At 34.9% G+C, this 57,671-nt stretch carries 54 protein-coding genes and 1 pseudogene (1 of these 55 running past the window's edge); 38 read left to right on the forward strand and 17 right to left on the reverse strand.

The window, feature by feature from the left end:
- Window positions 1-47: 47 nt before the first annotated feature.
- Window positions 48-1,280 (reverse strand): GTPase HflX, encoded by a 1,233-nt coding sequence (gene hflX / locus GJV77_RS02670; RefSeq protein WP_155034813.1) that lies wholly within the window; start codon window positions 1,278-1,280, stop codon window positions 48-50.
- 215 nt (window positions 1,281-1,495) lie between these two features.
- On the opposite strand from hflX, the gene GJV77_RS02675 reads away from it, so the two are divergent.
- Entirely contained in the window at window positions 1,496-2,572 is a 1,077-nt protein-coding gene (locus tag GJV77_RS02675) for a hypothetical protein (protein WP_155034814.1), read from the forward strand.
- A 41-nt stretch (window positions 2,573-2,613) separates the two neighbouring features.
- Here the strand turns inward: GJV77_RS02675 and GJV77_RS02680 are convergent, their stop codons facing one another.
- The 3 genes from GJV77_RS02680 to GJV77_RS02690 all read right to left on the reverse strand — a co-directional run bounded on the left by GJV77_RS02680 (window position 2,614) and on the right by GJV77_RS02690 (window position 4,930).
- Entirely contained in the window at window positions 2,614-3,402 is a 789-nt protein-coding gene (locus tag GJV77_RS02680) for a S1/P1 nuclease (RefSeq protein WP_155034815.1), read from the reverse strand.
- Window positions 3,403-3,415: 13 nt separating this feature from the next.
- Window positions 3,416-3,928, reverse strand: a complete 513-nt coding sequence (locus tag GJV77_RS02685) for an acyl-CoA thioesterase (RefSeq protein ID WP_155034816.1) — start codon at window positions 3,926-3,928, stop codon at window positions 3,416-3,418.
- A gap of 75 nt (window positions 3,929-4,003) precedes the next feature.
- Window positions 4,004-4,930 (reverse strand): HU domain-containing protein, encoded by a 927-nt coding sequence (locus GJV77_RS02690; RefSeq protein ID WP_155034817.1) that lies wholly within the window; start codon window positions 4,928-4,930, stop codon window positions 4,004-4,006.
- 182 nt (window positions 4,931-5,112) lie between these two features.
- On the opposite strand from GJV77_RS02690, the gene GJV77_RS14870 reads away from it, so the two are divergent.
- From GJV77_RS14870 to GJV77_RS14880, 3 genes and pseudogenes are all read left to right on the forward strand, one after another.
- Entirely contained in the window at window positions 5,113-5,325 is a 213-nt protein-coding gene (locus GJV77_RS14870; RefSeq protein WP_240142804.1) for a hypothetical protein, read from the forward strand.
- 11 nt (window positions 5,326-5,336) lie between these two features.
- Window positions 5,337-5,909, forward strand: a pseudogene (locus GJV77_RS14875) (DNA-processing protein DprA); the annotation flags it as partial.
- A 9-nt stretch (window positions 5,910-5,918) separates the two neighbouring features.
- Window positions 5,919-6,233 carry a DprA-like winged helix domain-containing protein gene (locus GJV77_RS14880; protein WP_240142810.1) on the forward strand — a complete coding sequence of 105 codons (315 nt, stop codon included), beginning with the start codon at window positions 5,919-5,921 and terminating at the stop codon, window positions 6,231-6,233.
- Window positions 6,234-6,269: 36 nt separating this feature from the next.
- On the opposite strand, the gene trpS is transcribed toward GJV77_RS14880, so the two are convergent.
- On the reverse strand, window positions 6,270-7,250 hold the full coding sequence (gene trpS, locus GJV77_RS02700; protein ID WP_155034818.1) for a tryptophan--tRNA ligase: 981 nt from the start codon (window positions 7,248-7,250) through the stop codon (window positions 6,270-6,272).
- Between the two features lie 129 nt (window positions 7,251-7,379).
- Here trpS and GJV77_RS02705 point away from each other — a divergent pair, with 129 nt between their 5' ends.
- Window positions 7,380-8,138, forward strand: coding sequence for a lysophospholipid acyltransferase family protein (locus GJV77_RS02705; RefSeq protein WP_162853982.1), 759 nt, complete (start codon window positions 7,380-7,382; stop codon window positions 8,136-8,138).
- 70 nt (window positions 8,139-8,208) lie between these two features.
- Here GJV77_RS02705 and recA read toward each other — a convergent pair whose 3' ends face one another.
- Window positions 8,209-9,213 (reverse strand): recombinase RecA, encoded by a 1,005-nt coding sequence (gene recA / locus GJV77_RS02710; RefSeq protein WP_155034820.1) that lies wholly within the window; start codon window positions 9,211-9,213, stop codon window positions 8,209-8,211.
- 235 nt (window positions 9,214-9,448) lie between these two features.
- Here recA and def point away from each other — a divergent pair, with 235 nt between their 5' ends.
- The 12 genes from def (at window position 9,449) to GJV77_RS02770 (ending at window position 20,909) form a co-directional block, all read left to right on the forward strand.
- Window positions 9,449-10,027, forward strand: a complete 579-nt coding sequence (gene def, locus GJV77_RS02715) for a peptide deformylase (protein ID WP_155034821.1) — start codon at window positions 9,449-9,451, stop codon at window positions 10,025-10,027.
- 768 nt (window positions 10,028-10,795) lie between these two features.
- Window positions 10,796-12,154, forward strand: coding sequence for an oxygen-dependent tRNA uridine(34) hydroxylase TrhO (gene trhO, locus GJV77_RS02720; RefSeq protein WP_155034822.1), 1,359 nt, complete (start codon window positions 10,796-10,798; stop codon window positions 12,152-12,154).
- A gap of 10 nt (window positions 12,155-12,164) precedes the next feature.
- The gene (locus GJV77_RS02725; protein ID WP_155034823.1) at window positions 12,165-13,406 is read left to right on the forward strand and encodes a U32 family peptidase; all 1,242 of its coding nucleotides are present in this window, start codon (window positions 12,165-12,167) and stop codon (window positions 13,404-13,406) included.
- A complete protein-coding gene (locus tag GJV77_RS02730) occupies window positions 13,406-13,636 on the forward strand; it encodes a ferredoxin (RefSeq protein ID WP_155034824.1) in 231 nt (76 codons plus the stop codon). Before GJV77_RS02725 ends, GJV77_RS02730 begins: the two co-directional genes overlap by 1 nt.
- A gap of 2 nt (window positions 13,637-13,638) precedes the next feature.
- The gene (locus GJV77_RS02735) at window positions 13,639-13,995 is read left to right on the forward strand and encodes an arsenate reductase family protein (protein WP_155034825.1); all 357 of its coding nucleotides are present in this window, start codon (window positions 13,639-13,641) and stop codon (window positions 13,993-13,995) included.
- A 200-nt stretch (window positions 13,996-14,195) separates the two neighbouring features.
- On the forward strand, window positions 14,196-14,582 hold the full coding sequence (locus tag GJV77_RS14885; RefSeq protein WP_317162541.1) for a dihydrofolate reductase family protein: 387 nt from the start codon (window positions 14,196-14,198) through the stop codon (window positions 14,580-14,582).
- A gap of 674 nt (window positions 14,583-15,256) precedes the next feature.
- Window positions 15,257-16,105 (forward strand): YicC/YloC family endoribonuclease, encoded by an 849-nt coding sequence (locus GJV77_RS02745; protein WP_155034913.1) that lies wholly within the window; start codon window positions 15,257-15,259, stop codon window positions 16,103-16,105.
- A gap of 29 nt (window positions 16,106-16,134) precedes the next feature.
- Entirely contained in the window at window positions 16,135-16,704 is a 570-nt protein-coding gene (gmk, locus tag GJV77_RS02750) for a guanylate kinase (RefSeq protein WP_155034826.1), read from the forward strand.
- A 12-nt stretch (window positions 16,705-16,716) separates the two neighbouring features.
- Window positions 16,717-17,304: a nicotinate (nicotinamide) nucleotide adenylyltransferase gene (gene nadD, locus GJV77_RS02755; protein WP_155034827.1), complete on the forward strand. Its 588-nt coding sequence runs from the start codon at window positions 16,717-16,719 to the stop codon at window positions 17,302-17,304.
- A gap of 87 nt (window positions 17,305-17,391) precedes the next feature.
- Window positions 17,392-18,552, forward strand: coding sequence for an iron-containing alcohol dehydrogenase (locus GJV77_RS02760; protein ID WP_155034828.1), 1,161 nt, complete (start codon window positions 17,392-17,394; stop codon window positions 18,550-18,552).
- A gap of 175 nt (window positions 18,553-18,727) precedes the next feature.
- Entirely contained in the window at window positions 18,728-19,723 is a 996-nt protein-coding gene (locus tag GJV77_RS02765) for an NAD(P)H-dependent glycerol-3-phosphate dehydrogenase (protein WP_155034829.1), read from the forward strand.
- A gap of 199 nt (window positions 19,724-19,922) precedes the next feature.
- Window positions 19,923-20,909: a TerC family protein gene (locus GJV77_RS02770; RefSeq protein WP_155034830.1), complete on the forward strand. Its 987-nt coding sequence runs from the start codon at window positions 19,923-19,925 to the stop codon at window positions 20,907-20,909.
- A 65-nt stretch (window positions 20,910-20,974) separates the two neighbouring features.
- On the opposite strand, the gene GJV77_RS02775 is transcribed toward GJV77_RS02770, so the two are convergent.
- Entirely contained in the window at window positions 20,975-22,672 is a 1,698-nt protein-coding gene (locus tag GJV77_RS02775; RefSeq protein ID WP_155034831.1) for a glycoside hydrolase family 32 protein, read from the reverse strand.
- 196 nt (window positions 22,673-22,868) lie between these two features.
- Window positions 22,869-23,273, reverse strand: coding sequence for a ribosome-binding factor A (locus GJV77_RS02780; RefSeq protein WP_155034832.1), 405 nt, complete (start codon window positions 23,271-23,273; stop codon window positions 22,869-22,871).
- A gap of 950 nt (window positions 23,274-24,223) precedes the next feature.
- Here GJV77_RS02780 and GJV77_RS02785 point away from each other — a divergent pair.
- From GJV77_RS02785 to GJV77_RS02845, 13 genes are all read left to right on the forward strand, one after another.
- Entirely contained in the window at window positions 24,224-25,699 is a 1,476-nt protein-coding gene (locus tag GJV77_RS02785; RefSeq protein WP_155034833.1) for a DUF5687 family protein, read from the forward strand.
- 1 nt (window position 25,700) lies between these two features.
- On the forward strand, window positions 25,701-26,396 hold the full coding sequence (locus tag GJV77_RS02790) for an ABC transporter ATP-binding protein (RefSeq protein ID WP_155034834.1): 696 nt from the start codon (window positions 25,701-25,703) through the stop codon (window positions 26,394-26,396).
- A 197-nt stretch (window positions 26,397-26,593) separates the two neighbouring features.
- On the forward strand, window positions 26,594-29,281 hold the full coding sequence (porW, locus tag GJV77_RS02795; protein WP_240142805.1) for a type IX secretion system periplasmic lipoprotein PorW/SprE: 2,688 nt from the start codon (window positions 26,594-26,596) through the stop codon (window positions 29,279-29,281).
- Between the two features lie 28 nt (window positions 29,282-29,309).
- Window positions 29,310-29,711, forward strand: a complete 402-nt coding sequence (locus GJV77_RS02800) for a bactofilin family protein (protein ID WP_155034835.1) — start codon at window positions 29,310-29,312, stop codon at window positions 29,709-29,711.
- Window positions 29,712-29,743: 32 nt separating this feature from the next.
- The gene (locus GJV77_RS02805; protein ID WP_262885832.1) at window positions 29,744-29,971 is read left to right on the forward strand and encodes an AtpZ/AtpI family protein; all 228 of its coding nucleotides are present in this window, start codon (window positions 29,744-29,746) and stop codon (window positions 29,969-29,971) included.
- Window position 29,972: 1 nt separating this feature from the next.
- Window positions 29,973-30,383 carry a hypothetical protein gene (locus tag GJV77_RS02810; RefSeq protein WP_155034836.1) on the forward strand — a complete coding sequence of 137 codons (411 nt, stop codon included), beginning with the start codon at window positions 29,973-29,975 and terminating at the stop codon, window positions 30,381-30,383.
- Window positions 30,384-30,476: 93 nt separating this feature from the next.
- Entirely contained in the window at window positions 30,477-31,661 is a 1,185-nt protein-coding gene (atpB, locus tag GJV77_RS02815) for a F0F1 ATP synthase subunit A (protein ID WP_155034837.1), read from the forward strand.
- A gap of 55 nt (window positions 31,662-31,716) precedes the next feature.
- On the forward strand, window positions 31,717-31,911 hold the full coding sequence (atpE, locus tag GJV77_RS02820; protein WP_155034838.1) for an ATP synthase F0 subunit C: 195 nt from the start codon (window positions 31,717-31,719) through the stop codon (window positions 31,909-31,911).
- A gap of 94 nt (window positions 31,912-32,005) precedes the next feature.
- Complete coding sequence (locus GJV77_RS02825) at window positions 32,006-32,506, forward strand: F0F1 ATP synthase subunit B (RefSeq protein ID WP_155034839.1); 501 nt, start codon at window positions 32,006-32,008, stop codon at window positions 32,504-32,506.
- Between the two features lie 9 nt (window positions 32,507-32,515).
- Entirely contained in the window at window positions 32,516-33,052 is a 537-nt protein-coding gene (atpH, locus tag GJV77_RS02830; protein ID WP_155034840.1) for an ATP synthase F1 subunit delta, read from the forward strand.
- Window positions 33,053-33,093: 41 nt separating this feature from the next.
- Window positions 33,094-34,668, forward strand: coding sequence for a F0F1 ATP synthase subunit alpha (atpA, locus tag GJV77_RS02835; RefSeq protein WP_155034841.1), 1,575 nt, complete (start codon window positions 33,094-33,096; stop codon window positions 34,666-34,668).
- Between the two features lie 66 nt (window positions 34,669-34,734).
- The gene (gene atpG, locus GJV77_RS02840) at window positions 34,735-35,595 is read left to right on the forward strand and encodes an ATP synthase F1 subunit gamma (protein WP_155034842.1); all 861 of its coding nucleotides are present in this window, start codon (window positions 34,735-34,737) and stop codon (window positions 35,593-35,595) included.
- 109 nt (window positions 35,596-35,704) lie between these two features.
- Window positions 35,705-36,472, forward strand: coding sequence for a 5'-methylthioadenosine/adenosylhomocysteine nucleosidase (locus GJV77_RS02845; protein WP_155034843.1), 768 nt, complete (start codon window positions 35,705-35,707; stop codon window positions 36,470-36,472).
- 54 nt (window positions 36,473-36,526) lie between these two features.
- On the opposite strand, the gene GJV77_RS02850 is transcribed toward GJV77_RS02845, so the two are convergent.
- Window positions 36,527-37,597, reverse strand: coding sequence for an endonuclease/exonuclease/phosphatase family protein (locus GJV77_RS02850; protein ID WP_155034844.1), 1,071 nt, complete (start codon window positions 37,595-37,597; stop codon window positions 36,527-36,529).
- A 128-nt stretch (window positions 37,598-37,725) separates the two neighbouring features.
- Here GJV77_RS02850 and GJV77_RS02855 point away from each other — a divergent pair, with 128 nt between their 5' ends.
- On the forward strand, window positions 37,726-40,554 hold the full coding sequence (locus tag GJV77_RS02855; RefSeq protein ID WP_155034845.1) for a carboxypeptidase-like regulatory domain-containing protein: 2,829 nt from the start codon (window positions 37,726-37,728) through the stop codon (window positions 40,552-40,554).
- Between the two features lie 15 nt (window positions 40,555-40,569).
- Window positions 40,570-42,618: a DUF5689 domain-containing protein gene (locus GJV77_RS02860; RefSeq protein WP_155034846.1), complete on the forward strand. Its 2,049-nt coding sequence runs from the start codon at window positions 40,570-40,572 to the stop codon at window positions 42,616-42,618.
- Between the two features lie 190 nt (window positions 42,619-42,808).
- On the opposite strand, the gene GJV77_RS02865 is transcribed toward GJV77_RS02860, so the two are convergent.
- On the reverse strand, window positions 42,809-42,961 hold the full coding sequence (locus GJV77_RS02865; protein ID WP_155034847.1) for a hypothetical protein: 153 nt from the start codon (window positions 42,959-42,961) through the stop codon (window positions 42,809-42,811).
- A gap of 128 nt (window positions 42,962-43,089) precedes the next feature.
- On the opposite strand from GJV77_RS02865, the gene ricT reads away from it, so the two are divergent.
- The 5 genes from ricT (at window position 43,090) to GJV77_RS02890 (ending at window position 48,942) form a co-directional block, all read left to right on the forward strand.
- Window positions 43,090-44,664: a PSP1 domain-containing protein gene (ricT, locus tag GJV77_RS02870; RefSeq protein ID WP_155034848.1), complete on the forward strand. Its 1,575-nt coding sequence runs from the start codon at window positions 43,090-43,092 to the stop codon at window positions 44,662-44,664.
- Window positions 44,648-45,151: a gliding motility lipoprotein GldH gene (locus tag GJV77_RS02875; protein WP_240142806.1), complete on the forward strand. Its 504-nt coding sequence runs from the start codon at window positions 44,648-44,650 to the stop codon at window positions 45,149-45,151. The genes ricT and GJV77_RS02875 overlap by 17 nt, the downstream gene beginning before the upstream one ends.
- Window positions 45,152-45,168: 17 nt before the next feature.
- Window positions 45,169-47,487, forward strand: a complete 2,319-nt coding sequence (locus GJV77_RS02880) for a penicillin-binding protein 1A (protein WP_155034849.1) — start codon at window positions 45,169-45,171, stop codon at window positions 47,485-47,487.
- Window positions 47,488-47,555: 68 nt separating this feature from the next.
- Window positions 47,556-48,257 carry a CoA transferase subunit A gene (locus GJV77_RS02885; RefSeq protein ID WP_155034850.1) on the forward strand — a complete coding sequence of 234 codons (702 nt, stop codon included), beginning with the start codon at window positions 47,556-47,558 and terminating at the stop codon, window positions 48,255-48,257.
- A gap of 28 nt (window positions 48,258-48,285) precedes the next feature.
- A complete protein-coding gene (locus tag GJV77_RS02890; protein WP_155034851.1) occupies window positions 48,286-48,942 on the forward strand; it encodes a CoA transferase subunit B in 657 nt (218 codons plus the stop codon).
- Window positions 48,943-48,992: 50 nt separating this feature from the next.
- Here the strand turns inward: GJV77_RS02890 and GJV77_RS02895 are convergent, their stop codons facing one another.
- Both GJV77_RS02895 and GJV77_RS02900 read right to left on the reverse strand, forming a co-directional pair.
- On the reverse strand, window positions 48,993-49,838 hold the full coding sequence (locus GJV77_RS02895; protein ID WP_155034852.1) for a universal stress protein: 846 nt from the start codon (window positions 49,836-49,838) through the stop codon (window positions 48,993-48,995).
- Window positions 49,839-49,942: 104 nt separating this feature from the next.
- On the reverse strand, window positions 49,943-50,737 hold the full coding sequence (locus GJV77_RS02900) for an NAD(P)H-binding protein (protein WP_155034853.1): 795 nt from the start codon (window positions 50,735-50,737) through the stop codon (window positions 49,943-49,945).
- A 99-nt stretch (window positions 50,738-50,836) separates the two neighbouring features.
- Here GJV77_RS02900 and GJV77_RS02905 point away from each other — a divergent pair, with 99 nt between their 5' ends.
- Window positions 50,837-52,102 carry an alkaline phosphatase family protein gene (locus GJV77_RS02905; RefSeq protein ID WP_155034854.1) on the forward strand — a complete coding sequence of 422 codons (1,266 nt, stop codon included), beginning with the start codon at window positions 50,837-50,839 and terminating at the stop codon, window positions 52,100-52,102.
- A gap of 71 nt (window positions 52,103-52,173) precedes the next feature.
- Here GJV77_RS02905 and GJV77_RS02910 read toward each other — a convergent pair whose 3' ends face one another.
- From GJV77_RS02910 to GJV77_RS02930, 5 genes are all read right to left on the reverse strand, one after another.
- Entirely contained in the window at window positions 52,174-52,953 is a 780-nt protein-coding gene (locus tag GJV77_RS02910) for a porin family protein (RefSeq protein WP_155034855.1), read from the reverse strand.
- Window positions 52,954-52,970: 17 nt separating this feature from the next.
- Complete coding sequence (locus GJV77_RS02915; RefSeq protein ID WP_155034856.1) at window positions 52,971-54,101, reverse strand: PCMD domain-containing protein; 1,131 nt, start codon at window positions 54,099-54,101, stop codon at window positions 52,971-52,973.
- A gap of 341 nt (window positions 54,102-54,442) precedes the next feature.
- The gene (locus tag GJV77_RS02920) at window positions 54,443-55,255 is read right to left on the reverse strand and encodes a porin family protein (protein ID WP_240142807.1); all 813 of its coding nucleotides are present in this window, start codon (window positions 55,253-55,255) and stop codon (window positions 54,443-54,445) included.
- Window positions 55,233-56,327 carry a PCMD domain-containing protein gene (locus tag GJV77_RS02925; RefSeq protein WP_155034857.1) on the reverse strand — a complete coding sequence of 365 codons (1,095 nt, stop codon included), beginning with the start codon at window positions 56,325-56,327 and terminating at the stop codon, window positions 55,233-55,235. The genes GJV77_RS02920 and GJV77_RS02925 overlap by 23 nt, the downstream gene beginning before the upstream one ends.
- 207 nt (window positions 56,328-56,534) lie before the next feature.
- Window positions 56,535-57,671 carry the 3' portion of a bifunctional GNAT family N-acetyltransferase/carbon-nitrogen hydrolase family protein gene (locus GJV77_RS02930; protein ID WP_155034858.1) on the reverse strand. The gene runs 390 nt beyond the window's last position, so only the last 1,137 of its 1,527 coding nucleotides appear in the window; the start codon falls outside the window, past its right edge; the stop codon is at window positions 56,535-56,537.

The following is a 57,671-nucleotide window of genomic DNA, read 5'->3' on the forward strand; positions in this document are numbered from 1 at the left end:
TTTAAATGCTGTTGCATTTATTTGTTGAATCTAAGCAATTATAAATTTTATTCTTCTGAATTTTCTCCCAATAAATGATCGTAGTCTGGGTACAAAAAGTTGTTGTAAGGAAAACGTGTTATGTGTATTTCTCTTACTTTTTCGTAAACTTTTTTTCTGAATTCTTCGAAGTTTTCTTTATTCGTAGCTGAAATAAATATGGCGTTGTTTTCACCAACTTTATTCATCCAAGTATTCTTCCACTCTTCGATAGAGTAATGTTTAGAGGTACGCTCAGTCATTAGGTCATCTTCTTGAATAGTTTCAGGTACATAAGCATCAATTTTATTGAAAATCATTATAGTTGGTTTATCATCACTCTTTATGTCTTTAAGAATTTCTTTTACTGAAGCTATATGATCTTCAAAATCGTGATGTGAAATATCAACGACATGTAATAACAGGTCTGCTTCTCTTACTTCATCTAGCGTACTTTTGAATGATTCAACTAATTGAGTTGGTAACTTACGGATAAATCCAACTGTATCTGAAAGTAAGAAAGGTAAATTACCAATTACAATTTTTCGTACTGTTGTGTCAAGTGTGGCAAATAGTTTATTTTCAACGAATACCTCACTTTTACCAATAGCATTCATTAATGTTGACTTACCAACATTTGTATACCCTACTAAAGCGACACGCACCATAGCACCGCGGTTGCTACGTTGAGACGCCATTTGTTTATCGATCACTTTTAGTTTATCTCTTAATAGGGCTATTCTATCACGTACAATACGTCTATCTGTTTCAATTTCTGTTTCTCCTGGTCCTCTCATACCAATTCCTCCTCTTTGACGCTCAAGGTGTGTCCACATCCCTGATAATCGCGGAAGTAAATACTGAAATTGGGCAAGCTCTACTTGAGTTCTTGCATAAGAAGTCTGCGCACGTTGTGCAAATATATCTAAGATGAGGTTTGTTCTATCTAGTACTTTGCAGTCGAGTAATTTAGAGATGTTTTTTTGTTGTGCTGGAGATAGCTCATCATCGAAGATTACCGTGTGTATATCGTTTTCTACAATATACTGATGTATCTCTTCCATTTTTCCCGTACCTACAAACGTCTTTGGATTTGGTCTATCCATTTTTTGAGAAAAACGTTTATGTACTTGTCCTCCTGCAGTAAAGGTCAAAAACTCTAATTCGTCTAAATACTCATTAAGTTTTGACTCATCTTGGTCTTGTGTAATAATTCCTACTATTACTGAACGCTCAAAGTTTATTTCTTCTCTTTCTATCATGAATGTGAGTTATATGACAAAATTAGTAAAAATGTGAGACTAATAGTTGGTCTAGGCTAAAAAGAATTATTGCTGATTTGAGACTTATACGTTTATACATTAATAATTTAGCAAGTTGTTAAAGGTTTGATATCTTCATTTTCTGTATCTTGCTATTGCATTGGTACGTTTATTGTTTTTAAACTTACTCTTGTCAATTAAAATACTATTTGATTATGAAAGAGTTGAGATTTTTGATGTGTCTATTTTCCCTGTTGATAGGTGGAGTAATAATGGCACAAAAAACTACTATACAGGCTGTGAATTATGGAATTAGTGATAATTTAGATATTCAAGCTGTTGCCTCTATATTTGGGCAATCGACTGATTTAGCCGATTTTGAATATCGTTTAAATGACCCTAACGCGCGTATTTCAAATCTTGATTTGAATAATGACGGTTATGTAGATTATCTACGAGTTGTAGAAGTTGTTGAGGATTATACACACCTAATAATAGTCCAAGCTGTTCTTGGGAGAGATCTATATCAAGATGTCTTGACGATTGAGATTGAAAAGGACAACCGTAGAGGAACGACTTATATTCAATTTGTAGGGAATCCATTTTTTTATGGTCCAAACTATATTTATGAACCGGTATATTATACTCAGCCTCCTTTGTTTTCGATCTTTTGGAGTTCTTCTTATCGACCTTATTATTCGGGTTGGTCTTGGGGGTATTATCCTAGTTATTATTACTCGTATTCACCTTACCCGACTCAACGTTATGTAACCCATGTTCACGCTCATATTAATGTGAACAATAATTATTTCTATCATCCATATCGCTATAGTTATCGAGCGGAATCAATGTATGCTAATAATCGTACAACATATTATGAGAAGAGTAATCCTAGTCGAGATTTTCGTACGACTTATAAAGAAGCAGGTTATACTAACCAGCGTGATTTAAACTATAGTAGAGGTAATATTTATTCTAACAACAGCAGTTATAGCCGCTCTAATTACTCAAGAGGGGATAGTGGAACAAGTAGTAGCAACAGCAGTTATAGCCGCTCTAATTACTCAAGAGGGGATAGTGGAACAAGTAGTAACAACAGCAGTTATAGCCGTTCTAATTACTCAAGAAGTAATAGTGGAACAAGTAGTAACAACAGCGGTTATAGTCGCTCCAATTACTCAAGAGGTAATAGTGGAACAAATAGTAACAACAGCAGTTATAGTCGTTCTAATTATTCAAGAGGGAATAGCAACTCTAGTTCAAGAAGTGGAAGCACTACTTATAGTCGATAACATATAAACAAAAAAGGAGACGTTTTACGCGTCTCCTTTTCTTATTCGAATATTTCATTCAATACCTTGGCTAAACGAAGACCACCTTTCAATAATTGACTTTCTACGTCATATTTAAAGTCATAATGGTATCGGTAACTAAGAGATTGATTATCTTCAACACTATCATATAGTTTGTTAGCTAAAGTATAGGAGTCATATAGCCAATCTTCTAAAGAACCTTTAACAATTTCAGTATTGTGTTTTTTGTCGTGTACATCTAATACTGTAGCATATTCTGTATAACTGTATTTGTCGAAATCTACTAAAGCAGAATCCCATAAGCTATGTAGGTTAGTACTTTTTCTAAACCATTCTACTTTAACGCGATTCCCCCCTAGGTCTTCTGGTCGACCAAGGTGTAATGGTTGGTGAGCATCTCCAATTAAGTGAATTAAGAAATAGAGCTTTTGTTGTTTTTCCTCAAGGCTTAAATTGCCATTTTTAAGTTCATCTATTAGTAAAAGTGTTCGCTTATATAGGTTCTTCTCAGTAGATTGTGCTAATGTATTGTCAAATGCCTCTCTATCAATATTAGCATCAAGATTGATGTAATGCCATGAGTCTGCGAATTTCCATGCAGAGTCTGATTTTAAAAAGTCTGGCCAATTTGCCCAATACGCAAGTTGTTGTTTGCCAATGATTTTAGCAAGTTCTCTTTTTGATTTCTTCGTTAGATTGCGTTCTGCGATTTCTGAAACTACGCGGTGACCAGTAGTTCCCCATGCTAAAGCTTCTGTTACTTGTAATGTAAATAGGAATACAAGTATCAAATAAATAGATTTTTTCATATGTATGGTATGGTTATTCTTTGAATAGAGCGATTAACTCTGTTGCTTCATTTGCTTTCATTTTTCCAGCTAATACTAGACTCAACTGTTTACGTCTTAATGCGCCAATATAACGCTCTTGCTCTAGGTCTGATTCTGGAAGTATTTCAGGTATTTGTACTGGGTGTCCTGTATCATCTACAGCAACAAAAGTATATATTGCTTCATTTGCTTTCTTTTTCGAACCTGATTCTCTGTCTTCGATCCAAACGTCGATATAAACTTCCATTGAGCTATTAAATGCTCTTGATATTTTAGCTTCTACTGTTACTACACTTCCTAGTGGAATAGGTCTGTTGAAAGCTACGTGATTTACTGAAGCGGTAACACACACTCTTCTAGAATGTCTTCTAGCTGCAATACCTGCTGCTCTATCCATTCTTGCTAATAGTTCACCACCGAACATATTGTTTAAAGGGTTTGTTTCTCCTGGAAGTACCAAGTCTGTCATATAAGTCGCTGATGCAGATACTAATTTTGCGTCCATGTATTTTAATTTTGCGCAAATATACTATAAATAAAAATCCCGAAAGCCTTCAGTTTTCGGGATTTTGTTATATCGTTATTGAACAAGTATCCAAGCATCAGTATTTAATGTCTGATGGATTTTTCTTAGTTCTTTTTGAGCTTCAACTTGGGTGGCATATCCACCGTAAGCCACTGGGTACATTCCATATTTTGTTCTCTTAAGTGCTTGTGCATTAGTATAGCCTTTCTCTTTAAGCTTTTGAGCAACTGATTGGGCACTGTTTTCACTTCTGTATGCCGAAGCAATAATATAATATGGTGTGTTTACTATTTCTTCAATTTCATTTTTTACGGGTAAAGAAATTGTAGTAGCAGAGGGTTCCATTACGAAGGTAGCTTGTTGTATTTTGCTTTGGACCTGTGTTTGTACATTTTTTTCTATTTGTACAGCTTGAGCTTCTAAGTAATTGTCATATTCGTTGTACAATAGACTGCCTATTCCCGCGATTATTGTTATAGTTGCAGCATATTTAAAGAAGTTATATACAGGTCTTCTTCTTTGAATAGGCACTATTTGTTTTTCTACAGTCTGTGGGGCTTGTCTATCGATTACTGCTGCATTAAGTGGTGTAAGCCCAAAAGCAGTCTTAAGTAATAAGTCAGAGGCTACAGGTTCAAAGGTTATTTTATTCTCTTGATTTGTTGTAAAAGTTCCAATACCATCAAGAATTAAAGCTTCCTCTGTTTCTAGTTGCTTGTTCCATTTATTAACCAGGTTTCTAATCGCTTGTAAAGCGTCTTCATAACCTATCTTTTCTACTCTCATTATGTAGTTTGCAAGTAAACCATCGTTGTTAGTGATACTCGCATTAAAAGATAGCTTTTTTGAAGGTGGGTAAAATGAGTTGCTTTCCTTGTCAAAATAAGAAGATCTCATTTCTGTCAAGAATGCTCCAAACCCTGGAATTATAACGCATTGATAGCGGTATAAAAGTGTTGATATGTATGCCTGTATATTCATATCTTACAAAAGTACATTAAACCTAAAATATTTCAAACTTTTTTTCTCGCTTATATTTGTATCGCTTTATTTTAAGTGGTTGATTTATTTGTTTTTAAATAGTAATAACGATGCTTTTTTATCCTTTTTGGATTAGTTTTTGTGGCTCTTTTAATAAGTGTAATATACTTAAACTTTTTAATATGACAAAGGTAGAATTATCAGACGACGAGTTGTTTTATGCTATTGCTCTAACTAAGATAAGCGGTATTGGACCTGTATTGACTAAGCGTTTAATTGAATTCGCAGGTAGTGCTACTAATGTTTTTTCTCTCTCCTCTAAGGAATTGATTCAGGTTCCTAAAATTAACGAAAACTCTATAAGAAATTATTGGAGAAGTCTGTTTTTGAATTAGCAGCGAAAGAGATGGAAGAGCTAATTAAGGCAAATTGTTTTGTTTATTATTATTATTATGATTATTACCCTCGTTTGTTGAGAGAGTGTGTTGATAGTCCATTACTTGTTTATTCTAAAAAACCATTATTCGATTGGAATAACTGTCGAGTGATTAGTATTATTGGTACTCGACAACCGAGTAGTCGTGGGATTGCCTTTTGCGAAAAGTTAGTCGATGATTTATCGTATTATAACCCTGTTATTGTGAGTGGTTTAGCGTAGGGAGTTGATGTGTGTGCTCACAAGCGCGCTTTAGATAATGGTCTTCAGACCATCGCTATTCTTGGGCATGGATTAGATAGAGTTTATCCAGAGTATCACCAATTTATAGCTGACCAGATTTGTGAGTACGGTAGTTTACTAACAGAGTTTCCTTTGTTCAGTAAGATTGAGAGGGAGAATTTCATTCAAAGGAATCGTTTGGTTGCTGGTATCAGTTATGCTACAATTGTTATTGAAAGTGCTTTTAAAGGTGGGGCAATGAGTACGATTAATTATGCAAATGATTATAATAGAGATGTATTTGCTGTACCTGGCAGAGTTAATGATATTATGAGTCAAGGTTGTAATGAAGTTATCCGAACGCATCGTGCACAACTTTTGACTTCTGCTAGAGATATTATTACTGCTTTGAATTGGGATTGCGAGCCTCGAAAAACAAAGCAAGTACAACCAGTTTTATTTCTTGATCTTACAGTAGAAGAGCAACAGGTTTTTGATTATTTGATTGAAGCGAAAAGGGAACTGCTAGACTTAATTGCTTTAGGAACAAGCCTTCCTATTTATAAAGTTAGTACTATTTTGCTTAATCTTGAATTAAAGGAGGGTGTTCGTCCCTTACCAGGTAAGTATTACGAGATTGTATAAAAAAGTCGATAAGCTTTAACTTATCGACTTTTTACTTTATTGTACTTTAGTATATCCTAATTTCTCACGAACTTTATTTAAAGTTCCTGTTGCGATGACTGAAGCTTTCTCTGCACCTATACCTAATAAGCGATCCACTTCATCTAAATTGTTGATGTAGTAATCGTATTTCTCACGAATATCTTTAAACTTCTCTACAATCAGTTCGAAGAGTTCTTGTTTAGCATGTCCATATCCGTAGTTACCTCCTTGATACTTAGCTCTCATTTGTTTTTCTTGTTCTGGAGTAGCTAATAGTTTATAGATTGTAAATACGTTACAAGTATCTGGATTCTTTGGGTCTTCTAATGGTGTACTATCTGTTTCGATACTCATCACTTCTTTTCTCAATACTTTATCAGTTTGGAAGATATTGATTGTATTGTGTCTTGACTTAGACATTTTGTTACCATCAGTTCCCGGAACTACCATAACTTGCTCTTGTATTTTTGCTTCTGGAAGTACGAAGGTTTCTCCCATTTGATGGTTGAAACGAGATGCCACATCACGTGTTATTTCCAAATGTTGTAATTGATCTTTACCTACTGGTACAAATTCAGCATCGTATAATAAAATATCAGCTGCCATTAGCATTGGATAAGTAAATAACCCTGCATTTACATCTGATAATACATCTGCTTTATCTTTAAATGAATGTGCTAATGTAAGGCGTTGATACGGAAAGAAACAACTTAAGTACCAAGTCAATTCTGTTGTTTGCGGAACATCTGATTGACGGTAGAAAGTTACGTGGCTCACATCTACACCACAAGCAAGCCAAGTAGCTGCTACACTATAGGTGTTTTCTCTTAATGTTTTTGCGTCTTTAATCTGCGTTGCTGAGTGCAAATTCGCAATAAAAATAAAAGACTCATTCTCTTTTTTATTGGCCATTTCTACTGCAGGTAGAATAGCTCCTAAAAGATTCCCTAAGTGTGGAGTTCCTGTACTCTGAACTCCTGTTAGAATTTTAGCCATTGCGTAATATAATTTTTTATTGAGTAACAAAGATAGGTTTTTTGACGGTGTTTTTAGTTTTATTACATCTTACATTTTTTTATTGTTTACATTTGGTCATCAGAATTCTGTATTAAGCTTTAAGTAATGATGAGATATTTACAAACTTTTTTTAGTTCGTTATGGCGATTGTGGTTTTATATTTTGATGATTATCGTCATCTTGGCTTTAAGTCCAATTCTTTTGTTTACAATATGGTCAGATCGTACCTATAAGTATTTTTTTCAGTTAGCACGTATTTGGGCATATATTGTTTTCTATGGTTTGGGAATGAGATACCATATTGAACGCTTTCAACAGCTAGAAAGAGGTAAGAGTTATATGTTTATTGCCAACCATACTTCTATGCTTGACATCATGATGATGCTTATTTTAGTTAAAGACAATCCTTTTGTATTTGTTGGAAAGAAGGAGCTTTCAAAACTCCCTATATTCGGTTTTATCTATAAACGTACTTGTATTTTAGTGGATAGAAGAGATGCAAAAAGTAAAAAGCAAGTTTTTGAAAGTGCACAAGATCGTTTGAGTAAGGGGTTGAGTATTTGCATATTTCCTGAAGGAGGGGTAACTGATGATCGAACTATTATACTCGATAGTTTTAAAGATGGAGCTTTTCGTTTAGCTATTGATCATCAGATTCCAATTGTTCCAATTGCCTTTGGCCATTTGAGACACTATTTTCCCTTTGTTTGGGGCATTGGTCGCCCTGGTAATGTACCTGTAAAGGTATTTGAACCTATCGAAACCATTGGATTAACCATTGAAGATAGAAAACAATTAAAAGATAAGGCTTATAATCTGCTTTATCAACCAGTAGCACAATGGGAAGAAGAATTTAGCAAATCCTAGTTGATTTTTACATAATAGAAAAAGGCTCTCTTATCTTGTATAAGAGAGCCTTTTTCTATTAGAAGTAATTTTATGCTTCTTTATTTTTTATTTCGTCCTTGATTAATTGTTCAAGCTCGTCCATTAATTCTGGATTGTCTTTTATAAGAGCTTTTACTGCATCACGTCCTTGTCCTAATTTAGTATCGCCATAGCTAAACCACGACCCACTTTTCTTAACGATATCAAAGTCTACAGCCATATCTAGTATTTCACCTACTTTAGAGACTCCCTCTCCGTACATAATATCAAACTCTGCGGTTCTAAAAGGTGGCGCTACCTTATTTTTTACAATTTTTACTTTTGTGCGATTACCGATTACATTGTCTCCGTCTTTGATCTGAGTTGACTTACGTATATCTACACGTACTGAAGCATAGAATTTTAAGGCATTACCTCCAGTTGTCGTCTCTGGGTTACCAAACATAACGCCGATTTTATCTCTCAACTGGTTGATGAAGAATACTGTACAGTTTGTTTTGTTAATTGTCGAAGTTAGCTTTCTTAATGCTTGAGACATCAAACGAGCGTGTAATCCCATTTTAGAGTCTCCCATCTCTCCTTCGATCTCACTCTTTGGTGTCAAGGCAGCTACAGAGTCAATAACTACGATATCTACTGCTCCAGAACGAATTAAGTTTTCTGCAATTTCTAAAGCTTGCTCCCCATTGTCTGGTTGAGAAATGATTAAGTTATCAATATCAATACCTAATTTTTGTGCATAAAAACGATCAAAAGCATGTTCAGCATCAATAAAAGCGGCTATACCTCCTGCTTTTTGTGCTTCAGCAATAGCGTGTAAAGTCAATGTCGTTTTACCTGAAGACTCTGGTCCATATATCTCAATGATTCTTCCTTTTGGGTATCCTCCAACTCCTAGAGCTAAGTCCACTCCTAAAGAACCTGATTGTATCACTTCTACTTCTTCTACAGCAGTATCTCCCAACTTCATTACTGTACCTTTACCATAAGTTTTGTCTAACTTATCAAGTGTAAGTTGTAACGCTTTTAATTTTGCTTCTTTATCTGCACTCATTTTTTTAAAAAATTAGATTCTTACTGATGTAAAAGTAATATAATTTATTTAGAGTTCAAGAGTAGGTTTGTATTATGCTATGAATTATAGCAGTGGAATTCGGGCTTTTTGCTATGATATAATTTATAGCAAAACACATTAATATTCCTAGTTTTAGGGGTATATATGAATTATATTAGTCTATATTGGTTTATATGTTGAAACTATTTTATTTTGCAGCAAATTAATAACGAAAATGAAATTACCGATTTTAGCATACGGAAACAAGACTCTTAAAGTAGATTGTGATGCTATTGCTACTAACTCTGATGATTTAAACAAACTGATTGATGATATGTGGGAAACTATGGAGCACGCTTATGGGTGTGGATTAGCTGCCCCACAAGTAGGAGAGACTATACAGTTGTTTGTTGTCGATAGTATAGTGATGTATGAAAATGCGGATATTGATGAACGCAAAGCAAACTTTATAGAGGGTGATGAGGGAATGAGAGAGACTTTTATCAATGCTCGAATAATTGGCAAATCTGATGAGACTTGGGACGAGATAGAAGGGTGTTTGAGTATTCCTGATATTTTCAAACGAGTTACACGTCCGTGGTCTATTACTATTGAGTATTTAGATAGGGATTTTAAAGCACATACCAAAACATTCCATGGTACTACTGCGCGTATTATACAACATGAGTACGACCATATACGTGGGGTGTTATTTATAGACCGCCTTAGTGCATTTACTAAAAAATTAATCGGAACTAAACTGAAAAAAATAATGAGTGGTAAGATTTTTACAGATTATAGAATGAAACAATAATTACTGAATTTATACCAATTGAAGCTTCTTTGTACATTGGTAAGTTATAAAAGCGTTTTTTATTTTTAGTTCTTTTTACATGGTATTCGTATGGTATTCAGGCAGGAAGAGCTCAAAGTAATGGATTGTATTATGTAAATAACTCTGTATTGTCGTTTACAATCATAACCATGCTTTAGTGTGAAAACAAGTAGTTATTTGGAAGCGCAACTTATAAATCTGACTATCTAATACTTTAGTGAGCATTGTTTATTAAAAGTTAATCAGTTTCCTGCAACGGATCATCAACGGATCATCATTTTTTCTCCCTACTTTCTTGACCTATGCTTGCAGTATGCGTGCACCTTGCTTGCCAAGGAAGTGCTCTTGGGCTCGTAAACTGCACGCATAGCACTAGCTTGCTTGGCAACAAATACTGTTGTTTTGAAATTGCTATGAGTAAAAACAAGTTACTTAAAAAAAAATAGTACCGCTAATAATTATTATACTAATGGTTTAATAATAAAAGTAGTAGATTTTCGAACTGTATTACTATGTTGTTTTAGTTAGTGAATATCAATCTATCTTACGATATTAGATTTAACAAACTTACAGAAAAATAAGTTTCTTCTGTGAGTTTTAATATTTAATAAAGGTTATTAATCAGTGTTTTAACTTGAAAAAAACAGTTGGTATTAAAAATTATAAATCAAAATAGTATCTTTGCACCGAAATTCTTCCATTTAGGATTTCAAACATATATAATCTACACTTAAAAAAGTATATAGCATGCAACTGTATAACACATTAAGCGCAGAAGAAAGAGCAGAACTTATTGAACAAGCGGGAGAGAACCGTTTGACTTTATCTTTCTATGCGTATGCCAAAATAGAAAACCCACAACAATTCAGAGACGATTTATTCCTTGCTTGGGATGCATTAGGCGCATTAGGGCGTACTTATGTAGCTCATGAGGGGATTAATGCTCAAATGTCTGTGCCTGCATCTAAGTTTGATGCCTTTAGAGATACTTTAGAGCAGTATGACTTTATGAAAGGAATTCGTCTGAACGTTGCAGTCGAACAAGATGATTTGTCATTTTTGAAACTAACAGTAAAGGTTAGAAACAAGATCGTAGCTGATGGATTAAATGACGCTACATTTGACGTTACCAATAAGGGAATTCACTTAAAGGCAAAAGAATTTAATACTATTTTAGAAGATCCTAACACTGTAGTAGTGGATTTTAGAAATCACTATGAAAGTGAAGTTGGTCACTTCGTTGGAGCGATTACACCAGATGTGGATACTTTCCGTGAATCTCTGCCGATTATCAAAGATCAATTAGAAGATATTAAGGAGGAGAAAAATTTAGTCATGTACTGTACAGGTGGTATTCGTTGTGAAAAAGCTTCGGCTTATTTCAAACACCACGGTTTTAAAAATGTTTACCAATTAGAAGGAGGTATTATTGAATATACTCGTCAGGTCAAAGCAGAGGGATTAGAGAGTAAGTTCATTGGAAAAAATTTCGTGTTTGATCATCGCTTGGGAGAACGTATTACTGATGATATTATTTCTAACTGTCACCAATGTGGCAAACCGTGTGATACTCATGTCAACTGTGCTAATGAAGCTTGTCATTTACTTTTTATTCAATGTGATGAATGTGCAGAACAGATGCACGGATGTTGTTCTGATGAGTGTTTAGACATCATTCAGTTGCCTGTTGAGGAGCAAAAACGCTTGCGTCAAGGAGTACAAAAGGGAAACTTAGTATTCAAAAAAGGTCGTTCAGAAGCATTGAAGTTTCAAAAAGAGCGTGCTGCTACTGGTGATATCAAGGCTGTAAAAGTTAGTGCGGTCACTCAAATTCGCAAGAAGCAAGTTGTGCGAAAAGTTCTTATAGGTATAGCTCAACACTACTTTACGAAAGTAGGTGTAGGGCAGTTTATTGTTGACAAGGAGATAAATGTCGGTGATAAAATTGCAATTGTTGGACCTACAACAGGTGATGAGAGACTTACTATTGAGAAAATGATGGTTAATGGAGCTGAGGTTAGCGTAGCTAATAAGGGAGATAAGATGACGATGGAGCTAAGTTTCCGTATTCGTAAGAATGACCAATTATATAAAATAATAGACTAAGATACAATATATGACAGTTTCAGGAAGAGTAGAGCTTATGGCTCCTGCAGGTAATTTTGAGTCTTTGCAAGCCGCATTAGATAACGGTGCAGACTCAGTATATTTTGGAGTTGACCAGTTGAATATGCGTGCGCGTTCTACAGTGAACTTTTCTATTGACGATTTAGAAGAGATTGCGAGAAGATGCAAAGAAAAGAATGTACGTACGTATTTGACATTAAACACTATCGTTTATGACCACGATTTATCAGTGGTTAAGACTTTATTGAATAGGGCAAAAGAGGCAGGGTTAACAGCAGTTATTGCATCTGATCAAGCGGTTATTGCTTCGGCAAGAGCTATAGGATTAGAAGTACATATTTCTACTCAACTGAATGTGACAAACATTGAGACTGTCAAGTTTTATAGTTTATTTGCGGATACTATTGTGCTGTCAAGAGAGCTGAGTTTGCGTCAAGTGAAGAAGATTACAGAAGCGATCGAGAGAGAGCAAGTTAAGGGGCCTTCAGATAACTTAGTAGAAATAGAAATCTTCGGTCACGGGGCATTGTGTATGGCAGTATCTGGTAAATGCTATCTAAGTTTACACTCACATAATTCCTCTGCTAATAGAGGGGCGTGTAAACAAAACTGTCGTAAGAAATACACTGTTATTGATCAAGAAAGTGGTTTTGAGATAGAGATAGATAACGAATATATGATGTCGCCAAAAGACTTGTGTACGTTAGACTTCTTAGACCAAGTAATCGATGCCGGTACTAAAGTACTGAAAATAGAGGGTAGAGGTAGAGCTCCTGAGTATGTAGCTACAGTGATACGTACTTATCGCGAGGCAATTGATGCTATTGCAGATGGAACATACTCTCAAGAGAAAGTAGCGGAGTGGATGAAAGCCCTAGAAACGGTATATAACCGAGGGTTTTGGAGTGGCTATTATCTAGGACAAAAATTGGGAGAATGGAGTGATAACCCAGGCAGTAATGCTACACAGAAGAAAGTGTATGTAGGTAAAGCGGCACACTATTTTCAGAAGGCATCAATAGGAGAGTTTAAGATAGAAGCTTATGATATTAAGGTTGGGGATAAGATTCTTATTACAGGCCCTAGTACTGGAGCGCAGGAGTTAATCGTAGAGGAGTTGTTTGTCAATGAACAAAAGGTTGAGAAAGCAACTAAGGGAGATGATTGTACGATCAAGATACCTTTTAGAATACGTTTATCAGATAAATTGTATAAAATAGTAGAGGCATAATGGTCATAGTTACGCTACAAAGAGACAAGTGTATTGGATGTAATTATTGTGTTGAGGTTGCCCCTCAACAATTTCAGATGTCTAAGAAAGACGGAAAGACGGTTCTATTGAAGTCTATTAATAATAAAGGATTTCATACGTTAAAGTCGCCAGATTATACTATTTTAGAGGCCTGTGAACAAGCAGAGAAAGTTTGTCCAGTACATATCATTACCGTAAAAGATGTATAGTTATGAGAAAGATATATTACCTAAGTACTTGTGGTACGTGTAAACGAATCTTAGCAGAGATGCCAGAGATAGAGAGCTTCGAACTACAAGAGATTAAGAAAAATCCTGTGACAGCAGAGCAGTTGCAAGAAATGTACGATAAGGTAGGGAGCTATGAAAAGCTGTTTAATAAACGTGCACAATTGTACAAAAGTGAAGGATTAAAAGATAAAAATCTTCAAGAAGAAGACTTTAAGAAGCTTATTCTGGAGCAGTACACCTTTCTAAGTCGTCCAGTGATGTTTATCGATGATACCATCTATGTAGGGAATAGCAAGAAAGTAGTGGAAGCTGCGATAGAACAATTAAAGAATAAATAGAAGAAGAGTCAGCATACCGCTGACTCTTCTTTGTTTTTGAGTGAAAAATGGACAATAAGATGAGAAAAGTAGTTTTGTATATTTCGTGTAGTTTAGATGGGTATATTGCCAAGCTAAATGATGATTTAAGTTTTTTGGAATCCGTTCAACGTTAGGGCGAAGATTATGGATATGCGGAGTTTATAGATACCATTGATACTGTGTTAATAGGAAAGCGAACTTATGATTGGGTGGTTAGTCAGGGACATGGATTTCACCATGCAGAGCGCGAGACTTTTGTAGTAACTAGACAAGAAATACCAGCAACTGATAATATTACTTTTTATTCGGGTGATTTAGAACTGTTAATTAGCAAACTAAAAGCAAAAAATGGAAAAGATATTTTTTGTGACGGAGGTGCACAGCTTGTTCATCAGTTAATGAAAGATGGCTTAATTGATCGAATAGTTTTATCAATTATACCGATTGTTTTAGGAGGCGGTATTCGATTGTTTGCCGAAGGTATACAGGTGCAAAAATTAATTCTTGGAGAAACAAAGACTTTTGAGTCTGGTTTGGTTCAACTGAATTATCTGGTTTCTAAATAAAGTAATAGTTGTTCGATTACCTTAGAATTAGTGTAGTAAAAAATTTTTTTTTAAAAAATATGTGACCAAATCATCAAGTGGTTGTCTTAATATCGAATTACGAAAGGGAAGGATTGCTATGAAAGCCTTTTCGCTATTCACACAAAGTGTTTTTTAAGGTGTATTAAGTTGGTAAAGATCTTTGTAGATTTAATTTGAGTTAGGGGTAATGCAAATTAAAGCAGTTTACTAAGATTTACCACAAGTGTCATTATTGTTTTGTTGACACATTAAGTTATGATTGTTTTGGTTTACACTAGAGTATCTTTAGTGTAAAAAGTAAAAAAAGACCTTCTTTTTAGGAGGTTTTTTTTTGTGTTATACTTTTTCTTATTGACTGTTTTTTTGGAGAAGAATAGTTATTTGCTGTTTGGTCTGCATCTAATACTCTAGGGTTTAATCAATACTATACTGAGTGACTGGCTCAGAATTTTTTAGTTTCTATAGTGAGAATATTGATATTTTTGGGGTTGATTCTAAAAACAGTTAGGTTTAGCACTAAGTTTTTTCTTAGGAAACTGAGTGAAAAAGGGTTAAGAATCGACTATCTTTAAGAATTTACTTGAATATTAAATGGTAAAACTGAGTTTTTTAGTACCTTTGCGGCTATTATTTTTCAGTATATGATACATTCGATGACAGGTTTTGGTAAAGCATGCTTGCAATTACCAACTAAGAAAATCACAGTAGAGATTAAATCGTTAAACAGTAAGAACTTAGATTTAAATGTTCGTTTGCCTTTAACGTATAGAGAGAAGGAATTGCCTTTACGCAATACTATCGCTCAAGAATTAGAAAGAGGTAAGGTAGACTTTTCGTTGTACTGTGAGATAACTGCAGAAGAAACATCGAATAAGATTAATGCCCCAATCGTAAGAGAGTATATCAATCAGATGAAGGTTATCATACCTAATGGTGATGAGACTGAGTTCATGAAAATGGCTGTTCGTATGCCTGATGCTTTAAAGGTTGAGCGTATTGAGTTAGATGAAAATGAGTGGATTGAAATTGAAAAAGTAATAAAAGATGCGATAGTTAATATCAATGCTTTTAGAAGAAATGAAGGAGCTACTTTAGAAAACGATTTCCGTTTAAGAGTTGATAATATTCGTCAATATATGGATGAAATTGCAAAACTAGATGGAGAGCGTATCCAAGCTGTAAGAGAGCGTTTGAAGACAAACTTAGACGAGTTAAAAGTAAATGTAGATGAAAATCGCTTCGAACAAGAAGTTATCTATTACTTAGAGAAACTTGATATCAATGAAGAGAAAGTACGCCTAGCTCAACATTTAAACTATTTCATCGAAACTTTAGAAGGATCAGAAGCAAATGGTCGTAAACTTGGTTTCATTGCACAAGAAATGGGAAGAGAGATCAATACTATGGGATCAAAATCAAACCATGCAGAAATGCAAAAGTTTGTTGTGAAGATGAAAGATGAATTAGAGAAGATTAAAGAACAGGTTTTAAATGTTCTATAGATTAACTATATACAGTAGTATTTTTTATTATGAAAAAAGGTAAACTGATTGTGTTTTCAGCACCTTCTGGATCAGGTAAAACAACGATTGTTAAACACTTGCTTGAACAGAAAGAACTAAATTTAGAATTTTCAATCTCTTGTACTTCTCGTTCTGCTCGTGGTGAGGAAGTAAATGGTAAAGATTATTACTTTATTACTTTAGATGACTTTAAGAAGCATATTAAAGGAGATGATTTTCTAGAGTGGGAAGAGGTTTATAGGGATAATTTTTATGGAACTCTTAAATCAGAGGTTGAGCGTATCTGGGCAGAAGGAAAAAATGTTATTTTTGATATTGATGTAGCTGGAGGACTTAGAATCAAGAAGAAGTTTCCTGAAGAAACATTAGCTGTCTTCGTAAAACCACCAAGTATAGATGAACTTAAGATACGCCTTAAAAAGCGTTCAACAGAAAGTGAAGACAAGATTAATATGCGTATCGCTAAGGCATCAGTAGAGCTTGCAACAGCACCTCAGTTTGATATGATTATTAAGAACTATGACTTAGACACTGCAAAAGCAGAAGCGATTGAATTAGTTAAGAATTTTATTAAGTAAGATAATTAGAGCATGAAGGTTGGTCTGTATTTTGGGACATTTAATCCTATACATATTGGTCATTTAGTGATTGCTAATCACATGGTGCAGTTCACTGATTTAGATGAAGTGTGGATGGTAGTGACTCCTCATAGTCCTTTGAAGAAAAAAAAGGGATTGTTAGAAGACTTTCACCGTATTCATATGGTGAATTTAGCAACAGCTGATTACGATTACATTAAACCTTCTGATATTGAGTTTAATCTACCGCAGCCGAATTATACTGTGAATACGATGGCTCATTTACATGAGCGTTTTCCAAAGCATGAATTTGCACTATTAATGGGACAAGATAACTTAGATAGTCTACCTAAATGGAAGAATTACGAAGTCTTGTTAGACCGTTATCAAATATATGTGTATCCACGTATTTTTACCGGTAAGCAAGAAGAGAATCCCTTAAAGGATCATGCAAATGTACATCTCGTAGATAAGGTACCAATAATGGAAATTTCAGCGACTTTTATACGCAATTCTATTAAAGAAGGCAAGAATATTATGCCTTTACTAGATAAAGAGGTTTGGAAGTATATCGACCATAACTTGTTTTTTAAGAAGTAAAATTTATCATTTTTATATGAAAGAAAAGGGATGCATTCGCATTCCTTTTTTTAATTTTATAGAGTATTCTAGAAAAAAGAAAGGTTTATGTTGAATTTTGAATTATATAACCCTACAAGACTCTTGTATGGTAAAGGACAAATTGCAGAAGTGTCTAATTTAATAGCTCCGGGCTCAAAGGTTTTATTAGCTTATGGAGGTGGTAGTATTTTTAAGAATGGTATTTATGATCAAGTAAAAGCGGCACTATCAGATTTTGAAGTTATTGAATTCGGAGGAATAGAACCCAATCCTCACTATGAAACTTTAATTAAAGGTGTAGCGCTTGCTCAACGTGAAAAAGTTGACTTTATATTAGGAGTAGGCGGTGGGAGTGTGATTGATGGGGTTAAGTTTATAGCGTCAGCAATCTATTTTGAAGGAGATGCAAAAGATATTATTTTGAAGATACGCAGAGTAGATTGGCAAACGATGCCATATGGAGCAGTATTGACGTTGCCAGCTACAGGTAGTGAGATGAATAATGGTGGTGTAGTGACTATTGTAGAGACTAATGATAAAATGTCTTTTTCTGGAGAGCCTTTGTATCCACAATTTGCTATTTGTGATCCAACAGTTGTAGGCTCATTGCCTATTAGGCAAATTGCAAATGGTTTAGCAGATTCTTTTGTACATGTTTTAGAGCAGTATATTACTTATCCCCAGAATGCAGCATTACAAGATCGTTTTGCAGAGAGTATACTTGCCACGATCATTGAAGTTGCGCCGCGAATCTTGAAAGATCCAAAGGATTATGATGCAGCGATGACTTATATGTGGTCTTGTACGATGGCCTTAAATGGCCTTATAGGTAAAGGTGTGGCTCAAGATTGGGTTACTCATGCGATTGGTCATGAGCTGACTGCGATGTATGGTATTGATCATGGACGAACATTAGCGATAATTGGTCCGAACTTATATCGTGTAATGATCGATTCTAAAAAAGAGAAATTAGCTCAGTTTGGCAAACGTGTATTTGCTATTTCAGGTCAGGACGATGAGACGATTGCTTTAGAGGCTATTGAGCAGATGGTGGCTTTTTTTCATTCTTTAGGGATACAGACAACTTTGTCAGCCTATACAGATAAATATGAAGATGCTGCTGATCGCATAGTTAAACGTTTCAATGGGCGTAATTGGACGGTATTGGGAGAGAAAAAGCTAATTACCTTAGAAAAGGTCAACGAAATAGTAAAACGAAGTTATTAAGCAGCCAGATTGATAGATAAGGAACTAGCTTATGATGACTTTTACCGTACTTAGTTGGATAAGGTAAAGTTAATTTTAAGAGCACTTATGCTGTTGAGATAAGGTAGTCGGTGTTTTGTAAGATTGTTTGCAATGACTTTTTTATTTACTTTTGGCAGAGATATAATCTATAATTATGAATGATTATCCCAAATTTGCAGTAATAGGAGGTGGAAGTTGGGCGACCGCTATTGTTAAAATGCTAAGTGAGAATCTTCCAAAGATTGCTTGGTATATGCGTAATGAGACTGCTTTAGAGGAGATTAAAATTAATTTCCATAACCCAAATTATTTGAGTTCTGTTGAATTCGATGTAGATCAGTTATTTCTAACAAACGATATAAATAAGGCTATCTCATATGCTGATTATGTGATTTTTGCTATTCCATCAGCTTTCTTGAGTAAAGAAATGGAAAAATTATATGTAAGTTTAGAAGGTAAAGTTATTATTTCGGCAATTAAAGGAATTATTCCTGAAACTAGTCTGATTGTAGGTGAACATTTTCATACGGTGTATAATATTCCTTATGATAATATAGCAGTAATTACAGGGCCTTGCCATGCAGAGGAAGTAGCCCTAGAGCGATTATCTTATCTAACATTGGCTTGCGGTAATCCAGAACATGCAAAGACTGTTGCTGATTGCTTGAGTGGTCATTATATTAAAGTTAAAGAGACTGATGATATCGTAGGGACAGAATATGCTGCTATGTTGAAAAACATTTACGCAATTGCATGTGGAATGGCTCATGGATTAGGCTATGGAGATAATTTTCAAGCACTGCTAATGAGTAATGCGATACGTGAGATGAAAAAGTTTATTAAGAAAGTACATCGCATGAAACGCAATATTAATAATTCGGCTTACTTAGGAGATTTATTGGTGACAGGTTATTCTTTGTTTTCACGCAACCGTATGTTTGGAAACATGATTGGTAAAGGATATACTGTAAAGTCAGCACAAATGGAGATGAGTATGATTGCGGAGGGATACTATGCTACTAAGAGTGCATACGAATTAAACCAAAAATATGGAGCTAAAACGCCTATTATAAATGCAGTATACGATATATTGTACAACGGCAAAGATCCAAAAAAGACATTTAGAAAGCTAACTGAAAAATTAGATTAAAAATTTAGTTTATAGGCATTATTGTTTAGAATGATTTAAATATATAGCTAACCCTTTGTAAAACAAAGGGTTATTTTTTTATTGTCGCTTTTTATCTTGTGTTTTGAATTAATCTAAAGTATTGGTTTTTAATATGTTATAACAGTTTCTCTTGGGGAATAATATTATATTTACTTTTGTCGCATTAATAAAAAAAATAATGGATCATTTAATTAATCACCCTGGTTTACTAACAGGATTTGGAATCGTAGTCTTAGTAATGTTATTACTGGATTTGGGAGTTTTTAATAGACATAGTCACACAGTTTCTACAAAAGAGGCCTTGATATGGACAGTAGTATGGATCGGATTGGCAATGTGTTTTAGTGGTGTAATCTATTACTATATGGATTTTGAAAACTTTGCTCGTTTTCAGTCTGCATACTGGATAGAAAAGGCACTCTCAGTGGATAATCTCTTTGTTTTTATTCTAGTATTTACCTTTTTTAAAGTTCCTAAAGAATATCATCATAGAGTATTGTTTTGGGGAATTATAGGGGCTTTAGTCTTTAGAGCGATTTTTATTTTCGCAGGTGTAGAGATTATCAATATGACTTATTTGCCAGCTATGGAATTGTTTGGTAAGACTGTTAAGATCAATGCTGTATTGACTATTTTCGGTATCTTCTTATTAGTATCAGGAATTAAATCTTGGTTTGCAAAAGACGAACACGATGAGAATCAAGACTTATCTAAAAACTTTGCTGTACGCATGGTACACAAGTTCTTTAAAGTAAGTAATGAGTATGATGGTGAAAAGTTCTTTACTGTCAAAAATGGTGTGCGAATGGTAACGCCGTTGTTTGTTGCATTGATGGTTATTGAGTTTACAGACTTGATATTTGCTGTAGATAGTATACCAGCTATTTTTGCTATAGCACCAGATGATCCGTTTATATTATATACCTCTAATATTTTTGCAATTTTAGGATTGCGCTCGTTATACTTTTTACTAGCGAACTTTATGGATAAGTTCTCTAAACTAAAGTATGGTCTGGCAATTATCTTATCATTCATTGGTATTAAGATGATTATTTCTCCTTTCTACCACGTGGAGTCAGTTATTTCTCTTTCAGTTATTGGAAGTGTTTTAATACTATCAGTGGTTGCTTCTTTCTTATTTCCCAAGAAAGTAGAGAACTCGTAATGTAATTTTGTTGGTTATAAAGTCGAAAAGCCTGTAGTTAGTTGTTTACTACAGGCTTTTTATTTTTAACGCTCTAGGCGGTATATGTTTAATTTGGTAATATCGATGGCTCCGTTTTCAATCCCTAAGGTTAACGTATTATATGGTTCATTGGGAAATATTTGTTGGGTCATTGTAACTTTTCCTTTATTGATGAATAGTTCAGCCGATGTTTTATCTATAACTAGTTTAACCTTATATTTTTTAATTTCAAATAGACTTCCTTTTATTGGTATAGAAGTCAGCTTAGAGATGAGGTGTGCATGATCACTCTGGCTGCGATCAGCAATTAGTTCATTATTTTCAAAGTGAAAAAGATAGCTAAGGTGCTCATTTACTTCATTTGAAAGATTAAGTTTAAAGTATTTAGTGTCCACGTCGATGATATCGAAGTCAATGATCAATTCAAAAGTTCCATTGTTGTCTTCCAGTATAGACTTTAAACAAATTGTTTTATCTAACAGCCTCGAGGATAGGGTGTTTTTTTCAACGCGTAAAACCTTTGTTTCTTTGGCCGTATAGCTAGCAATGACATATTGTTTTTTAGCTTTAGTTAGGTCTAAAGTGCGTGGGTAAGTCATTGTTGAGGGCACTTTGTTTAGGAAGAGTTCTTTTGCATAGATGGGATTACTCATGTAACCAATGTAAATAGGTTTTTCCTTATTTTTTGTGTGTATTATGACCCCCCCAGCATTGTCAGTTCCATAATCTAATGGGAGTAATGTCGCATGTTTATCCCCTGAAAAGGTAGTTCCATCAAAATCTCCTACAAAGTAATAAGTTTGTGGCTCAATCTGTTTTTGGACGTTATCTTTTGTAATTAGGAGAACCCATTTTTCTTGTTTTCCATACCTCAAGGTTTGTAATGTTGGATTCTTCCATTTCTCTGAAGCCAATAAACCACGATGCTTAAATTCACTTAATATGTTCCAATTGATCAAATCTTTTGACTCGTAGAATACTATACTATAATCTGTACAAATAGTCATTACCCATTGACTTGTTTGCTTGTGATACGTGACTTTTAAGCCGTCAATAGAACTATAAGTTGAAGAGATGGTTAGTATAGAGTTGCCGAAGGGAATAAATGAGGTGTCACCTTCTTTTTTATAGGCTAGATAAACGCTGTAGTCTTCACTCGAATTGGTAAAATAAGCTAGTATGGTGTTTTTTCCAAGGTTACTTATATTTTCCGTATCTAATACGATGTGGCTTGATTTAAAGGTGCTGATAGGATTCAGTTGTAGAGGCAAAGAGTTGACTCTCCAATGCATTAAGTTAGATGATTTAGCTACTACCCACCCCTGATAAACATCTGAATGGTCTTTGCTTTTGTATGGACTAAATAGGAGATATTCATTTTTGAAAACGAATAATCCACATGGTGTGCCTAGAGGATACTGTTCAATAGCTAAATGACCAATCGGATGATGTGCTAGTTTATTTCGTTTTGGGCTAATGCTAGCTTGTTCTAGACTTAAATGAGCAGATACAATTGGATTGGCAGAATGAATATTTAAAGTAAGTTCTTTTCCCCTGTGTTTGCTTATTTCGATAGGCAAAAGGTCTCCCTTACTTGTTGTGTCTATTCGAGCTTTAAACTGTAGGATTATTTTCTTTTTGGAATCTACTATTTCTAGTATTGATTCTTCTTCTTTGGTGTTGGTTGGTATTAGAAGAAAGTTATTCTCCACTACAAATGAAATTTGTGTGTTATAATTCATAGTTCATTGTTTATATCATTATACTTTAGTACAATCGGTTGTAGTGGTCAGGTTAAAAGTATTAAAAAACAGAAATGAAAATATTATCCCAATGTTAAATATCGTTACATCAATGTTTTGCAAAAAAAAAAGAGATGTCATATAGACATCTCCTGTATTATTTAGCACTATTTAGCGTAGTGTGATTTTTATTGATTTACAGTGTAAAACCTTTTTTATTTTCAAAAGCTAAAGTTTCCAGATCTCTGTTTTCAATAGTGTTAGCTTGCAATACGTACTTCTTATCGAATAATTTACCTTCTTGAAAGAAAGTCAACATAAAAGTATTGTCTAACTGGAAGATATTTTCGTCTAGTAATTCAACTTTTAGAGCTTGTTTGGGTGCTAGTTTCGGAAATGCATGTCTGAATAGACTTGAGTTTCTTTGCTCTCCGTCTATTTCTCCTTTTGCTTGTGAGATTATCATGATCGCTTCAAGGTCTTTATCTGTATTATTGTATAAGTAGGCATACCAACAATCAGCTAGAAAATTGTCGTTGTACTCCTTTACAATAGCTATTTCAACATTTTTTACTTCAGGAATTTCGATATCTTTTTTCATTACATTCAAAATTAGAGAAGCAAAGATAAAAACTTATTTCTTGTATTATCTTCTTTGGCATTAAGTTTGTTTATTAACTAACATCATCATTAAGTTATTTTTAGTTATAAAAAACCATAGTTATATCCTTAATTACTATGGTTTTTTTGTTGTCAAGTTGATTCGGCAGTAGATTTGATTACTCCTGAATAGAGTAGTACGTTCGCGTAGAAGAGTAATATTTTAATATTGCCATTTACAACTTATTTTTTTGTATATTACATTGATTTTTAAGTGGTAATTACAAGGTTGTTCCTTATCACTTTACTATTTTGTATTTAATTCTAGTCTAAAAGACGTCTTTTGACGTACCGCTAAATACTGATCTCCTTTATTTTCTCCTATTTCCTTTTTGCTAATTATCCCATTTTAGGGTTAGGTATCAAAGTAGTTTTTTTCATGCTTTTACTTTTGTATGGTCGGGAGGTGATAGGGATATGGTCGGGATATTTGAGTCAAAAATATCCCGAGCATATCCTTTGCATTACCTAATAATATCCCTAACAAAAAGCAGCCAGCAAAAAAACTAAAAACCTATTTCACAAGACTCTTGTCTTTTCATTGAGGCTTTTGTCCAAAATGCTAAGTATTCAAAAATAGAAGTCGTTAGTGTTTAGACTATAAAACAAAAAATAGAAGCAAAGTCAATTAATGAGTTATCGTGTTGTTTAGGTAATTCTGTTTAGTTTCTTACTAAAGAATTTTTTTGAAAAGAGTCGTGCTTCGAAAATATTAAGTGATTAATATTTAGCTTAATATGAGGGAGTTGTTTGCAGTGGTAGTTTACTTTCCTTTATTACCTCTTTCAGATTGCTCATTTATTAAATGTGTTATCATGAAAAAAATGTTAAAAAAAATTGTAACGTTTTGTTATCTTCCTCGTCTTATAAGATTAATTAAAGTGCTATGTTATGATACAAAAATTGTTAGTGAGTTTGCAGAAGAAGCAATTCTCGCGTCGTGCTAAGTCAGGAATTGATATATGGGTAGCTGTATTGAAATGGTTTGCTTTTGGATATTTAGCTTTGATATTCTTAATATTGGGTATTGGAATTAATAAGATAGTTTTAAAGGAGTTTGACGGTCAGAGTATAGTCGATGTAGTGAGTCGTTTTTTTATTTTTTACTTGTCGTCAGAACTAATAATGCGTTATTTTTTTCAGAAAATGCCGGTTGCAATGCTAAAGCATTACTTGGTGTTATCTATCAAGAAGAAAGAGATAGTTTCTTTTTTTGTCAAAAGAACTTTTCTGACTCCGTTTAATTTTGTTCAATTGTTTTTTTATATTCCTTTATTAGTGAATTTATTGCGGTTTGATTATAATATAGTTGGCTCTATTTTTTGGGTTGTTAGTTTGTATTTATTGTCGTTTATCATGCACTTATTGGTTGTGTTAATTGAAAATAATAAGACTGTATTTATTGCGTTTGTAATAGGGATAATTGGTTTTGGTGCAATAACCTACTATGAAATTTTTGATTTTACCTCATATATACAACATATTTTTTCGGCAACGTATTATTATCCATTTTTAGTAGTTTTATTTGTAGGTATATTCTATTTATTGTACCGCCTTGTATTGCGCTTTTATTTATCCAGTTTATATATAGATGTATTAGATATCAAGAAAGATATTGATCGCAATGTATCTGATATTTCTTGGGTGGAAAAGTTTGGTAAACACTCATTATTTATTAAGAATGATGTAAAATTGATTTTGCGCAATAAGCGAGCGAAGTCTGTTATTTTGATGAGTATAGTCTTTGTTTTTTATGCCTTTATATTTGATTTCGGTTTTCGTTCGGCAAGTAATAGTTATGGGTTTCAAGTATTTTTAGGATATTTTGTGACAGGTGGTTTTATGATGTTGTTTGGACAATATGTGCCGAGCTGGGATTCGTCACACTATTCTCTGATTCTTACTCAAAAGGTCTCCTTTCACGAATATTTAGAATCTAAGTGGGTAATGATTAGCTTCGCTACTTTGATAAGTATTTTATTATGTAGTGTTTATTTAATCAAAGGGTTAGATTTTTATTTGCTGATCGTTAGTATGGGTATTTATAATATTGGTATTTCAAGTTTTTTGGTTTTGTACACAGGTATATATACGCGCTTTCCAATTGATTTGACTTCGGCTAAGAATATTATGGGTGATAAGAAAGCGTTTAACGCACGTTCATTTGTAATGGTTATTCCTCAACTGTTAATACCAGTCGTGATTTTTTATTGTGCTGATTGGGTATTGGGTTATTACGGTGCACTAGGTTGTTTGGCTTTATGTGGTGTTTTAGGTATTGTCTTTAGGAAATATACAATTCGCTATTTAGCTGATTTGAATAAAAAAGAGAAGTACAATATGATAATTGATTTTAAAAAGAAGTAATATGATTAAGATAGAAAATTTAATAAAGGAATATAATCTAGTAGAAGTAGTTAATATTCCTTCTCTGACGTTCGAGTTCGGTGAGAGTATTGGGTTGGTAGGAAATAATGGAGCTGGTAAAACGACCTTGTTCTCTATGTTGTTAGATTTGATTGCTCCAAGTAAAGGAACGATTTATAGTAAAGATACATCTGTCGCTTCCTCTGAGGAGTGGAAATCATATACGGCTTCATTTTTAGATGAAACGTTCTTAATTGACTACCTTACAGCTGAGGAATATTTTGAATTTGTAGGTCGTGTTCGTGGGGTGTCTGTTGAACAAATTAAGAGTCAAGTCTCTGAATATTCTTCTTTTTTTAATGGAGAAGTATTAGGACAAAAGAAATATATACGTGATTTTTCAAAAGGAAATCAGAAAAAGATAGGTATTGTTGGATGTTTTATTGGCAATCCAGAATTAGTTGTTTTAGATGAACCTTTTGCTAATTTGGATCCTACAACTCAGATTCGATTAAAGGAGCTTATTAGACGTAAGATGGAAGATCGAAAGATGACTATAATTGTGTCAAGTCATGATTTGCAGCATACTTTTGATATTTCAGATCGCGTAATTTTGATGGAAAAAGGTAAGGTTGTAAAAGATGTAAATAAGGCTTCTGGTTCATTCGATGAATTAATGGAGTATTTTAATCAGTAAGTAATAATTGAATTTTTCATAGGAAGAAGCTGTGTATAATTGTTTATATAGCTTCTTTTTGTATTTATATTTAAAGGGAATTGCCTAATGATATCGATTATAATTAAAGAAAAAGTACTTACTTTGTTAGACGTTTAAAATTTTAGTATTTTCAGTTGTTCTGCTAATTTAGCCTTTCGAAGATAATAAAATGGCGTTTGAGTAGTTTAAATGTTAAATTGTTAGTGGTGATTAATAGTGCAAGGTATTTCTTAATGATATTGTTTGGAGTGGTATTTCTTTATAGTTGTTCTGTGAAGAAAGATCGCCTCGTTAACCGTGGCTATCACGCGATGACTACGAAGTACAATATCTTGTACAATGGTGATTTGGCCTATGAGGAGGCATTATTTTCTTTAAAAGAAAACTACCGCGATAATTTTTGGGAGATTCTTCCCGTTGAGCGTATTGAAATTAAAGTCGATCCAGAAAAGCAATTTCAAGTAAGTGCCCCAATTCAAAGTAAACAAGGATCTATTTTAGACAATTTCTCTATAGACGGCAATGTGAGTCAAGATTCTTTAGATGGAGGGATTGGTTTTACTCGAGCAGAGAACAAAGCGACGAAAGCGATTCAAAAACATTCAATGTATATTCAGGGAAGAGAACGCAATTGGCAAATGGACGAGGCTTATATTATGCTTGGAAAGGCGAGATATCACGACGGTCGTTTCGTACCAGCTTTAGAAGCGTTTAATTACATTTTATACAAATACCCTGATAGTGATAAGATTGATGAGGCTAAAGTTTGGCGAGAAAAGGCGAATCTTCGTTTGTCTTATGACGATATAGCCATCAAGAACTTAAAAGAGTTTCTTGCCATGCGCAAAGGGAAAATGAGGAAGCAAACAGAAGCTGATGCAAATGCAATATTAGCCCAAGGCTATATTAACATCGAACAATATGATGAAGCTATAGCTCCTATGAAAAGAGCTTTAGAGATGACAACTACAAATGAGGAGCGTGCGCGATACTTGTTTATACTAGGTCAATTATACGCAAAAACAGGAAAAACTGCAGAAGCATTTCACTCTTTCGAGAACATTGTAAAGATGAAGCGCAAAGGGCCGAGGTCCTACTATATTCATTCCTATAGTCAATTAGCTGAGTTAGGAATGCGAAAAGTAAGTGATTCCACTGCCTTTTTGAAGACGTATAAGAAGTTGATGCGCAATCGTGAAAACAGGGGTTTTTTAGATGTTTTGAATCGTCAAGTAGGCTTGTTTTATAACGATGTGGGCAAAACAGACAAGGCTTTAGAATACTTAAAGCAGGCAGTTAAATTTGGTAAGACAGATGAGCAATTAAAAGCTTATAACTATCTAAGTATAGCGGATATTTACTTTAATAGTGCGGGTTACGCAGAGGCAGGTTCGTATTATGACAGTGCTCTGTCTATTTTGCCAGAAAAGTTTAGGGAACGCTATCGTCTGAGTAAGCGACGTGACGCATTGAAAGAAGTGGTAAAATATGAGCGTATTGCACATGTAAATGATAGTATTTTAAATTTAGTAGAAATGTCTGATAGTCAGCGATTAGTGTTTTTTCAGAAGCACGTAGAAGAGTTGAGAAAAGAAGACTTTAGAAAATTACAAGCTAATTTAAAAGAGAAGAATAGAAATAGTAACGTTGATTATTTTAATATGGCTAGCTTTGGAGATGCGGTAAGTTCATATATGGATAGTAATGAGGCTCAGATGCAAGGAGGAGCTAAGTCAACTTTCTATTTTTACTCTACGCAAGCAAGTGGGTATGGCAAGCAAGAATTTAAGCGAAAATGGGGTAATCGCCCACTAGTTGATAATTGGAAATGGGCATCTGCGCAAACGAGTAATGAATTAAGCGCCGGAAAAAATAATGAGACGAATACACAAGGAATTAATACATCAGCAATTGTTTCTGATGCTAGATATGATGTTACAATATATCTTAGTAAGATACCAGTTGATTCATTAACTATTGGTAAATTACGCGTAGATAGGGACTTTGCTTATTTTCAGTTAGGGTCAATGTATAGCGAGAAGTTTAAGAAGTATGATTTATCAATTTATCGATTTGAAACGTTATTAGCATTCGAGCCTAAACCTATGAAGCGCTTGATTCTCCCAAGTATGTATAAGCTCTACAAAGTTTATTTAGAGGTAAACCCTGCCAAAGCAATAGAGCTGAAGGCTCTTATAATTTCGCGCTACCCAGATTCTAGATATGCAAAGTTATTGCAAAATGTAAAAGTCGGTGAGATAGATGATCTTTCACCAGAGCAGCTATTTACTAATGTATATCGTGTTTATGCTTCTGGAGATATAGAGGCAGCTTATAAAGAAGTTGAGTATGTATTAGATCATTATGACAATGATTATATCAGTCGTTTCGAATTGTTAAAAGCACGAATTTTAGCACGTAAAGAAGGGCTTCAGGCTTATAAAGAAGCCTTAAATTTTGTTGCGATGGCATATAGCTCAACTACTGAAGGAAAAGAGGCCGAGAACTTATTGAATACTGAAATAGTAAAATTAAACAGCAAATCTTTTGTATTAAATTCTTCTGGTGATAGTTGGAAGATTGCAGTATTTAGTGATGCAGCAAACAGAGAGAATATTGGGGTTGTGCGTAGATCAATGGCTGATTTTGCAGCAATTAATTCCCAAATAGGGATAAAATTCTCTGAAGATTATTACTTAGCGAATGAAAAAATATTAGTTTTACATGGCTTTAGAACAAGGCAAGATGCAGAAAAAGTAATTGAGCGATTGGGAATTAAGGCTTATCCAATTGAAGCAGATAATTATGTGGTTGTTCAGATTAAGAAAAACTGGGAAGCATATGTTTCTGCATTTACAAACTAGATTAAAATAAGGTTGAAAAAAATAGATTATGTTTAAAAATTCAAACAAAGAGGTTTCTGTTGACTTAGGAAAAACCAATAGAATAGTGGAGTCGACAATAATTAGAGGTGATATTGAAGCAACTTCAGATATGCGATTAGACGGTGAATTACACGGTAATTTATTTGTAAAAGGACGTGTAGTAGTAGGAGCTAAAGCGAAGATTATTGGGAATATAGATTGTGAAAATGCAGATGTTGAAGGAGTGGTAGAAGGAATAATTAAAGTAAAGGATTTATTGTCAGTTAAAGCAAATGCTAATATCAAAGGTGAGCTTATAGTGGGAAGACTTTCTGTAGAACCAGGAGGAAATATGGAGGTGACTTGTCAAATGCTTGGACAAGGTGGTAAAGAAGTTAAAAGTGGAAATAAACAAGCTAAAGGAGAGTAGTCTACTTTAGAATAAAAGAATAAATTAATCAATTGAGTGGTGAGAATCAGAAAAAAGGAGGACCTAATAAGTGGCTTACACTTATTACCATGCCTTTTCAAATGGGGATAACTATTTTTCTTTTTCACTTGTTTGGGGAGTGGTTAGACGAGAAATATGGTATAGTAAACGATATTGCAAATAAAATTTGTACTTTATTGGGAGTAGGATTAGCTTTGTACCAAGTTATAAGACAAGTTCATCAAATTAATAAAGATTAAAATGGATAAACAGATTGTTGGCACAGGGGTAAAGGTTTTACTAAGTCTACTCATTTGCTTTTTAGTACACTACGCGATTGTTTTGTATACCTCATTTGGTGATTCACTCACAGCTTTAGGATATAATTTATTTCAATTTTATGGGCTTGGAATTGTATTCAGTCTGGTTATCTTTGTCGCGATAGTTGGGATAAAAGGTAGTTTGCCACAGCATCTAGGTTTTGTATTCATAGGATTCATTACAATGAGGTTAGTAGCAAGTTATCTGTTAGCGCAAGCAGGTCTAGATAATGAGGGGGTAGATATGGCATTCAAATCAAATTTCTTGATTTCGGTGCTTGTTTTCCTTGCAGGAGATGGATATTTCGCCTATTATATTTTAAATAACAAGGTTAGCTCAGAAAAAAGTTAACAAAAAAAGTTTCGCATAAAGGTATGATAATATAAGATTTATTGTACTTTTGCACAAAATTTTAAGAACCATAAATATTCAAGAAGTTAAGGTATGGTGACTCTGAAGAAATCACTGAATTTATTAGCAGCTGTTATTTTTACAGCATCGTCGGTATTTTCGTACGCACAAACTAACGCTCAGAATCTAGAGAAATCTATTGAAGAAACGGAGCAATCAGTAGCAGAAACATTGGAGGCTGCTGAGGAAGCGAATCATGAACATCCTATAGTTGAGAAGACTCAAGCTCAGAAAGTGCAAGATCACATCACGCACCACTTAGCAGATGACTATTCTTTTGTTTTCTTCTCAGATGAGGCGGAAGGAAAGAACTATGGTTTTTCATTGCCAGTTATTTTAATTGACAATGGACTTAAAGTATTTATGTCTTCTGAATTTGACTATGGTAAGAAAGTAGTTGAAAAAGATGGGCAATTCTACAAGTTATATCACGGTAAGATATATAAAACGGATGCTGCAGGTACAATTGATTACGATGATACGCATCATCCTACAAATGAGAAGCCTTTAGACTTTTCTATTACTAAAAACGTAGCGTCTTTGTTGTTTACTACAGCTTTGATTTTCGTAATGTTTTTAGGTTTAGCTAAAACGTATAAAAACGGAGCGAATAACCTTCCAAAAGGTTTCGCAAGAGCTTTAGAGCCAATGGTTCTTTATGTTCGCGATGAGATGGCAATTCCAAATATTGGAAAAGATAAATACAGGAAATTTATGCCATACTTGTTATCTGTATTCTTCTTAATTTTCTTGTTGAATTTATTAGGGTTAACTCCACTTGGATTTAACGTTACAGGTAGTATTTCAGTAACAGCTTGTTTAGCAATCTTCACTTTTATTATTACACAGTTTTCTGCAAATAAAGATTATTGGAAACATATCTTTTGGATGCCAGGAGTGCCAGTACCGATGAAAATTATGTTAGCGCCAATTGAGATCTTAGGAGCGTTGATTAAGCCTTTCTCGTTAATGGTTCGTTTATTCGCTAACATAACAGCAGGTCACTCGGTTGTATTTGGTCTTATCGCAATTATCTTCGTGATGAAAGAAGCGTTAGGTACTGGAGGTGCAATCGGTATAGGGTTCTTCTTGTCTACTTTCTTAGTATTCTTAGAAATCTTAGTTGCTTTTTTACAAGCGTTCATCTTTACAATGTTATCATCATTGTTTATCGGAATGGCTGTTGCAGAGCATGAACATGATGAGGCTCATCATTAATCAGTAAAATTTGAATTAAAAATAAAATTTGTTTAATTAATATAAATCAATCACTATGGAATTACCAAACATTATTGGTGCAGGTTTAATCGTAATCGGAGCAGGTTACGGTTTAGGAAAAATTGGATCTTCAGCTATGGACGCTATCGCTCGTCAACCAGAAGCTGCTGGAAAAATCCAAACTGCAATGATTATTATTGGTGCATTATTGGAAGGTTTAGCATTCGGTGCTTTAATCTTAGGTAAATAATCCAAGAAGGTAAAAGGAATTTATCTGTGACGGTTGGTCACTGATAAATTCCTTAATTAAACAAAATAGATATTAAAAAGTATAATTTTAGATAATGGATAAATTAATTAACGATTTCAGTTTTGGATTATTTTTCTGGCAATTCATCATCTTATTAGTGGTTGTTTTTGTTCTAGGGAAGTTTGCATGGAAACCAATTGTAAATGCTTTAGAGGCTCGTGAAGAGGGAATCGCTGATGCATTGGCTGCTGCTGAAAATGCAAAAAGAGAAATGGCTAATTTGAAAGCTGATAATGAGAAATTATTAGTGGAAGCACGTGCTGAGCGCGACGCTTTATTAAAAGAGGCTAGAGAGATTAAAGACCAAATGATTGCTGATGCTAAAGGAGAAGCTGAAGCGCAAGGTCAGAAATTAATTGCGCAAGCAAAAGCAGTTATTGAAACTGAAAAAGCGGCTGCAGTTAGTGAATTAAAGAACCAAGTTTCTTCTATTTCAATTGAAATCGCAGAGAAATTATTAAAAGATCAATTGGCTGACAAAGAGGCTCAATCGAAATTGGTTGAGAAAATGTTAGACGAAGTAAAATTAAATTAATCAATCATTATGATAGGCACTAGAGCAGCTGCAAGATATGCTAAAGCAATGCTTGAGATTTCTATTGAAAAAGGAAATTCAGAGGCTATTAATAGTGATATGATCTTAATTTCTCAATCAATAGCAGAGAGCAATGAATTAAAAACTTTTCTTTTGAATCCAACCGTTAAGGATGAGATTAAAATAAATGCTTTATTAGAGGTTTTTGCTACAACTAATGAAGTGACAAAAGATTTGTTTAAATTGTTAAGTACAAATAGTCGTTTTGAGATTTTGGACGGTATCGCTAGTGAGTTTAAAAAGCAATATGAGTCTTATAAAGGAATCGAAAGAGTATTGGTTACAACTGCAATTCCTATGGATGCAACATTAGAAGCAAAGGTGATCGCTAAGATTAAGTCCCTTGCTCCAAATAAAGAGATTATTATTTCTAATATTGTTGAGCCAGGTATTTTAGGAGGTTTTATCCTAAGAATTGGTGATAAACAATACAATGCATCTATAGCAAATCAATTACAAGTTTTAAAAAGAGAATTAACGAATTAAAAAATCACCGCACGAATTTTCGTGTATAAACATAGACAAAAATGGCGGAAATTAAACCAGCTGAGATATCAGCGATTTTAAAGAAACAGTTATCTGGATTTAGCTCTGATGCTTCATTAGAAGAAGTAGGAACTATACTAGAAGTAGGAGATGGAGTTGCTCGTGTGTACGGGTTAACAAATGCAGAATACGGAGAGTTAGTTGTATTAGACAACGGACTAGAGGCAATGGTTCAAAACCTTGAAGAAGACAATGTAGGTATTGTACTATTAGGTTCAGCTGTTGGAGTTAAAGAAGGTGATACAGTTAAAAGAACTGGTCGTATTGCTTCTTTAAAAGTTGGAGAGAAAATGGTTGGACGTGTTGTTAATACACTTGGGCAACCAATCGATGGTAAAGGTGCTATTGAAGGTGATTTGTTTGAAATGCCGTTAGAGCGAAAAGCTCCTGGTGTTATCTACCGTCAGCCAGTAACTGAGCCGTTACAAACAGGTATTAAATCTGTAGATGCGATGATTCCTATCGGGCGTGGACAACGTGAGTTAGTAATTGGTGACCGTCAAACAGGTAAAACTACAGTTTGTATCGATACAATATTAAATCAAAAAGAGTTTTACGATGCTGGTCAACCAGTATATTGTATTTATGTTGCTATTGGGCAAAAAGCTTCAACAGTTGCAGGTATTGCTAAAACTTTAGAAGATAAAGGTGCAATGGATTACTCGATCATCGTAGCTGCAAATGCTTCAGATCCTGCTCCAATGCAAGTTTATGCTGCAATGGCAGGTGCTGCTATTGGAGAGTACTTCCGTGATACAGGACGTCCAGCTTTAATTATCTATGATGATTTATCTAAGCAAGCGGTAGCTTACCGTGAGATGTCTTTGATTTTACGTCGCCCACCAGGACGTGAAGCTTATCCTGGAGACGTTTTCTATCTTCACTCAAGATTATTAGAGCGTGCTGCTCGTGTAATCGGTGATGATGATATCGCAAAAAATATGAACGACTTACCAGAGTCATTGAGACCATTCGTAAAAGGTGGTGGTTCTTTAACTGCATTACCAATTATTGAAACTCAAGCTGGTGACGTTTCTGCATATATTCCAACAAACGTGATCTCTATTACAGATGGTCAGATTTTCTTGGAGTCTGATTTGTTTAACTCTGGTGTTCGTCCAGCGATTAACGTAGGTATTTCTGTATCTCGTGTTGGTGGTTCTGCTCAGATTAAATCAATGAAGAAAGTAGCAGGTACTTTAAAACTTGATCAAGCTCAGTACCGTGAGTTAGAAGCTTTCGCTAAGTTTGGTTCTGATTTAGATGCTGCTACAATGAATGTAATCTCTAAAGGTCAACGTAACGTTGAAATTTTGAAACAAGCAGTTAATGATCCTTATACAGTTGAAGACCAAGTAGCGATTATCTACGCTGGTTCTAAAAACTTATTAAGAAATGTTCCTGTATCTAAAGTTAAAGAATTCGAGAAAGAGTATTTAGAAGCTTTAAATACACGTCATAAAGACACATTGAATCAATTAAAAGCTGGTAAATTCACTGATGAATTAACTGGTGTATTAGAGAAGGTAGCTAAAGAAGTAGCTGCTAAATATTAAGAATTAGATTTAGAATTGAAGAGGTGTTTTTTCACCTTTTCATTCTAAGGTAATATATATACTAAAATGGCAAACCTAAAAGAAATACGTAATAGGATTTCATCGATCGGTTCAACGATGCAGATTACTTCTGCTATGAAAATGGTTTCTGCTGCTAAATTAAAAAAGGCAACAGATACAATCACAGCAATGCGTCCATATTCTGAAAAGTTGACTGAATTGATTCAGAACATTAGTGCTACCTTAGAAGGTGATAACTCAGGAGTATACTCTCAAGTTAGAGAGGTTAAGAAAGTACTTTTAGTTGTTGTTACTTCAAATAGAGGTTTATGTGGTGGTTTTAATTCAAATGTGATTAAACAAGCAACGACTGTAGCTCGTAATAACTACCCTGGCGCTGATATTGATCTTTTAACAATTGGTAAGAAAGGTTTTGACATTTTGCACAAGCAATTTAATGTTATCGAAAATCGTAGTGATTTATACGATGCTTTCGATTTCGAGAATGCTGCTGTGATTGCTGAGCAATTAATGGACTCTTTTGTTGAAGAGAAATATGATTCTATTCAAATCGTATATAATCAATTTAAAAATGCTGCAACGCAAATCGTAGTTACTGAGCAATTCTTGCCATTATTGCCAATTGAGACGGAGAGCAGTGCGACTTCAGATTACATTTACGAGCCTTCTAAAGCTGAGATTATTGAGACATTAATACCGTTGTCATTAAAGACTCAATTGTTTAAAGCGATAGCTGATTCGGTTGCTTCTGAGCATGGTGCACGTATGACAGCAATGCATAAAGCTACTGATAATGCTAAGGACCTTAAAGATCAATTAACTTTAAGTTACAACAAAGCTCGTCAGGCAGCTATTACAAATGAAATTTTAGAGATTGTTGGGGGTGCAGAAGCATTAAACAACTAATCGATATAAATTAATTATACTTTTTAAAAGCGCTACCACTTTTGGTAGCGCTTTTGTTTTTTATTGAATTTAGGAATCTTATTTTTGTATATAATTTTAGAAAATTGTTATGAGTCAATCTAAAGTAATCGGAATTCTAGGAGCTATTCCTGAGGAAGTAAATGGGATAATTCATAGTCTAACTAATGTGACTGAAGTTGTAATTGGAGGGCGTAAATACTATAAAGGGCTTTTATATGGTGTTAACGTTGTTGTGGTATATTCGCGTATTGGTAAAGTCGCGGCTTCCGTAACGGTTTCAACATTGTTATTGCATTTTAATGTTTCCAATGTCGTTTTTGTTGGTGTTGCGGGAGGTATTCATGCAGATGTTAGAGTCGGAGATGTGGTTGTAGCTAAGGATTTGATACAATACGATATGGATGCTTCGCCCTTGCGGCCAAAGTTTGAAATACCTCTTTTAGGGCAAACTTATTTTCATTCTGAAGAAGCGTTGTCGCGTAAGCTTTTGGCTTCTATAGAGTCGTTTTTAGCTATAGATTGTTTGACAAAGCACATCGAGCCTGTGGAGTTGAGAAAGTTTAATATAGAGGCTCCTAGGGTGCATTACGGAACAATTGCAAGTGGAGATCAGTTCTTTTCCACGAATAAACAGAAGCAAGCTTTGATTGATGAATTACCTAATGTGTTGTGTGTTGAGATGGAGGGGGCTGCAGTGGCTCAGGTGTGTTATGAATTTGGTGTTCCTTTTATTGTCATCCGAACGATATCGGATAATGCTAATCAAGAAGCAAGCTTTAGCTTTCAGTCTTTTGTCCAAATTATCTCCTTGGTTTATGGTAGAGAGATTGTAAAGGAAATAGTAAAATCAATCTGATGTATGGATATAAAAAAAGACTCCTTTAGGCTAGATTAAAGGAGTCTTTTTTATTTATTGTGCTTCTCTGATTAAGTATATATATACAGGGAAGTGGTCACTATATCCAGGTATTCCATTAGTATTTCTAAGCGGGTAACCTTTGTATTGTCCAGTGCTCTGAATCATGAAAGGCTTTTTATATATTTTAGCCTTCCAATAACGCCAAGAGTCGTGTTCTGGTCTGAGGTAAGGCTCAGAAAGAATCATTTGGTCAAATATATCCCAAGCATCTCTATAGGCTAAAGTACCTAATCCTTCTTTTGCCATTTTTTCCATTGGATTGTATAATCCATCAGGTTTTACTTTAGATTTCTTAGCTTCTGTTTTCAATACTTTTTTCAAGCTGTTGTTGAAAGGGCCATCGTTTAAATCTCCCATTGTTATAATCTTAGCATCTGGGTTGATGGTTTTCAGTGAGTCCATGATTTTTACATTTAGAGCAGCAGCTGCTTCTCTAAGAGGGCTACTTCTTTTTTCTCCTCCTACTCTTGATGGCCAGTGATTCACGATAAAGTGTATTTCTTCGCCATCTAGTAATCCAGTTACTAATAGTTGATCACGTGTATAGACACGAACACCTTTTTCTCCTGTGTATTTGTCTACCTTATTCATATCGTAGATCATTGTAGGAATGGCTTTAGTACTAGTTGGTGTAAAGTGCTTTTTCTGATACAATAAACCAACGTCTATACCACGTTTGTCAGGTGAATCATAGTGTACAATACCATAGTCACTAGGAGCTAATTGAGGATCTTTAACTAGATCTTCTAGTACGTTTCTGTTTTCTACTTCCGCCACGCCAATAATAGCAGGTGTATTAATGTTTTCATCTGTTCCAATCATTGACATGACCTTAGCAAGGTTGTGTATTTTCTGATTGTACTTAGCCGATGTCCATGATTGGGCCCCATTTGGAGTCCATTCTTCATCGTAAATTTTGGGATCGCGAATTGTGTCGAATAGATTTTCACAATTGTAGAATGCGATTGTCTGAATCTGGTATTTTTTTTCTTGTGCTTGCACTCCTGCGGAGATGAAGAATAAGAAAAAGAATAGATCGCGGATACGAAGTTTTGTAACCATATTAAATTTTAGTAAAGTTTGACTTAATTCCTACAACAAAAGTAGCTATTATTATTTTAATACCATACCTTTGTGACACAAATTAGCGTAACGCTTTTTAACATAGCACTTTTAATCATTTTTAATTTATGAAGAAACTTTTATTTAGTTTGTTCCTTGTTTTACAGGTAGTTGTCGGCTACGCGCAAGGGGTTCAAGAAATTAAAGGGAAAGTTGTAGATGCGAAATCTTTAACACCAATTAACGCGGTGTTGGCAAGAGTAGAAGCTACAAATATTTCCACTTTGACAGACAATGGAGGAATCTTTATTTTAAGAGATGTTAAAGCTGGTAATTATAGTGTATTAATATCTTATGTAGGATATAATACTAAAAAATTTCCAGTGACAATCGATGAAGATGTTGTCGATTTAGGAACTATCTACTTAGAAGAAGATTTGACTTCCTCACAGATGGGGGTAATTACCCTTACTGAAAACGACTTAGGAGATGACGATTCTGGTTCTGAATCTTCCTCAAGTTTACTACAAGCAACCAAAGATCCTTTCCAACAAGCTGCTGCTTTCAATTGGGGTTCAGCATTCTACAGAATGAGAGGATTAGACAATGAGTACGGAAAGGTACTTATTAACGGTGTTGTAATGAACAAGATCCACGATGGTCGCCCACAATGGGGTAACTGGGGTGGACTAAATGACGCCACTAGAAACCAAGAGTATTCTTCAGGATCAACTACTTCAGATCAGACTTTTGGGGGGGTCCTTGGTACTCAAGCTATTTCTACACGTGCTTCTCACATTCGTCAAGGAGCTAAAGCAGGTTTTTCTCTTTCAAACAACAACTATAGTTGGAGACCTTATGCTATTTATTCATCAGGTTTAAACAAAGATGGATGGGCATACGTTGTTTCAGCTTCATATAGAGGAGCTAATGAAGGTCATTGGGAAGGTACTAACTACGATGCACTTTCTTTCTTTGCAGCTGTAGAGAAGAAGTTTAATGATAACCACAGCTTGAATTTATCAGCTATTTATGCAAAAAATAAAAGAGCTAAAAACTCACCAGTAACAGATGAGCAAACAGATCTTAAAGGGTATAAATACAATTCTTACTGGGGAGATCAAGCTGGTGATAAGAGAAATTCAAGATACAAAGATGTTGCAGAACCTATCTTCACTTTGACTCACTATTGGACAATCAATGACAAGAGTAAATTGACAACCACATTAGGTTATCAGTTTGGTCATATTGCTAATAGCCGTTTTGGTTATACAGATGGTATGAACCCAGATCCGACTTATTATCGTAAGATGCCTAGTTACTATCTTAATCGTATTGATGCAAAGTATTGGTCAATGACTCAAGACGAGTTTAATGCTTTACCTGATACAGATAGCTTCAAAATTGATACTCAAAATTACCTTGATCAAGCAAAAGCTGTAGAGGAAGACTTTGTAAATAATGGACAAGTAAATTGGGGTAATATTTATCGCTCTAATCAAGGTGGTTTAAGTAAAATTATTCTTTATGAAGATAGACAAGATGAGAATGTTTTTTCATTTAATACAGACTTCAAATCGACTTTAACAGATAATATTACTTTCGAAACTGGATTAAATTATAGAAGATCTACAATTTCTTATTATAAAAAATTAACTGATTTATTAGGAGGGACAGGTTACCGTGATATTGATACTTATCAAGAAGCGGATAAGCAAGATAGTGATATGCAGAACCCAAATCGCCTAGTAGATGTTGATGATAAGTTTGGTTACAACTATAAAATGTATGCTGATGTTGTAGACTTGTTTACGCAATTCAAATTTGATTACAACAAGTTTGACTTTTATTTAGCTCAAAAAATAGGTTATACACGTTACCAAAGAGAAGGGTTATATCAAAATGCTATTTATGCATACGACTCTTATGGTAAAAGTGGAGCAATCGACTTTAATAACTTTGGTTTTAAAGCAGGTATGACTTACCACATTACTGGTCGTCATGCATTAGACTTTAACGCTGCTTACTACAACCAAGCTCCTACTATTCGCAATACATTTGCAAACGCGAGGGTAAATAACTTAATCACTAAAGATCTTACGAATGAGGATATTTTAAGTGTAGATGCTAGTTATATTCTTCGTACTCCTAAGTTTAAAGCTCGTGTTACTGGGTATTTATCTGAGATTAAAAACAGTACACAAATTAATTTCTATTATGCTGATGGTGTAGGTATTGTTGATGCTAATGGTGAATATCTTACGACTTCTGGAGGAGCTTTCGTTTCTGAGATTTTAACAGGGGTAAACAAACGTAACTTAGGTATTGAGTTTGGCGCAGAGTATAAAATTTCTCAAACGGTTAAAGCAACTGCTGCAGCAGCGATTGGACAATCGTTCTATACTAATAATCCAAAAATTCGTTTAAACTCAGATAATGTAGCTAAAACGTTTGACTATGGAACTTCTTACTTAGAGAACGTTAAATTAGGAAATGGTCCACAAACTGCATTGTCTTTAGGATTAGAATATCGTGACCCTGCTTATTGGTGGGTTGGTGCAAACGTAAATTATATGGCTAATGCTTATACTAACGTTTCTGCTTTAAGACGTACTGATAATTTTGTAATCGATCCTGATACTGGAAATCCTTTCGCGGGATTGAATGAGGATAAGTTAAGAGATATTTTAAGACAAGAGAAATTAGCTGATTTTACTTTAGTAAATATTACAGCTGGTAAATCTTGGAGATTACCTAATAGAAACATTATTGGAGCTTTCGCTAGTCTTAATAATGTATTTAATAAAAAGTTCAAAACCGGTGGTTTTGAACAAGCAAGAAACGCAAACTATGAGCGTGAAGTGATGAATACACAAAGTGGTACAAATACTTTTGCCAATAGATATTGGTATGGTTATGGACGTAATTTCTTTGTTAACGTTTATTATAACTTCTAAATTCCCCTTTTAAACATGAAAAAACTACAAAAATCAATATTATATTTAGCATTCGCAGGGTTAATCTTTGCTGGATGTGCTAAAAATGACGACTTTTCTGTACCATCAGTAGAGTGTGTCGATACTGACTTAAACGCAAATCAGTCAATTACTAAACTTCATGAACTTTACCCTGAAAAACAAGCTGGTGCTTATGAAGGGGATGATACAGTAGTTGGGGTGGTTGTCTCTAGTGATAAAGGTGGTAACTTTTACCAAGGGATGGTTATCGTTGATGAGGAAACACAAAAACCATTAACTATTTCTTTAGATGTAACTAGTGGTACTCGTAAGTACTATAGCGAATACCCTGTAGGGTCTCGAGTATACATTAAGTTAAAAGGAACTAACTTACAGAATTACTTTGGTACAATAAGTCTTGGTAAAGGAGCTGATTCTAAAGGAAGACCAAATCGTATCGTTGGTGCTGATATTGCAAAGATTATTAAATTGTCTTGTAAATCTTATGTAGGAGAAGCATTTGAAAAGTATAATAATCAAGTGTCTTTAACGGATATTAAAGGTGATGAGTCTTTAATTGGTAAATTAGTTACAATCAATGGTATTCAGTTTGCAGATGACGCATTGAATAAGCCTTACTATGATAAAGATGATGTCGATGGTGGTAAGCAAACATTAAGAAAAATGGTTGATAAAGACGGGAACGAAGTTTTTATCCGTACTGGTCAATATTCTAATGATTTTAACACGTTAACGACTACAGATAAAAGTGGTTCTGTTACTGGTATTATAACCAAGTATCAAAGTACACTTCAGTTTTACCCTAGAACGATTGAAGATATTAAATTAACAGAAGCTCGTTTCGAGTATAATGGTGGAGGTGATCCTACAGATCCAACGGACCCTACTGAACCTACAGATCCAACAGATGTTAAGCCTGGTAAGTTTGAAGCTTTCCCAGGTTCGGATTTTAATAATTGGGATTTATTCTTAGGGTCATTAAATAATTTTGGACTTACAGAGCCTGCACATCAAGCCAAAGGGTTAGGATTTGACGGATCTGACGCTCTAGCTATTCAAGGTCCGGCTCCAGAGAAAAATGGTTATATCTTTACCGTTGAAAATGTGAAAGTTGCTACTGATGCTACTAAACTATCTTTCTTAATGAAAGGAACTTCTGTGAAGAAATCGTTATCTATTAATGTATATGATGCCCAAGGAGGATTTAAAGCGTATAATTTAGAGGAGCTTTCTACTAGTAAAGTTTTATCACATAATGAAGGCTCAAATTTATATAATGGAAATATTGACACAAAAGGTGAATGGATTAAAGTAACTTTAGACCTTATAGGTGTTGACTATAATAAGACGGGTAGTGGTAATTTCATAGCGTTTAAAGTAGGTGGTAAAGATGCGACTGCTACTTTTGACCTTGTAATCGACGCAATACGTTTTGAAGATGGAACACCAGTAGACGGTGGTACTACAGATCCAACAGATCCAACAGATCCAACAGATCCGGGAACAGGAGATGTTTCTTTGCCAGCAGATAAAAGTGTATATATTTCTGATTTTAGTGATTGGTCGGCATTTATAGGTAATCTAAGTTCTCATGGGATTAAAGCGTATGCTACTGAAGCTGCTGGACAAGGACCAAATGGGACAACTGCAATGAGTATTACAGGTGTTGCTAGTGGTAATGACTATGTTTTTACTTCATTAGCTAAAGATGCTCCTGCTGGTAAAACTAAGATTTCTTTTTATGTTAAAGGAACTTCAGATTCTAAATCGTTATCTTTAAACGTATATAAAAAAGATGGAAAATACAATGCCTTTAATTTACCTGGTATTAATGTAGGTGAAACAGAAGTGATTGTTCAAAGAGCTTCAAATAATCAATATAATGGTACAATAGATACTGGAGGTAAATGGGTTAAAGTGATTTTAGATTTATCTTCAGTTAAGAATGAATATCAAGAAGTGAATGGTGAGAGCTTGTTTTCTTTAAAAGTTGGAAAAGAGTCTAATATGAACCTTTTGATTAGTAGTGTATTTTTTGAATAACAACAGTTATTTTATATAATTACAAAAAAGCCCGGCACTGCCGGGCTTTTTTTTGATTTACAGCTTAGCTCCGCTAATGCTTGAGGTATGCCTGCAGAATTCGTGCAGTTTTCTTGCCGAGAACCACCTTCTGGGCACGTATACCTCAAGATTTGGCAAGGATAGGCTGTCGGAATAAAGTGTTATTTGTTTAAGGAATCGTTTGATTAGATTTTTCTTTAGTAAAAATTTGATAAGTAGGGGAAGATTTTTTTTCTGGTCCAATAGATTTGGATTGATATATTGGTAAAACCAATATACTAATTTCTTGGAAATGTTTTTTATTTTGATATAAATCAGTCATAAAAGGGTTATTTTTAAGAATGTTATAATCGTGAAAAAAAAAGTGGATTACCTTTTAAAAATAGTATCTTTACAGCAAATTTTCTTAAAAATAACCCTTATTTTGGGGTACTAATAAACATAAATTGAATGGCTTGTACAAATTGTTCGACAGACAAAGGAAGTAACGGACAACCAAGAGGTTGCCAAAATAATGGAACGTGCGGGACAGACAGTTGTAATAAATTAGCAGTTTTTGACTGGCTGTCAAATATGGTTTATCCATCTGGCAGCGAAGTTTTTGATATAGTAGAAGTACGCTTTAAAAATGGTAGAAAGGATTTCTACCGCTATCCAAAAGAGCTAACGATCTCCATGGGGGATATAGTTGCAACTGAGACGTCACCAGGACACGATATCGGAGTGGTATCACTTACCGGAGAACTGGTAAAGGTTCAAATGAAGAAAAAGGGGTATAATCCAGAAGGAGAGGTCCTAAAGATATATAGAAAGGCTACACAAAAGGATATTGATATCTGGCAAGAGGCTCGCGATAGAGAGGAGCCTGTACGTATGCGCGCTCGTGAGCTCGCTATCGCATTGAATTTGGAGATGAAGATTTCAGACGTAGAGTTTCAAGGAGATGGTTCGAAAGCTACGTTTTTTTATACAGCGAGTGAGCGTGTTGACTTTAGACAATTAATTAAAGACTTCGCACGCGAGTTTTCAATACGCATTGAAATGAAACAAGTGGGCTTCCGTCAGGAGGCAGCTCGTCTAGGAGGTGTTGGATCATGTGGTCGAGAACTATGTTGTTCTACTTGGTTGACAGATTTCAGAAGTGTTAATACAGCTGCGGCTCGTTATCAGCAATTATCGTTAAACCCACAGAAATTAGCTGGGCAATGTGGTAAATTAAAGTGTTGTTTGAACTTCGAGTTAGATACGTATTTAGAGGCATTGAAAGATATGCCTGAAACAGATACGAAGTTGATGACAACTAAGGGTATCGCCTTTTGTCAAAAGATAGACATTTTCAAAGGACAAATGTGGTTTGCTTATGCAAACAATTCAGCGAATTGGTATGTGTTGTCTTCGGAACAAGTAAAAGCAATCGTTGAGTTGAACAAGCAAGATATCAAAGGTGATGAGCTTGAGAATTATGCATTAGAGCAAGAAGAAGAAAAACTACAGAATGTAGTAGAGGAAGATAGCGTAACTCGCTTTGATCAGCCTAAACGCAGAAGGAAACCACAACGCAAGACAAGGGACCGCAAGCCTGCAGGTGAAGGTGCTGCAGTAAGTGCTAATGAAGGTAATGAAGCAAGAGCTAAAACAGAGAGACGCCCTAGAACGAATAATAGCCGTAATCGCAAACCAAATGATCGCAATGGGGAGAAAAAGGTTGTAAACGATACGACAGTTACAAATAATGAGGATAAAGGTAAAGGGGCAGCAAACAAAAACCCACGAACTAAACGTCCTAAACCTGCAGTGGCTAAAGATGAGAATCGCCAGCGTCCAACAACTGGCAAAGAAAGAGTAGCTGATGGTAAAGCAGAGGGTACGCCTAAAGTGAAAAAAGAAGGCACACCTCGTAAAACTAATAGCAAACCAGAAGAACATACGGAAGGTGGAGTGAAAAAAAATAATCCTCGCAATAAGAATCGAAGAAATAAAAAGCCAAATAATTCAAACGAAGGTTCAAATGCTAATGAAAAATAGTTGTATTCTATCTTTGATTGGACTAGTCTTCCTCTCACTAGTAGGCTGTCAGCGTAATGAGAACATAGTTTTTGATCAGTACCAGTCAACAAATGGGCAATGGGAGAAGAAGGACGTCAAAACATTTGTATATAAGGTGTCTGATACGACAGATACTTATACGATGTCCATGAATATTAGGGCTAATAAAGATTATCCATATAATAATATGTATGTTATCTTTAAGTTATATCAACCTAATATGACTGTACAAATAGATACACTTCAATATCAAATGGCTGATGTTAATGGCGAGTTATTAGGAGTAGGCTTTTCTGATGTGAAAGAGAGCAAGCTAGCTGTGAAGGAAGGTTTTGTATTTCCTGAGTCAGGGACGTATAAGTTTACCTTAGAACACGCTGTTAGAGCCTTAGGAGAAATAAAGGGAGATGAGTACTTACCTGGAATATCTGAGGTAGGTCTGAGTATAGAAAAAGAAACAAATTAAAACGAACTATAGATTATATGAGTTCAACACAAAACAAAAAAGAGAAGAACAAGCAAAAAGCACAAGGCGGATTTAAGAAGTACATTGTGGGCTTTTGGGTACTCTTCTTGGGTGGATGTGCCGCAGTGATATTTTTCTTTCTTTGTGCATCATGGGGAGTATTTGGACCGATGCCGACATTTGATGAATTAGAAAATCCTGCGAGTAATGTAGCTACAGAAGTAATCTCTTCAGATGGGAAGACGATTGGTAAGTTCTATTTAGAGAACAGGGTTCCTGTTAGCTATGAAGATTTACCAGACTACCTAGTTAAGGCATTAATAGCTACTGAAGATGAGCGTTTTTTAACGCATTCTGGTATTGATGCCAGAGGGACATTACGTGCTGTGACGGCAGTAGGTAGTAAAGGAGGAGCTAGTACGATAACACAGCAGTTAGCTAAGTTATTATTCCACGGGGAAGGAGCTAGAAACTTACCTAAGCGTATCGCTCAGAAAGCTAAAGAATGGGTAATTGCTGTGAAGTTAGAGCGACAGTATACCAAAGAGGAGATTTTGACGATGTATTTAAACAAAGCAGACTTTGTCAATAATGCAGTAGGTATTCGTTCAGCTACTCGTGTATATTTAGGAAAAGAACCAAAGGACTTAACGATTGACGAAGCAGCAATGTTTGTTGGTATGCTTCAAAATCCAGCTTACTTTAACCCTGTAAGACGTCCTGAGTTAGTATTGAAGCGACGAAATGTGGTGTTGCACCAGATGGCAAGGAATGAGTTTATTACTCAAGAACAAAGTGAAGAGATGCAAAAGTTGCCATTATCTTTAAACTTTACCCCAGAGAGCCATAGAGAAGGTATCGCTACTTATTTTAGAGAGTATTTGCGTGAGTATATGCGTCGTTGGGTAAAAGAGAACCCTAAAAAAGATGGTACTACATACGATATTTATAGAGATGGATTAAAAATCTATGTTACATTAGATTCTCGTTTACAAGAGTATGCAGAGGAAGCAGTTACTGAGCATATATCGAATTTACAAGAAGAGTTCTTTATTGATCAAAAGAACAATAAGATGGCTCCTTTCTATAAAATTAATAATGAGACAAGAGAGAGCATTATTACACGTGCGATGAAGTCTTCTGAAAGATGGAAGCAAATGAAGGAGGCTGGTAAATCAGAGAAAGATATTTTAGCATCATTTAAAGTAAAGACTAAGATGAAAGTCTTTACGTGGAAAGGAGATGTAGATACAGTGATGACTCCGCGAGATTCTATCATTTATTATAAGCACTTCTTACAAGCAGGTATGATGTCAATGGAACCGCAGACAGGACATATTAAAGCATGGGTAGGAGGTATTAACTATAAACATTTCCAATACGATCACGTAGGACAAGGAGCGAGACAAGTAGGTTCTACCTTTAAGCCATTTGTTTATGCGACGGCGATAGAGCGTTTACATTACTCTCCATGTGATTCAATAATAGATTCACAGTTTACAATGCCTAAAGGGCGTCATGGAATTAGCAAAGATTGGACCCCTCAAAATGCTAGTCGTAATTATAAGGGTATTATGACATTGAAGCAGGCATTAGCTGGATCAGTCAATACAGTAACAGCAAAGCTGATGGATAGAGTTGGGCCTGCTGCAGTGATTGACTTAATGCGTGATTTGGGAGTAACTTCTGAGATACCAGAAAGTCCTGCGATTGCTCTAGGAGCTGTAGATATTACGGTAAGTGATATGGTAGCGGCCTTTAGTACATTTGCAAATAAAGGGATTTATGTTAAGCCAGTTTTCATTACAAAGATTCAAGATAGAAATGGAGTTTTACTTTATAATGCGATACCAGAGACAAAAGATGTAATGAGCAAGGACGTAGCTTATGCGATTGTTAAGTTACTGGAAGGAGTTACAGAATCTGGATCAGGGGTTAGATTGCGTACGACATGGAGTGGAAATGGATACAAACGCGTGACAGGTCACCCTTATAAGTTTACCAATCCAATAGCAGGTAAAACAGGAACAACTCAAAATCAAAGTGATGGTTGGTTTATCGGTATGGTACCCAACTTAGCTACTGGTGTTTGGGTAGGAAATGATGATCGAGCAGCACACTTTAGAACGATGTTGTATGGTCAAGGGGCTACATTAGCCTTACCAATTTGGGGACTTTATATGAATAAAGCCTATGCAGATAAAACATTGGATATCTCAAAAGGTAAGTTTGAAGTTCCAGATAATCTTTCGATACGAGTTGATTGTTCGAAGATAATAGAAGAAGGACAAGCAGATGAAGAATCAGATTTAACCACAGAAGAATTTGACTTTTAATAGATTAAACGCCTTTTTTTAAAGGCGTTTTTTTTATACATTAGGGAAATTAATTAAACCAAAAAACTATGATTAATAAAAAAGTAGCTAATGTTCAAGACGCTTTGTATGACATTACAGATAATGTTACCATTATGCTTGGTGGATTTGGGCTATGTGGTATTCCTGAGAATTCAATTGCTGAATTGGTAAGGAAAAATGTGAAAGGATTAACTTGTATATCAAACAATGCTGGAGTAGATGATTTTGGTTTGGGATTGTTGTTGCAAAAGAGACAGATAGATAAGATGATTTCCTCGTATGTTGGAGAGAATGCAGAATTTGAAAGACAAATGTTAAGCGGCGAATTGGCAGTTGAACTAACTCCGCAGGGTACGCTAGCAGAGAAGTGCAGAGCCGCACAGGTTGGAATACCCGCTTTTTATACACCAGCAGGCTATGGAACAGAAGTAGCAGAAGGTAAAGAGACTAGAGAGTTCAATGGAAAGCAGTATGTTTTAGAACATGCATTTAAAGCTGATTTTGCAATCGTAAAGGCGTGGAAAGGAGATGAGGCTGGGAATTTAATATTTAAGGGAACAGCTAGAAACTTTAATGCATGTATGGCAGGTGCTGCAAAGATAACTATAGCAGAAGTAGAAGAGCTTGTACCAGCAGGTGTTCTAGATCCTAATGAAGTACATGTCCCTGGGATTTTTGTTAAACGAATTTTTCAAGGAGAAAAGTATGAGAAGCGAATTGAACAACGTACCGTGCGTACAAAGAAGTAATTCATCACCCTTAAATGCAAAGTAAATTATGTTAGATAAAGTCGGAATAGCAAAACGTATAGCTAAGGAACTACAAGATGGTTTTTATGTCAATCTAGGTATAGGAATACCTACATTAGTAGCTAATTATGTACCAGAAGGAATGAATGTTGAATTCCAGAGTGAGAATGGGGTACTAGGTATGGGGCCATTTCCATTTGAAGGAGAGGAAGATGCGGATCTGATTAATGCAGGGAAGCAAACCATAACCACATTAAAAGGAGCTTCATTTTTTGATTCAGCAACTAGTTTTGGGATGATTAGAGGTCAGCATGTGGACTTAACGATTCTTGGAGCAATGGAAATATCTGAAAAAGGAGATATAGCAAACTGGAAGATCCCAGGTAAGATGGTTAAGGGTATGGGAGGAGCAATGGATTTAGTAGCTTCTGCAGAGAATATAATAGTAGCAATGATGCATGTGAATAAAGCAGGAGACTCGAAGATATTAAAGGAATGTACACTTCCTTTGACGGGAGTTAGTTGTGTAAAAAAGATTGTTACAGAGCTAGCTGTCATGGAAGTGACAGAAAGAGGCTTGAAGTTGTTGGAACGCGCACCAGGAGTATCAGTAGAGCATATAAAGGCATCAACAGCTGTTGATTTGATTATAGAAGGTGATATACCTGAAATGAATATTGAATAAAAAGATAAAACACAAAGTCCCAATACAATCTACGTACTGGGACTTTTAGTTTATGCTTTATGCGCTTTATAAACGAGGAAAGGAATTTTTAGATGTTTAGCCAAATGTTGTGTTGTACTCTTTTGTAAAATGCTCTCAAAGAATGATTTGTTGCGTTGTATGGTGGCCACGATATCAATTGGTTTTTTGCTATCGATAAAGTCCATAATAGTTTGCTCAATATTTTCAGCATTTATGATGTGGAAAGTAATAGGCTTGTCTTTATAGCGCTCTTTCCATTCTTCATATACTTTATCGCAGTCTTCACAATCATTTCGTTTGATGTGAACACATTTAACATGGTAGTCAAAGTTTATAGCGCCTTCAATAATTCGGTCAAGTGTTTCTTGTTCTTCTAAGTTAAGCATTGTAGTAAAGACAATGTTTTTGACAGGGCGGTATTGAGCCTCTTTAGGTACGCTCAGTACAGGCACTTTAACTTTTGAGATAGTGTTTAATGTATTTGAACCTAAAATTCTTTTCGCGAAGTTAGCATTCGTGCCTTCAGTACCCATGACGATAAAGTCAATATGGAGCTCTTCTATCGCATTAATAATTTCAGGAATAAGCAATCCTTCTTCAACTTTGTAAAATACTTCTACGTGCTCTAAATTAAGCTCTGTGCGTATTTGATTAAGTTCTGGTGTATGCGTTTGTAGTTCTTCTAAGTTTTGAAATGCAGATCGTTTACTGACCCCATCTACAAGTTTTGGACTGATATGGCCTGATATTACAGGAGGATCATATACATGTAGTACGTATAAGTTAGCGTTTTTCTGATTAGCGAGTTGCAAAGCATATTTGAATGCATTATTAGCTGTCTCAGAATAATCAGTAGGGAATAATATTTTTTTCATAATAATTAAACTTTCTCAGTTTGTACAAGGTACGAATAATAAATAGCTTCTTTCACATTTCGCAGAAGTAATTGTAGTCCTGTTTAGCCTTGCTGTGAAACTCATCAGAATTGGTATTCAGTGTCTAACAAGCGACTGATTCGAGTTCCATCAACTTTTTTATATTCCTCTAGATTGTTTTTGCCTAAAGGAGGAAGTGTCAGTCTATATTTGTTTGCCTCTTCGCTGTAGTAGTCTAGTCGATTAGCAAAGTTAGGAGAGACAATGTTGTAGATTTCATCGGTATAGTTCTCCTTAGTAAGTAGCTTACTTATGAAATTTATAATATCCGTTTGGTGAGCCATATTAACAGGTAGGTCTGGATTGTCAAATGTTTCTCGTTTGCAGATATGAACTACGGGTCTTCTATCTTCACTATAGAGCCCTCCTAAGCGCAGTATAGTGGTGTGAAAAGTATTTTGGGAAAGCAGAGCCTCTTCAATAGCTCTAATGTGTACAGCTGTTGGTGCACTAGAATAGTTAGTACTCGTGTCCGTTATTGTTTTATTTGACGGAGCATACACAGAAACAGAGCTAGTCATGATAAGCTGTTTAATAGCTGTTGTTTCAATAGCATGGATTATTTTGTTAAAGGTAGTTACGTATTGGTTGTTATCAGCTTTTCTTGAAGGAGGAATAGTGATGATTAAGGAATCAATATTTTCTAAGAAAGCCAATAATGGTTCGAGATAGTCTTGACTGTTTAAATTAATTAAATAGCTATCGATCCCCACTTCTTCTAAAAGTGTTAGTTTTTCTAGTGTTGTAGTTGAACCTTTAATGTTATAACCTTGCTGTTTTAGGTTTACGGCTAAAGGCAATCCTAACCAACCACACCCTAAAATACCTATTGTTCTCATAACCTTAATATTCAATCGTAAATTTTTATAAAAATAAGCATTTCCTTTGTATGACTAAATTTATCTCTAGATATTTGAAACTTGAAAAACACGAACAACATGAATAAATTCCTTTTAACAGCTTTAGGCTTATTGTCTTTGGCAACGAGTACAATTACAGTAGCTCAAGAAAAAGAAAAACAACTTGTATTAGAGAATAGATTAAACAATCCAAAACAAGTTGATAAACCGTATGTAATCTTAATCTCTATCGATGGGTTTCGCTATGACTATATTGAAAAACACCAAGCGGAATTTTTGAAATCATTTGGAGAAGAAGGAGTAAGAGCGGAGTCTATGCGTCCTTCATATCCATCAGTGACCTTCCCTAATCACTATACGCTAGTTACAGGTTTGTATCCATCACACCACGGTTTGGTAGGTAATAATATGTATGACCGCAAAATGGATGCAAGGTATTCACTGCGCAATAAGAAAGCGGTAACGAATAAAGAATGGTACGGTGGAACGCCTTTATGGGTACTAGCCGAGCAACAAGAGATGCTTTCAGCATGTTACTATTGGCCAGGATCAGAAGCTGATATCAAAGGAGTATTGCCAACATACTACTATGAGTACACAGAGAAAACACCAATGAATGATCGAATAGGGGAAGTTGTTAAGTGGTTGAGTTTACCTGAAGAGGAGCGTCCACACTTTATAACTTTCTATTTGCCTGAAGTAGATCATGCAGGACACCGTTATGGACCTGATGCAGAGGAAACAAGAGAAGCTGTACAATATGCTGACCGTTCAATCCAACAGTTAGTAAACGAAGTCGATAAATTGAATTTACCGGTGAATTATGTAGTTGTTTCTGATCACGGAATGATTAATTTAAACCAAAAGAAGTTATTAGAGTTTCCGGTTAAGTTAGATGGAGAAGCTTTGAAAATAGCATCAAATGGAGTTTATGTAAGTGTCTTTGTTAATGATAAAACTCAGATAGATCATTGGTATAAAAAAATTGATAAGGCTGCAAAAAAGAAGTATATGAAGGTGTATAAACACGATGATATTCCTGCATCTCTTAACTTTGGTGGAGAACACGATCGTTTTGATCGAATAGGAGATATTGTTGTAATAGCTGAATCACCGTATTATTTTACGAATAAAAAGCTTCCTGGAAGTCATGGTTTTGATCCTAAGACGGTAAAAGAAATGCATGCAATCTTCTTAGCTAAAGGACCGCAGTTTAAAGAGAGACTTACAGTGCCTACGTTTGAGAATGTTGATGTTTACCCTATTGTAACTGAAATTTTAGGATTAGAAATCACAGAAGAGTTAGACGGTACGACAGAAGTTGCTAAACAAGTATTGAAATAAATATCAAGAGTATATTGTAGATTTATTATAACAATAAGGGCTATCAACTCGATTGATAGCCCTTATTTTATTTAAAATTGGTAGCCAAAGCCAATGTTTAAGTAAATATTGTGCATTGAAAATGAAATTGCTTCAAAATCATTGTCTAGTAAACTATTGAATCCATAAGTTAGATCCCCAAACAAAAGGAAATTGTTGTTTAGTTTCCATTCTGCCCCTAGTTGAGTACCCCATTGGAAGTTGTTTACTTCATTAGAAAAGTCATATTCTGCTTTTTTATCTCCTTCAAAGATTAGTTTTTGTCCTGTTGGATTAGTCTGTCTTAGGTATCCATTGTGAACATGACCTCCAAATGCTTTATCAATAGCAGTAGAGAAATATAATCCTCCATATACTCCCCATTGTTTATTAATGTTATATGTCGCAAGTAATGGAATGGTCAGGTAGGTATTGCGCACTTCTGTTCTTACTTCTCCTGTAAAGTTACCTTTGACTTGAGATCCATTGTAGTTGATTTGTGTCAGGTAGTCTTTAACTCTAGATTCAGTTTTCATACCTTTTCCTTCAACTCTAAGCCCTGTTCGAATTCCCCACTTATGTTCAGCTGAAAACCATTTAGTAAAGTTTGTTTCAATACCTAGTTGTAGGGTAGGGTTATAACTTTTTATCGCTCGGATTTCTCTAGGTAATCCTAAAGGAGAAGCTCCCCCAATACTGAATTGAGAACGCAACTGAACGGTTGTATTTTCTGTGAAAAAATTAGTTTTTTTAATTGGTGTATTGACCTCTTGAGCTGAAGTGAATAGAGAGGTGATGCCCAATAGTATAATAGAGAGATGTTTAAATTTCATACTTAGTGATACTTTGTTTAATTTTTTAATATTTCAACTTCATCGATATATAAAGTACTGCCTATTGCTCCGTTAAATAGACTTCCTTCTTCACTTGAGGAGAATACTAAAGCAAGTTTATACTTTTTATTTGCATCATATGTTTTTCCTTCAACATATTCAAAAGGTATTTCAAATAGGGTCCAAGTATTTGTTTCTATTTTTAATTCCTTAGGAATACGTGCAATTGAAACAATTTTGTCATCTTTAAAGTCATGGTCTCCAAAGAGGAAATCATCAATTCCAGCTTCGAAAAGTATTGCGTAAGCATCCCATCTATCTTCAGTTATTTTGTTCTTTTCAGTATTATTGATTTCAAAGTTATCACCGCGTTTGTATTTGAAAAAACCTCGTAGAATTGTAGGTTCGTAGTTAAAGTCCATACCAAACTTAGTTCCTTTAAGCGGTTTACTAACCGCTGTACTTAAGTCAAATTCTCCCAAGAAAAGATTACCCGCTGCTAGTGGGCTACCCATTATTGGTCCTAGTGGAGCAGTAGATTGTGTCGTTAGTTTTAGGCCTGTCCCTATAAATCCTTCAGTTGTAGCTGCAGTAGGGAAATTTTCTGGTTTTTTAGCATTTTCCTCTGATCCATCAGTCATAGCATAACCAATATTTCCACTTGCCCATTCGAAGAGTTCTTTTTCTTCATGTGTAGCATCGTCTAGTTGTGTTTCATAGAATACATGGTAGTAGTCATTACCATAAAACCCTCCAGCAACTTCTCTGAATTTGTCAAAGTGATATATTGTAGAAATTTCTGCATTGATGAATTCTACTTTATATGTTTTTGACCACTGCTTGCTTTCTGAGAATACTTCATAGGTTAGAGGTCCGTTGCTAAAGTCCCTAGCTGATCCGTTCGCAGGTACTATTGTTGCTCCAGGAGTTAGTTTGAATTCTGGCGCTACTTTAGTAAGGTCTAATGACTTGGAAACTCTAAAAGTTACTTTGTCATTTGATACAATTGGTGCGGTTAATAAAAATTCCTTTCCAATATTTGCCATTTCAATGTCAGCTTCATTATTTTCAGCTTCATCTTTTATACAAGAAGTAAAGATAAACGTTGTTGCCAATACCAAAGCTTGGAATAAATGGTTTATTCGCATAAAATCATCATTTTGTTAATTAGTAAATTGTGTAAAATATGTGTAGAACGCTTTGTATATGTTTAGTTCTGGACAAAGCGAACTGCAAAATTACTAATTAATCTGTTCTTGTATTTTAGGTGCGAATATCACTTTATTGATATAGTGCGTACTTTGAAGAGTTATTGATTCAAAAAAGTGCTTGTTTCGATTAATTTGCTATTAATTGTCTGAAAATAGCAGAAAGTAGTTAAACGTTACAATATAAGTGGTTTTAGTATAAATTTAAACTATATAACAATGACTTTTGTAAAAAAGAAAGAGGATCAACATTGTTATTGATCCTCTTGGTCATTATTTTTTTAGAATTGATAGGCAAAGCCGATATTAGCATAGATGTTATACATCTTGAAGGTAATGGCGTCAAAATCTTTTTTAAATACTTGATTTAACCCCCAATTAAGGTCGCCAAATAGTCGTAAGTGAGCATTTAGCTTGTATTCTCCTCCTACTTGAATTCCGAATTGAAATCTATTGAGGTCATCAGAAAAGTCGTAATCACCTCTAGCATTTCCTTCAAATTCTACTGGTGTACCAATTGGAGAGTCTTCTCTTAATACTCCATTATACACGTATCCAGTAAAATCTCTATCAATGAGTCCTGAAAAATAGAAGCCTCCATAGGTGTTCCATTGACTGGACACATTATAGGTTAATAAGATTGGAAAAGTGATATAAGAGTTTTTCATAGTGGTCTTAACATTTCCAGTGAAATATCCTTTTGTGTATTTACCATCTCCTTCATCGAGCTTCGTATAGTAGTTTTTTACACGGGCATCTGTTTTCATTCCTCTTCCTTCCATGCGCAGTCCTGTTCGAAATCCCCATTTATGATCATCAGTAAGCCATTTGGTAATATTAGCTTCTAATCCAAGTTGCATCGTAGGGTTGTAGCTATTAACTTCTCTTATTTGAGCAGGGAACCCTAAAGGAGTACTTCCTCCAATACTGAATTGTCCTCTGATTTGGTATTCTGTATTTGTCGTAAAAAATTCTTTAAATTTATTCGTATGTCCCTCTTGAGCTGTTGATAATACACTACTCCCAAGAATCATTAGCAAACAGGTTACATAATGATGTGTTTTCATCCTTTTATTCATCGTTATCTGTTTCATATACTAATTCTATTTCATCGACTAGTAAAGTACTGCCAATAGCTCCTTTGAACTCTGCGCCATCTATACTTGAGGTCATTACGATTGCTAAAACATATTCTTTTTTAGGATCGTACGTCTTCCCTTCTAATAGTTTGAATGGAGCATTAAATTCAGTCCATTGAGGTGTTTCTACTCTATCATTTTCATTTATTCTTGCGATGGCTATATTTCTTGGATCTTCAAAATTGTGATCTCCAGTAAGGTAGTTGTCTTTTTTACGAGCTTCGAATACTATGGCATAAATATCAAAACTATCTTTCGCGCCTTTTACTTCATTGAAGTTTTTATCCGTAACTATTGATCCAGCTGTGTACTTGAAGGTTCCTCTAAGTCCTGTCGGTAATGCGCCTGTGTAGGGTAGACCAAATTTTGTTGATTTCAACGTATTAAATATATTAAGCTTAAACGTGCCTAAGAAAAGATTTCCTGCAGCAATAGGATTTCCTGCTAGTTCTCCTGATTTTGAAGTATAGACTGTTTGCATTTTTACGGAGAGCCCACCTCTTCGTCCTGGGGCTATTGTTGTAGGGTATCCTTCGGGAGGTGTACTTCCCGCAACTGTTACATAGCCTTCATTACCACTATCCCAGTCATAAATATTATCGCCGTTTGTGCCAATTTCATAGAAACGATAGTATCTATTTTTGTTGGTAAGTTCTGCATTGTTAAATGTATAACGCGTGCTCAACTCATCACTCGTAAAACTAACTGTATATGTTTTCTTCCATTGTGTATCTTGGGCAGTGATCGTTACATTTTGACTATTTGTAAAGTCTCTAGTAGTTCCGTTTGGAGGGTACATTGTAGCATTGGGAGATATGATAAAAAAAGGGGATTGCTTTTCTAAATCAACATTTGATTTTACCTTGAATTCAATGGTTTTATTGGTTATAATAGGAGCCGTTTTTAGGTATTCGCTTGGAATATAAGCCTCAAGAATATCTGCGTTTGTATCCAGCTCTTCTTCTTTGATACAAGAGCTAAATAACAAGGGTATGGCTAGTAAAAAAGGTCTAACAAATTTTATCATATAATTATTTTGGTTTGTCTTTGCAATATTCTTGCCATAACAAGGAAGTATTACCTGTCGATTTTATTATTCAAGATTATTGTCCGATAAAAATAGAATAATTACAATTATGATGATTAATCCTTTTATAGTTTTTTGTTAAAGATTTTTAAAACAGCAAAAAGGCACTATAATTTGTGCCTTTTTGCTGTTGTTAATGAGATTGTATTATTTTAATTTGAGTGTTTCGTATAAGTCTAAACGTCTGTTTTTCATGATTTGAACACTACCGTGTTCGTGTAATTCTTTCAGTAAATGTACATCAACGTCAACGATTAAAGTCATCTCAGTATTTGGTGTAGCTTCAGCTTTTACTCCATTCGTAGGGAACGCAAAGTCAGAAGGTGTAAACACAGCTGCTTGTGCGAACTGTATATCCATGTTGTTTACTTTTGGTAAGTTCCCAACACATCCTGCGATGGCAACGTAACACTCGTTTTCGATCGCTCTTGCCGCCGCACAGTTTCTTACTCGTGTATATCCATTTTGTGTATCTGTCAAGAATGGTACAAATAGAATATCCATCCCTTCTTGGGCTAGCAAACGGGATAATTCAGGGAATTCCACATCATAACAAATCATTATACCAATTTTTCCACAGTCAGTGTCGAAGGTTTGTATTTTTGAGCCTCCTTGCATTCCCCAATAGTGTATTTCGTTTGGCGTGATATGTATTTTCTGATACATTTCATAGGACCCATCTCGCTTACAAAGGAAACCAACATTGTATAGTACACCATCAACTAAGTGAGGCATACTTCCTGTAATTATGTTGATATTATAAGAAATAGCGAACTCTTGAAACTTTTTGCGTATCGGTGTTGTATAACGTGCTAATTCTCGTATTGCCTCAGCTTCTGAAAGGTGATTATAGTCAGCCATTAAAGGGGCCGTGAATAGCTCAGGAAATAGAGCAAAGTCACTTTCATAATCGGATACAGCATTAATGAAGAATTCTGCTTGATCGAAGAACTCGTCTAGGTCATTCAGTGGGCGCATTTGCCATTGGATTAGTCCTAGTCGGATCACACTTTTCTTAGTGTTGATTAACTGTACTTCTTTTTCATAATAAATGTTATTCCATTCTAACAATACTGCATAATCTTTTGAACTGACATCTCCTTCTAGGTAATTGCGCATCAAACGTACCATGTGAAAGTCATTTGCCATTTGAAATGACATCACAGGATCGTGTATTTCTTTAGTTTTTACTTTTTCTAAGTATTGTTTAGGTGTTAATTCATCAGCAAACTTAGAGTAGTTTGGAATTCGACCAGCGAATACGATAGATTTTAAATTTAATTG

The sequence above is a fragment of the Myroides pelagicus genome (assembly GCF_009711055.1).
Classification (GTDB): Bacteria; Bacteroidota; Bacteroidia; order Flavobacteriales; family Flavobacteriaceae; genus Flavobacterium; species Flavobacterium pelagicum.

Excerpts from the sequence above, each read along its gene's own strand:
- atpE (WP_155034838.1), top strand. The coding sequence starts at position 31,717 with ATGGAATTACCAAACATTATTGGTGCAGGTTTAATCGTAATCGGAGCA.
- GJV77_RS02850 (WP_155034844.1), bottom strand. The coding sequence starts at position 37,597 with ATGGTTACAAAACTTCGTATCCGCGATCTATTCTTTTTCTTATTCTTC.
- GJV77_RS02775 (WP_155034831.1), bottom strand. The coding sequence starts at position 22,672 with ATGAATTATAACACACAAATTTCATTTGTAGTGGAGAATAACTTTCTT.
- GJV77_RS02800 (WP_155034835.1), top strand. The coding sequence starts at position 29,310 with ATGTTTAAAAATTCAAACAAAGAGGTTTCTGTTGACTTAGGAAAAACC.
- GJV77_RS02725 (WP_155034823.1), top strand. The coding sequence starts at position 12,165 with ATGACAGTTTCAGGAAGAGTAGAGCTTATGGCTCCTGCAGGTAATTTT.
- recA (WP_155034820.1), bottom strand. The coding sequence starts at position 9,213 with ATGAGTGCAGATAAAGAAGCAAAATTAAAAGCGTTACAACTTACACTT.
- GJV77_RS02730 (WP_155034824.1), top strand. The coding sequence starts at position 13,406 with ATGGTCATAGTTACGCTACAAAGAGACAAGTGTATTGGATGTAATTAT.
- def (WP_155034821.1), top strand. The coding sequence starts at position 9,449 with ATGAAATTACCGATTTTAGCATACGGAAACAAGACTCTTAAAGTAGAT.
- nadD (WP_155034827.1), top strand. The coding sequence starts at position 16,717 with ATGAAGGTTGGTCTGTATTTTGGGACATTTAATCCTATACATATTGGT.
- GJV77_RS02785 (WP_155034833.1), top strand. The coding sequence starts at position 24,224 with ATGATACAAAAATTGTTAGTGAGTTTGCAGAAGAAGCAATTCTCGCGT.
- GJV77_RS02855 (WP_155034845.1), top strand. The coding sequence starts at position 37,726 with ATGAAGAAACTTTTATTTAGTTTGTTCCTTGTTTTACAGGTAGTTGTC.
- GJV77_RS02745 (WP_155034913.1), top strand. The coding sequence starts at position 15,257 with ATGACAGGTTTTGGTAAAGCATGCTTGCAATTACCAACTAAGAAAATC.
- GJV77_RS02910 (WP_155034855.1), bottom strand. The coding sequence starts at position 52,953 with ATGAAATTTAAACATCTCTCTATTATACTATTGGGCATCACCTCTCTA.
- hflX (WP_155034813.1), bottom strand. The coding sequence starts at position 1,280 with ATGATAGAAAGAGAAGAAATAAACTTTGAGCGTTCAGTAATAGTAGGA.
- GJV77_RS02925 (WP_155034857.1), bottom strand. The coding sequence starts at position 56,327 with ATGATAAAATTTGTTAGACCTTTTTTACTAGCCATACCCTTGTTATTT.
- GJV77_RS02825 (WP_155034839.1), top strand. The coding sequence starts at position 32,006 with ATGGATAAATTAATTAACGATTTCAGTTTTGGATTATTTTTCTGGCAA.
- trpS (WP_155034818.1), bottom strand. The coding sequence starts at position 7,250 with ATGGCTAAAATTCTAACAGGAGTTCAGAGTACAGGAACTCCACACTTA.
- GJV77_RS02920 (WP_240142807.1), bottom strand. The coding sequence starts at position 55,255 with ATGAAACAGATAACGATGAATAAAAGGATGAAAACACATCATTATGTA.
- GJV77_RS02780 (WP_155034832.1), bottom strand. The coding sequence starts at position 23,273 with ATGAAAAAAGATATCGAAATTCCTGAAGTAAAAAATGTTGAAATAGCT.
- GJV77_RS02705 (WP_162853982.1), top strand. The coding sequence starts at position 7,380 with ATGAGATATTTACAAACTTTTTTTAGTTCGTTATGGCGATTGTGGTTT.
- GJV77_RS02810 (WP_155034836.1), top strand. The coding sequence starts at position 29,973 with ATGGATAAACAGATTGTTGGCACAGGGGTAAAGGTTTTACTAAGTCTA.
- GJV77_RS02905 (WP_155034854.1), top strand. The coding sequence starts at position 50,837 with ATGAATAAATTCCTTTTAACAGCTTTAGGCTTATTGTCTTTGGCAACG.
- GJV77_RS02760 (WP_155034828.1), top strand. The coding sequence starts at position 17,392 with ATGTTGAATTTTGAATTATATAACCCTACAAGACTCTTGTATGGTAAA.
- GJV77_RS02770 (WP_155034830.1), top strand. The coding sequence starts at position 19,923 with ATGGATCATTTAATTAATCACCCTGGTTTACTAACAGGATTTGGAATC.
- atpA (WP_155034841.1), top strand. The coding sequence starts at position 33,094 with ATGGCGGAAATTAAACCAGCTGAGATATCAGCGATTTTAAAGAAACAG.
- GJV77_RS02865 (WP_155034847.1), bottom strand. The coding sequence starts at position 42,961 with ATGACTGATTTATATCAAAATAAAAAACATTTCCAAGAAATTAGTATA.
- GJV77_RS02885 (WP_155034850.1), top strand. The coding sequence starts at position 47,556 with ATGATTAATAAAAAAGTAGCTAATGTTCAAGACGCTTTGTATGACATT.
- GJV77_RS14880 (WP_240142810.1), top strand. The coding sequence starts at position 5,919 with ATGAGTCAAGGTTGTAATGAAGTTATCCGAACGCATCGTGCACAACTT.
- gmk (WP_155034826.1), top strand. The coding sequence starts at position 16,135 with ATGAAAAAAGGTAAACTGATTGTGTTTTCAGCACCTTCTGGATCAGGT.
- atpG (WP_155034842.1), top strand. The coding sequence starts at position 34,735 with ATGGCAAACCTAAAAGAAATACGTAATAGGATTTCATCGATCGGTTCA.
- GJV77_RS02790 (WP_155034834.1), top strand. The coding sequence starts at position 25,701 with ATGATTAAGATAGAAAATTTAATAAAGGAATATAATCTAGTAGAAGTA.
- GJV77_RS02735 (WP_155034825.1), top strand. The coding sequence starts at position 13,639 with ATGAGAAAGATATATTACCTAAGTACTTGTGGTACGTGTAAACGAATC.
- atpB (WP_155034837.1), top strand. The coding sequence starts at position 30,477 with ATGGTGACTCTGAAGAAATCACTGAATTTATTAGCAGCTGTTATTTTT.
- GJV77_RS02675 (WP_155034814.1), top strand. The coding sequence starts at position 1,496 with ATGAAAGAGTTGAGATTTTTGATGTGTCTATTTTCCCTGTTGATAGGT.
- GJV77_RS02890 (WP_155034851.1), top strand. The coding sequence starts at position 48,286 with ATGTTAGATAAAGTCGGAATAGCAAAACGTATAGCTAAGGAACTACAA.
- GJV77_RS02875 (WP_240142806.1), top strand. The coding sequence starts at position 44,648 with ATGCTAATGAAAAATAGTTGTATTCTATCTTTGATTGGACTAGTCTTC.
- trhO (WP_155034822.1), top strand. The coding sequence starts at position 10,796 with ATGCAACTGTATAACACATTAAGCGCAGAAGAAAGAGCAGAACTTATT.
- GJV77_RS14870 (WP_240142804.1), top strand. The coding sequence starts at position 5,113 with ATGACAAAGGTAGAATTATCAGACGACGAGTTGTTTTATGCTATTGCT.
- ricT (WP_155034848.1), top strand. The coding sequence starts at position 43,090 with ATGGCTTGTACAAATTGTTCGACAGACAAAGGAAGTAACGGACAACCA.
- GJV77_RS02880 (WP_155034849.1), top strand. The coding sequence starts at position 45,169 with ATGAGTTCAACACAAAACAAAAAAGAGAAGAACAAGCAAAAAGCACAA.
- GJV77_RS02680 (WP_155034815.1), bottom strand. The coding sequence starts at position 3,402 with ATGAAAAAATCTATTTATTTGATACTTGTATTCCTATTTACATTACAA.
- GJV77_RS02765 (WP_155034829.1), top strand. The coding sequence starts at position 18,728 with ATGAATGATTATCCCAAATTTGCAGTAATAGGAGGTGGAAGTTGGGCG.
- GJV77_RS02895 (WP_155034852.1), bottom strand. The coding sequence starts at position 49,838 with ATGAAAAAAATATTATTCCCTACTGATTATTCTGAGACAGCTAATAAT.
- GJV77_RS02690 (WP_155034817.1), bottom strand. The coding sequence starts at position 4,930 with ATGAATATACAGGCATACATATCAACACTTTTATACCGCTATCAATGC.
- GJV77_RS02845 (WP_155034843.1), top strand. The coding sequence starts at position 35,705 with ATGAGTCAATCTAAAGTAATCGGAATTCTAGGAGCTATTCCTGAGGAA.
- GJV77_RS02900 (WP_155034853.1), bottom strand. The coding sequence starts at position 50,737 with ATGAGAACAATAGGTATTTTAGGGTGTGGTTGGTTAGGATTGCCTTTA.
- GJV77_RS02685 (WP_155034816.1), bottom strand. The coding sequence starts at position 3,928 with ATGGACGCAAAATTAGTATCTGCATCAGCGACTTATATGACAGACTTG.
- GJV77_RS02915 (WP_155034856.1), bottom strand. The coding sequence starts at position 54,101 with ATGCGAATAAACCATTTATTCCAAGCTTTGGTATTGGCAACAACGTTT.
- atpH (WP_155034840.1), top strand. The coding sequence starts at position 32,516 with ATGATAGGCACTAGAGCAGCTGCAAGATATGCTAAAGCAATGCTTGAG.
- GJV77_RS02860 (WP_155034846.1), top strand. The coding sequence starts at position 40,570 with ATGAAAAAACTACAAAAATCAATATTATATTTAGCATTCGCAGGGTTA.